Consider the following 45,848-nt stretch of genomic DNA (forward strand, 5'->3'; position numbering starts at 1 on the left):
GAGCCAGGAGCCGTCGCAGGAGCCGAGCCAGGAGCCGTCGCAGGAGCCGAGCCAGGAGCCGTCGCAGGAGCCGAGCCAGGAGCCGTCGCAGGAGCCCACTGAGGAGCCGTCGCAGGAGCCCACTGAGGAGCCGTCGCAGGAGCCTACTGAGCCGCTGGCACCGCCAGCAGCGGACAGCCGCACGGTGGGTTACTTCACGCAGTGGGGCATCTACGCGCGGAACTATCTGGTGAAGGATCTGGTGACTTCAGGGTCCGCCGGAAAGTTGAGCCACATCAACTACGCCTTCGGCAACATCAGCCCAGCGGGCAAATGCTTCCTCGTGAATCAAACTGGTGAAGGCGATGCCTGGGCGGATTACGGCCGCAGTTTCACTGCAGATCAGAGCGTGGATGGAGTGGGCGATACCTGGAGCCAGCCGCTGCGGGGCAACTTCAATCAGTTGAAGAAACTCAAGGCGCAGTACCCAGACACCAAGGCGCTCATCAGCCTAGGCGGGTGGACTTGGTCCAAGCGATTCTCTGATGCGTCGCTAACCGCCGAGAGTCGCGAGAAGCTGGTCTCTTCCTGCATCGATTTGTACTTGCGCGGGAACTTGCCGGTCGCGGACGGGGCTGGCGGCGAGGGTGCTGCTGCGGGCGTCTTCGACGGTATCGATATCGACTGGGAGTACCCGGGAGCACCGGCTGCTGCTGGTCACGTCTACCGGCCGGAAGATACCCGCAACTACACCTTGTTGCTGCAGGAGTTCCGTCGCCAGTTGGACAACTACGGCGCCGAGACCGGGAAATACTACGAGCTAACGGCAGCGGTACCAGCTGGTCGGGGCAAGATCAACAAGATTGAGGTGCCAGCAGTCTCGGATGCTCTCGACGCCATCAACGTCATGAGCTACGACTTCCGCGGTGCCTGGGATGCGAAGGGTCCGACGAACTTTCACTCCAACCTCTACACCGATCCGAACGGACCGGGCAGTGGTGACGCGAAGGAAGCGAGCGTCAAGTCATCGATTGACATCTGGCGTGAAGCTGGCGCCGACCCGGCGAAGTTGGTTGTCGGGGTGCCCTTCTACGGTCGCGGCTGGACCGGAGTGCCTGGCGGGAACGACGGGCTCTACCAGTCCGCAACCGGAGCCGCTCCGGGAACCTATGAAGCTGGATTTGAGGACTACAAGGTGTTGGTGGCCCAACCGGGTTTCACTACCTACCGGCACCCCACGACCCGACAATTGTGGGCATATGACGGTACGACCTTCTGGTCCTACGATGACTCCGAGACTCTGATCGAGAAGATGCACTACGTGCGCGATCAGGGACTCGGCGGCGCCATGATCTGGTCGATGGATGGTGACACCGCGAACGGTGAACTAATCTCGGCTGTGAACCAGGGACTGTACGGCTAGTTCGTTTCGGTCCTGAGACCTGATGCCCCGGGGCGCGGCGTAGTTCGGCAACTGCCGAAAGACCCCCCCCGGGGCGTCAGTGTTTTTGACTCAGCCAGCTGCAACAGTGATGACAGTATGAATATCGATCCAGCGTCGCGCCGGCTCATTATGCTGCCTGGCATCTACGACTCTGGTCCGAGTCATTGGCAGACCCATTGGCAGCAGGTTGACCCGCAGATCACACGATTTGAACCGGTGGATTGGGATCAGCCACGGTTGGACGACTGGTTGCCGGCACTAAGTCGGTCCGTGTCGGCCACGGCGCCCGACTCTCCGGTGCTGATTGCTCATAGCCTGGCCTGCCTGCTGGTACCGATCTGGGCGGCAACCGCAGCCCTCCCGGTCGCCGGTGCGGTGTTGGTCGCCCCCGTCGATCCCGACCGACCTGCCTTTCCAGACGAAGCAGCGGAGTTTCGCGATTTCCCCCGGCGACCGCTGCCCTTTCCAACCCTGGTGGTGTCGAGTCTGGACGATCACTACGCCACCGCGGACTGGAGTTCACACTTCGCGCAAGACCTGGGGGCGCGAGTCGTCATAGCCGGGGCGTTGGGCCATATCAACGCCGATAGTGGCTTGGGGGACTGGGAGCAAGGCAAAGACTTGGTCACCGCTTTTTGCGCCGGGCTAGTACCGCCTTGGTCGTTGGGTCGCTAGCGGCGACAGTTAGCCAGTGTTGCGTAGCCCAGTGGCGATGCCATTGATCGATAGTGACAGCGCTCTGCGCAACTCGGTGGGAACGTCGTCGATGTCGTACTCGCGAACCCGCTGCAGTAAGTCGACTTGCAGCAGATGCAGTGGCCGTAGATAGCGGTCCCGTACCGCCAGCGTTTGAGCCAGCACTGGCTGATCGGACAACACCGCAGCTCCGCCGGTGAGGTTTAGAATCTCGCGACGAGTCAACTCATGCTCCTGCACAATCTCGGCGAAGATGCTGTGCAGCCGTTCCGGAACGAGTTGTTCCACATACTGTTGGGCGACAGTCAGGTCGGTTTTGGCCAACGTCATCTGCACGTTCGAGACGAAGTTCCCGAAGAACGGCCATTCCGCCAACATCGCCGGCAGTGCGGCCGCGAGTCCTGCTTCCCGAGCAGCAGCTAAGCCACTACCCACACCAAACCACCCGGGGACGATCTGGCGAGATTGCGTCCAGCCGAATACCCAGGGAATCGCTCGTAGGCCATCGAGGCCCGCGCCAGTATCCGGCCGACGGGCGGGACGAGATCCCATGTGCATTCCCGCGAGCTCATTCACTGGGGTCGATGCGGTGAAGTATTCGGGTAGATCGGGACGGTCAACCAAACCGCGGTAGCGGGCAAATGCCGCTTCGCTCACTACCGCCATCACCCGATCCCACTCCGCCAGCAGCGTTGGCTCCGTGTGCGCCTGCCGGTGCAGCAGCGATGCCTCCAGCGTGGCTGCCACGGTGAGTTCCAGATTCTCGCGCGCGAGTTCTGGCAGCAAATACTTGTCCGAGATCACCTCGCCCTGCTCAGTGACCTTGATTTCGCCATCGAGTACGCCGTGCGGCTGGGCCATGATCGCTTCGAAGGTAGGTCCACCGCCTCGGCCAACGGTGCCGCCGCGGCCGTGGAATAGGCGCAGGCGTACGCCATGCCGTTCTGCTACATCCCGCAATCGGCGTTGGGCAAGGTGGATTTCCCACTGGCTGGTGGTAATGCCAGCGTCTTTGTTGGAGTCCGAATAGCCCAACATGACTTCTTGCACGTCGCCGCGGAGCGCGACGACCTGTCGATAACTTGGCTCCGACAACAGTGCGTCCAAGATGGTGCCAGTAGCACGCAGCTCAGCAACGGTCTCCAGTAGCGGTGCAAAATCGACAAGCGCCCGGCCCTCAGCCAACTCGACCAGACCGGCTTCACGACCTAGTACTACCGCCGCCAACAGGTCATCCGCCCCTCGAGTCATCGACACGATGTAGCTACTACAGGCTTCGGGTCCGTAGCGGGCAATCGCTTCTCTGGCCGCGACCAGCGCCTGATAGGTAGTGGTGCCAGCCTCGTCTAGCGGTGGCGGAGTTGGCGCCAGTGGGCGCCTACTGGCCAACTCCGCGGCGAGTCGCTCCCGCCGCTGGTCGCGGTCCTGTTCGGCATAGGGCGGCGCAGCTGGCTCAGCTCGATCCAGTAGTTGGCCAATCGCGTGGTGGTGCTTGTCGGCGTGCTCGCGGACGTCGAGGGAAGCCATGGTGAGGGTGATCGCTGAAATCTTCCGGATCGCGGAGTCCAGTGAACCTTGAACTGCCAGATTTCCGCGGTGCTCCAGCATGGCATGACGGATGCTATTCAGATCGGCGAGCAATTCGGCGGTCGTGGCGTAGTCAGTCCCAGGAACATGCGGCATGTTGGTTGCATCCCGCTTGGTTGTTGCTGCAAGTCGGGCCCGGATAACCGAAAGTTTGAGTCTGATCGGTTCCTCGGAGTTGAGCCGTAGGTAGCGTGGATCGATGCCGGGCACCGAGGAAAGTTCGCCGTCTACCTCCTCACGTAGCTCCCGCGGAATTCCGGTAAGCCGTTCGCTAATAGACAGATCATCAATCAGGCCACTGATGATCTCGGTAATCCGACGAATCCCATGCCGACGTTGCAGCAGCAGGACTTCGGCAGTGACCTGCGCTGTGACAAAGGGGTTCCCATCTCGGTCGCCGCCGATCCAACTGCCAAATCCCAACGGGGCGGGCGAGCGCAGCGGAGCCCCGATTCGATTCAGGTTCCTGGCTAACGAATCCAGTACGTCGCTGAGTGGTCCGCGAACCATGTCGTCGAGGAAGTACAACGCGTTACGTGCTTCATCTAGAACCTCGGGACGTTCCAGTCGCAGTTCGTCGGTTTGCCAGAGCAGATCGACGAGCTCGGCGATCCGCTCACGCGCGATTTGGGCGTCCTCGTCTTGTCCCTGAGCTTGCGCCAACTGGTGTCCGATTCGCTGCAACTTGACTAGGGTGCTGCGGCGGGCGGCCTCGGTGGGATGGGCGGTGAACACTGGCCGCGCAGACAGTCGGGCGGCAACACCTTGGACAAGTTCGGGGTCGAGTTCGGCCGCAGCAATACGATCGGTCACGCGTTGAATCGGTCCGCCATGTTCCCGACGCTCTATCCCCAAAGCTCGGGCTCGATGTACCTGCTCGGCGACATTAGCGAGATTGAAGAACCGAACTAACGCTCGCACAGCCCGGGTCGCATCGGGCAGTTCGACTCCGGTCAGGGCTGCGGCCGGGTCCTCAGACCGCAGCCGCGCTACCAGGGCAGCGACATCGTCGCCTTCTTGCCGCTGAATGGTTGCGTTGAGGATGTCTCCGAGCAGAATCAAGTCCTCGTCGAGTTGCTTGTCAGCTTGGCTGGTTGTTTCGTCACCCGGTTGGTTCACGGTGCGCCTCTCAGTTGCCGCTAGCGTTTCGAACCTGACAAAGATTCGCAACCTGATTATCTTCCTGCTCCGCAGGTGTCCGCGCTGACTTCTCCCTAGGATTCCGGCAGGTAGACAGAGGAGATGACATGGCTGAGCGCAGACTATCCCCGGCAGACGCGGCGTGGCTCTACAGCGAATGGGGCCGCAACAATCAGACGGTCTCGGCAGTGGCGTGGACCAAGTCACTGGTCGACCCAGACCAATTCCGCGATATCGTACAGCAGCGGATCGTCGATACCTTTCCCACGTTCAGCCGCCGGCTTCGTAGCTCTCGGAATCCGCTCTATCTGCCGTCATGGGAGGACGATCCGGAATTTGATCTCGCCCATCACCTAGAGGTGGTTGAGCTTGACCCACCGGGAGACAAAGAGCAGCTGCGCGCCATAGTCAGTGAGCAACGGGGGCAGTTGTTGGATCGGGATCGTCCGCTGTGGAAGATCTACCAGTTTCAGAACTATCAAGGTGGGACGGCCTTTCATTGCCGGATCCAGCATTCGATCGCCGACGGTTGGTCGTTGGTGCGAGTCGTGCTCTCGCTGGCCGATGAAGACGAGAATCTCGAGCGGCCGGAGACCGTCCACAAGGAGCGGCAGCGCAAACGTGACGTGCTGTCCAGCGCTGTTGCGCCAGCGGTGGACGCGGTGTCCTCCCTCGGTGAGAAGGTGCGGCGAATCCCCGCGATGATCGCTGGTGACGACGAGGGAGACACCCTCACCATCGACCTTGACCCCAGCAACTTCGCGGAGTTCGGCAGTGATGTCGCCGAGCAGATCGCTGATGGCTGGAATCAAATCAGCGATCGGGTAGGGAAGATTGGCCAAACCGCGGGGACCGCCGTCGAAGGCGCCAAGGCCGCCTGGGACTTTGCCACGCCGACACTGCCGGGATCGACCATGCTGCATGGCAAGGTATCCGGCAACAAGATGGTGGATTGGAACGAGCCGCGACCGTTGCAGCCCATCAAGGATGCCGGGCGTGCCGCTGGAGCCACCATCAATGACGTGTTGTTGGCCGCCCTGACCAATGCGCTGCGCAAGTATTTGGTCAACCACAATGATCTGACGGTGGCGGATCTCCTCACCTCGGTGCCAGTGAGTTTGCGCAAACCTGGTGAACCGTTGCCCAAGCAGTTGGGAAACCGATTTGGCCTCATTCCAGTGTTGCTGCCAGTTGGTATTGCCGATGCCATGGACCAACTAGCAGAGGTGAAAGCCCGACTCGACGAGTTGAAGGTGTCGCCGATGCCAGTGGTGTCCTTCGGGCTGATGTCGGTGACGGCGTTGGGAACTGCCGAGGTCGAGCGGACCATTCATAAGTTAAACCAGATGCACTCAATCGGCGTGACTACCAACGTGCCCGGGCCACGGCACCCGATCTACATTTGTGGCTCGCAGGTGCTCGGCATGTGGGGGATGGGTGGGGTCTCCGGCAATATGAATTTGTCGTTCGGCATCTTCACCCTCGACGGGGAGTTGAATTTTTCCGTGCACAGTGATGCCGGCATTACGAATGATCCCGAGATGATCCTGCGCTATTTCGATGAGTCGGTAGACGAACTCTTGGACCGGACCGGAGTGACTGCTTGAGCGCGCAGTCACCAACTCCGGTTATTGGCGTCATCGGCCCGGGGCTCGGTGCCGACGAGGCCGATGTCGCTTGGGCAGAAGAAGTCGGTGGACTGCTCGCCCAGCGAGGTTGCTCGGTCGTGAACGGTGGTCTCGATGGGGTGATGGCCGCGGTCTCCCGGGGAGCGGCGAGCCACGGTGGCCTGGTGATTGGAATCCTTCCTGGTGAGGATCGCTCGGCGGGCAATGACCACCTCACCTTCGCGTTGCCCACCGGACTGGGTGAGATGCGCAACGCCTTGGTGGTCCGTGCCAGCGACGCGGTGATCTGTATTGGGGGTAGTTGGGGTACCTGGAGCGAAGTGGCTCTGGCTATCCGGACCGGGGTGCCAATCGTCCAACTGGGTGGCTGGCAGGCGCCCGAGCCAGGACCGCAGTTGACAGGCTCACCCGGTGAGGCTGTCGAGGTAGCGGTGACGTTGGCGCAGAAGCGGATTTAGTCCAGCGGGATCACAACCGACTGACTTTCGAGTTCCGCAACTGCAGCCTCAATAAGGTGCTACCCAGGTGAGTTTGCGTCAGTGGTGTCTGCGTCTTGGTCGTAGCTCGCTAGGAACTGACTGGTGTACAAGTCGTAGTAGAACCCGTGGGCGGCGAGCAGTTCCTCGTGATTGCCTTGCTCGACGATACGGCCGCCATCCATGACCACAATGGTGTCGGCATCGCGAATAGTGCTGAGCCGATGGGCAATGATGAAGCTCGTGCGATCCTGTCGCAGTTGAGCCATGCCCTCCTGAATCAACACCTCAGTGCGAGTGTCCACCGAACTCGTGGCTTCGTCCAAGATGAGAATGGCAGGGTCGGCTAGGAAGGCGCGCGCGATGGTGAGGAGTTGCCGCTCACCTGCGGATAGATTTGCGGCCTCATCATCCAGTTCGGTGTCGTAGCCGTCAGGCAAGGTGCAGATGAAGTGATCGGCTCGGGCGGCCTCTGCGGCGGCACGGATCTGCGCCTTGGTGGGATCGATAGCGCCGTAGCCGATATTCGCGGTGATGGTGCCGCGGAACAGCCAGGTGTCTTGCAGCACCATTCCGAAACACCGGCGGACATCGTCTCGAGTCATGGCCTGGGTATCGACACCGTCGATGGAAATTCGGCCTCCATCAATCTCGTAGAACCGCATCAGCAAATTGACGACTGTCGTTTTCCCGGCACCTGTAGGTCCAACGATCGCTACCGTCTCGCCAGGGCGAGCATGCAGATTGAGGTTCTCGATCAGCGGCACGTCGGGGGAGTAGCGGAAGTCCACATCGGTGAGTTGCACATCCCCTCGGGGTCGACCGATACGCGTCGGCTGCTGGGGGTCGGGCTCCTCTTCACCAGCATCCAGTAGCTGGAAAACTCGCTCGGCGGAGGCAATCCCAGACTGCAACAAGTTCGTGATGCTGGCTAGTTGGGTGATCGGCATCGTGAACTGCCGGGAGTATTGGATGAAGGCTTGGACCTCGCCCAACGAGATAGCTCCGGTGGCCACCCGCATCCCACCGACGACGGCAATCGCCACATAGTTCAGGTTGGAAATCAGCATCATCGCGGGCTGGATGATGCCGGAGATGAACTGGGCCTTGAAACTATTAGCAAACATTTTTTCGTTGGCCTCATCGAACTGCGCGATCGCCCGGGGTCGGTGGCCGTACACCTTGACCAGCTCGTGGCCGGTGTACATCTCTTCCACGACTCCGTTGACTTCACCTGTCCAATGCCATTGCCCCACGAACTGTCGTTGGGAGCGCTTGGCGATCAGCACTGTAGTCAGGAAGGATAGCGGCACTGTCAGCACCGAGATCAGTGCCAGCAGTGGACTGATCCAGATCATGACCAGCAGTACGCCCAATACGGTCAGCAGACTGGTGATGGCTTGTGTCAGCGCCTGCTGCAGGGTGGTGGAAATGTTGTCGATGTCGTTCGTCACCCGGCTCAATACATCACCGCGAGATTGACTATCGAAATACTTCAACGGCAGTCGGCCCAGCTTGGTGTCGACGTCTTCCCGCAATTGATGAATGGTGCGTTGCGTGACGCCGGCCATGATGTAGTTCTGCCCCCAGGAGAAAATTGCGCTGATTAAATACACGACCGCGGCCAGCACGGTAACCCGCGCCAAGGCGTTGAAATCAACACCATCAGTGAGCGTCATGCTGGCTAGCATGTCCGCGCGTTCTACCTGACCTTCGGCCCGCAGTTGCTCTTCGGCTTGCTGTTGGGTCAATCCCGGCGGTAGATCGCGACCGGTGACGCCGGAAAACACGATGTTGGTAGCCATCCCCAAGAGCAACGGCCCCAGAACGGAGAAAAATACGCTGCCCAGTGCCAAGGCCATGACGATGGTGATCAGTAGTCGCTGGGGCCGGAGCATCCGGAGTAGTCGTCGCAACGAACCAGTGAAGTCACGTGCCTTCTCGGCTGGCAAGGTCATGCCCAGGCTGCCCGGGCCTCGACCCAACGGCGAACCAGGGCGCTCGGTCATGGTGCGGTTTGGTGCGGTGCGGCTCATCGGGTGGCCTCCGTCTCGGTCAGCTGTGACAGCACGATCTCGGAGTAGGTGGGGCAGTCCTGCATCAACTCTTCGTGACGGCCGATGCCAGCCACTGTGCCCTCATCAAGCACCACGATCTGGTCGGCATCGCGGATGGTGCTAATCCGTTGCGCCACGACCACCACCGCGGCTTCGGCGGTCTGGCTTCGCAAGGCCGCGCGGAGGCGAGCATCGGTGGCGTAGTCCAGCGCGGAGAAACTGTCATCGAAAACGTAGACAGGTGCCTGCCGCACGAGCGCTCGCGCGATGGCCAGTCGCTGCCGTTGACCACCGGAGACATTGGTACCTCCCTGGTCGATTTCGGAGTCGATCCCATCTGGCATCTGCGAGACGAAACTGTCCGCCTGCGCGATCTGCAATGCCTGCCATAGTTGTGCATCGCTGGCATTCTCGGCGCCGAAACGAATGTTACTGGCAACAGTTCCCCGGAACAGGAACGCTTTCTGCGGGACCAGACCGAACCGCGACCATAACTCTTCTTGAGCTTGCTCTCGGATATCGACACCGTCGACCAGGATTGCGCCACCGGTCACGTCGTATAGCCGGGTCAGCAGATTGACTAGGGTCGTTTTTCCCGACCCAGTTCCGCCAACAATCGCCGTCACCTGACCCGGTCGGATAGTGAACGAGACATGACACAGCACCGGTTCTTGCGCACCGGCATAGCGAAACTCCACCTCCCGCAGTTCGATTTCACCAGCATGCTGGGCTGGTGTGACGGGGGATTCCGGGTCGACGATCTCCGGTTGAGTGGCGAGTACTTCCTGGATGCGTTCAGCTGAGGCTGCTGCCCGCGGCACCATAGTCATCAGCATCACCGCCATCATCACGCTGAACAGGATCTGCATGATGTACGCCAGGAACGCCGTCAGATCACCGATCTGAATCTCGCCGCTGTCCACCAGGCCGCCGCCAAACCAGATCACCGCCACCGAGGAGATATTGAAGACCAGCATTAACAGCGGCATCATCAGCGCGAACAGTCGCGCCACCCGCAGTGAGGTGTCAGTGAGATCGTCGTTTGCCGCCTCAAAGCGTTCCTCCTCACTGCGGGTGCGCACAAACGCGCGGATGACCCGAATGCCCGACAGGTTTTCCCGCAAGACTGCGTTGATGGTGTCGATTTTCGTCTGAACGGAACGAAATAGTGGCACGGCGCGGGACACGATGGCTCCGATAACCACCGCCATGATCGGCACGATCACCAACAGTAGAGCGGACAGCTGCAGGTTGGTGCGCAGCGCCATGATCACGCCGCCAATGGCAGTCAGTGGCGCGGAGATCAAGATGGTGAGTCCCACTAGGACCAGCATCTGAACCTGTTGGACATCGTTAGTATTGCGGGTAATGAGCGAGGGGGCACCGAACTCGTTGACTTCGCGCAGCGACAGCGACTCCACCGAGCGGAATAGCGACTTGCGGACGTCGCGGCCGAAGCCCATGGCCGTGCGCGCACTGAAGTAAACCGCGATCACTGAGACCACGCCCAGGGCCAGGGTTAGGCCGAGCATGGTCGCGCCTACTTCCAGGATGTAGCCGATATCACCGGTAATCACACCGTCGTTGATGATGTCGGCGTTGAGAAAAGGCAAGTAGAGGTTGGTCAGCGACTGGATGGCGATCAGGACAATGACAATGGTGATCGCAGTGCGGTAGGGGCGCAGATACGAGCGCAGGAAGCCGATCACCGCAACGCCCACCGTTGCGGAAGCGTCGTCACGTGGAGACGAAAGGTGATCATCACTTCCTCAGGGTACGGATGGTTGTGGAATCTCGCTGACTGGTGTGGGTCGGCGGGATTCGATGCTACGGTTCCGGCCATGCGGGCGCTCACACACCACGGTGGACGCTGGCTGCAATTTCTCCTGCTGGCCATGCTGCTGGTGGGCCTGGTCGCGCCGGTGACATACGTCGCGAACCAGGCGGCCGCCAGTGGCGACTCCCGAGCGCTGCCGACCAGTGAACCGGACCGGCCAACTTTCCATGCTGAGGTCAGCCGATTGGATCGAGCGACTCGGCGGGGCATGCGGCCAGCGGTCTGGCGAAAGGGCTGCCCGGTGCCGTTACGGAAACTTCGGACGGTGCAGGTCAGTCACTGGGACTTCGTCGGCGACGTTCAGACCGGGACGTTGGTGGTGCATCGCCGCGCAGTTCGGGATGTGAAAGGGATCATGGCGGAGCTGTTCGAGTTGGATTTTCCGATTCGACGGATCGTTCCGATCGAGGCTTATGGCGGCAGTGATTTCGATTCCATTGAAGCGGGCAACACCAGTGCATTCAACTGTCGTCGGGTCACCGGCGGCAGTAACTGGTCGCGGCACGCCTACGGTTTGGCGATTGATATCAACCCGCTGGAGAACCCGTACGTACTGAACGGTCGCACCTCTCACAAAGACAGCCGCCCGTTCGTAAACCGCCGCCCGTTGCGGCCCGGGATGTTTGGTGGCCGTGCCCCAGAAGTTGCAGTCTTTGAGGGACGTGGCTGGGAGTGGGGTGGCCGTTGGCGCAGCCCGAAGGACTATCAGCACTTTTCATTAGCGCCGCGCTAGACCTCTACTTGCCCGTGGCGTCGGTGCATGCCGCCGAGGTTGGTCCGCATCGGCCTTGAGTTGCGGAGTGAACTATCAGCACGTTCGGATTCCGGAAAGTCGTTGGGCCCACAGATCTATGCGATCTGTGGGCCCAACACTTTGTTGAGGTTAGGTCTTTGCCCTACTTGCTCTCCTTCTTCACGCCAGTGCGCTTGAGCAGCTTCGCGCCCATGTACTCGGCGTACTTTTCCTGCCCGATATCGTTCGGGTGCATGGCGCCCGAACCGTTGGGCGGATTGTTGTACGGTGCTGGGGCGCTCGCACCAGCCGCGGACGTAGCTGGGAAGAGCCACGAACCACTACCAGCGCAACCACCATGGCCGCGGGATTCAGAGAGCATCTTCAACTCCGGCGTCCAGCCATAGTCGGCCTTGTTCTCCTGGATGAGCCCCTTGATGCCGTCAACCTCCGGGGTAATCGTCGGGGTATAGGTGTTGTTATCGATCACTGGGTTGGCGCCCTTGTAGGGGAGGTCGGATTTCTGCCAGTTGGGCATGGGTACCTCTTTGCCCTTCTGACCTACGTAAGCGACGTTGTAGGCCCAGTAGTTGCTGATGGTGTCTGCCGGATACTCCACTGACCATTCACACGGCTGCACGGTCTTCTCCAGGAGTTCACCCTTCTCGCCAGAGGTGAGGTCCGGGTAAATGCCCTGCACCACGTTCTTGGCTTTAGCTACCTTGATTGGCTTCGACTTAGACGGTGAACTGGCCGATGGGCCACTTACCCCATTCTGCAGGGCATAGGTCTTGCAGCCCTTGCCGTTCTTGCCTGGAGCTTTGGTTCCCTTCATGGTTTTGATGCACTTTGCCATGTCGTCGTAGCGCTGATCCAGTTGGAGCAACTGCCGCTGAATAATGGCCCACAAGGGTGCAGTACCAGGAGTTTCTGGCGCCGGATTGGCCTGCGTTCCCGGGAGTTCCCAGGCAGGTGCTGCGCCGTAGCAGTTTTGTTTGCCTGAAGCCTCGACAGCCTTCAGAACCTCACTCTTTACATCTTCCTGTGTGCCTGCTGACGGATCATTCTGGATGATCAATCCCGCGAGCTGCCCGGCGAGAATCTCCAGTACTCCTTCTGGCAACTCGTTAATGAGGGTGGAGGCCCCCGAGATGCCGCAAGCGACCACAAGTGGATAGAACAGCACGTCGTTACCGCCGATAGTGAAGGACACCGTGTCGGCGACCAACTTGCCGTTACGAAGTGCAGCATGGGCCTGGTCGATCTGTGCCGGTGTGTAGCCGTAGTCAACCCCGTTAGTCAGGCCGTTCTTCTGTGGGTGCAGGATACCGCCCTGACCTGTCAAATCTCCCAGTAACTTCTGGTTGGCGACGAGGTTGCCACCCGAAACCTGAGCACCGGTGCAGGCCACGTCAACCAGGGTCACGTTCGACCGCGGGCTGGTCTTCTCCACTTCGAGTGCGGCGCGCACCTGGCCGGCCCAGCGGGAGCGGTGGCAGCGGTTGTCGTCCCAATCAATCCAGCGAGCATTCGAAAAGTTGGGGTCGGTGTTCTGCTTGTAGAACGGTGGGAAGCCTTCACCGGAGGAGTAGGAGTCACCCATGATCACCATCAGGTGATTCTTGACCTTTAGCTTTTTGGCGTCACCCGTCACCGATGATCCGGAGGAGGACTTGATCTGCAACTTGGTCTTGAAGTTGCCCTCGGGTAGTTTCAGCTTCTTCTTTTCGGGGCACGTGCCCTTCGCTTTGCCACTCACTCGGATGGTCTTCTTCTTATTCATTTGGATTATCCAGGTGCAGGTCAGTTTCCCGGGCCCCGCGATGGTCGAGCCGTCCAGCATGACCTTGTACTTCCCATTCTTGGGTAGCGGGCCGTAGCGGTTGTAACCAGAGTCCTTCGACCACTTGGTCTTCTTCATCTTGTCGTCGGGGATGCCGTCCTTGCCGTCTATGTATTGACCACCCGCGTAGTACTCAGGTGACCCAACCTCACAGAAGAACGGATTGGCTGAGCCATCTGGCTTGGCCGCGCCTGCCTCGCAGGCCACCCACTTCTTCTCGTCCGTCATTTGCGCTGGCATTGACCAATCCCAGGTGTTGGCTCCGGAGATTCGATCGCCGCGACTTGGCGCTGCTTCCTGTTGCGGTGTGGCCTCCTGTTGGGCGGCAGCGGGTGCCTCGGGTACCGCCTCCTCGGCGGTGGCGGCGGTGGTGGTCATCGGCACGAGTGCCCCGAGCACCAGGGCACCAGAACCCAGGGCGACGGCAGCAGCACGAAAACGAGATGGCATAGGGACTCCTTCGTTGGCCACAACTTATTCCGCAACTGGGGCTGTTGCGACCGGAATGGACGAACCGGTCGGGGAAATCTGCATCGTTTCGCCGCAGGTCGGCAAGATGTCCGATTTGGGGTCTTAGTGCCTGGGCCAAAGGGCCGGTGTGTTTGGACAGCGAGTTCTTGGAAATTGCGGATGACCTACGGCGGCAGCGGCCCCCGATCACCTCGATCTGGGGCCGGTGAGCAGATTCTTGGGAAATCTTTTCGTTTTCTGTTGCGGCAGAGCGGGTGCCCTCATCTCTGCAGTACGAGACAGAGGAGCGAGCCATGAATACGTGGAGCGAATCGACTACTATCCGTAGACCATTGGGACGGACAGTAGCGGCCCTATTGCTCGGTGTGTCGGCTATCCTGATAGTCGCAGCTGTGGAAGAAAGCGACCGTTCTGCTGGTAGTGGAGGACCAGTAGCGGTAGCACCGGCGCCGTGAACCGCGGTGGAAACGACAGTTCGGTGTCGATTGGCCTCTTTTCAGACGTCGGCGCCGTGGAGCGACGGAGGTTGGCTATGGGTTCGCATCCTGCAGTTGATGACGGCGGCATCGTCGATACGCTGCACTCCGACCCCAATGAGGGCTTCACACTGCTTTACCAAGCGTATGCGGAACGACTGTTCGCCTACTGCACCACCGTGTTGCGAGACCGGGACTCAGCGGCTGATGCCAGTCACGACTGCTTGGTGGCGGCCGTGACCAAAATTGACACCCTTCGCTCCGCCGAACGACTGCGGCCGTGGCTGTTCGCGATTGCCCGCAACGAATGTTTCAAGATCCTGCGCAATCAGGGCAAGGTCGTGACCGATGAGGAGGCGATTGAGATGCAATCAACCGCCCCCGACATGTCGGCTGGGGTTTCCTCGTCTGAATCGCAGCAGCTGGTGTACGAGGCGCTGCAGTCGCTGTCGCCGGGAGATCGTGACGTCCTGGCGCTGGCGCTGCGCAACGACCTCGACGCAGCACAGGTGGCTGAAGCCATGGCGGTCAGTCCCAACGAAGTGAGGGCTCGGCTGTCACGCGCCCGTAGTTCGCTGAACGGTGCCGTCAGTGCGCTGGTATTGCTGCGAGACAAGAATCAGGATTGCCCGGAACTGCAGGAGATTGTGGCTGGCGCCGGAGCTGAACTCACTCCGCTGCTGCGCAAGCGCATCTCCCGGCACATCAAAGAGTGCGATCAATGTCGCGACAGTAGTCACACCAAGGCGCTCTCCTACGTCTCGGCCTTCACGCTGCCGCTGGTGTTGGTACTGCCGAAAGGCTTCGAGGCACGCGCGGCGGAGTCTGCTCACGAAGCACTGAGCCAGATCGGCGACGGGGCAACAGAAATTGGAACCACCGGTGCCGGTTCCGACGGAACTGTTCCAATCGATGCTGGCGGCGCCTCACTAGGCGACGGCGGCGGGGCAAGTCAGGTCGCAGCTGCGGCAGGGGCGAGCGCAGGCAAGAAGGTCGCGGCGGTTCTGATGGCATCGGGTCTCGGGGCGGCGGCCGTCTTTGCCATTACGGTGTGGGTTCCTGGCGGCACCGAGCCACAACCGTTGCCGCAGGCGCAGTCGCCGTCGATTGACGATCTACTCGAGAGCGCCCCCCGGATCACGGTTGAACCTGGCGCGCCCCAGCAGCAGCAAGGTTCGGCCCAGCGTGGCGAACGAGGGCAGCGGGGCAATGACTCAGAACAGCAGGGAACTGATGCCAACCAACCGGGCGGTGACGGCGGTACCGGTGGCCAGGTAGCTGGCAATAGTCAGTCCGGTGGCTCCGGTGGCGGCGGCGGTAATGGTGACTCCGGCGGTGGCGGCGGTAATGGTGGCTCCGGTGGCGGCAGCGGGGGTAACGGTGGCTCCGGTGGGGAGTCTGGCGGCAGTACTACCGGAAACAGCGGCGGCAGCAGTGGCGGCGGTAACGCTGGTGGCGGAACCACTGGCGGCTCGGGAACGGAAGATACCGGGGATGCCACAAGCGGCAACGGCGATACCGGCAACACAACCGGCGGTGGGAAAGAGACTGCTGAACCAACCCCGCAGATTGCCCCCGTTACGAATATCACCGTGGCCGCTCAGCCCGGTTCTACCGCCGGATGCCCCGCTCCCAAATGGTCGCTGAGTGCCGCTACCAGCGGTGGCCCGGTAGCCAGCGTGGTGGTGGTGTACTCAGGCGCGGCCAACGGCAAAGTGCAACTGTCGGGCGGTGGTGGAAAGTGGTACGGCTCCTTGGCGCTGCCGCAGGGGATCTATAAGTTTTACGCGGTTGCCTACGGCGAGGCAGGTAATCAGATCCAGTCCGGGACCACTGGCGGATCGATCAAGTGTCCCCCACCCGAGACAACTATCAAGCAGTCAGCTGAGCCCAGCCCCAACCTGACGTTGAAGGCGCCTGATCCCAGGTTCACCCAAGACCCAGCGCTCAAGCAGTAGCGTTTTCGGTCTTGGTGTTCTTTCGCTGCTGCCGTGCTGCGCAATGCCGATCACGGAGTGCGAAACTGTGCGCCTAGCCTGAATTCACAGACCCACTCAGGCAGGCGGAAGGAACATCGCGGTGTCGCCACAAGATTCGCAGATCAGCCAGGCGGCTCGGGCGCTGGCGGCGGCGGGTCGAGACGAGTCCCGGCCGTTGCGAGCAGCGGCCGACGTGGTGCGGCTGGTAGCTCACCGCGGCGCCGGCCACCAGCAAACCGATCCGCAGGGGCCACCGGAAAATACGCTCGCCGCGGTAGCGCACGGCTTTGCTGTTGGTGCTGATGCGGTAGAGGTGGATGTCTGGCTGACGGCAGACGGAGTCCCGATTCTGCATCACGATCGCACCACTGATCGCACGACCGATCGTGTCGGTCGCAGCATTACCGACCTGACCCTGGCCGAAGTCAGCGCGCTGGACGCCGGGTCCTGGAAATCTCCTCGCTGGGCGGCGCAGCCGGTTCCCACGTTGGCGGCAGTTGCTGCTGCGGTACCTGCCGAGCGAGGGCTAGTGGTGGAAATTGAGGAAGGGCCACAGGTAGTCCCGCACCTGTTAGCTGCCCTGCAGCCGGTAGGTCTGGCCGATGAACAGATCGTCTTCATCAGTTACAACCTGGACACCATTGCGGAGATGAAGAAATCCGCCCGACAGCATCGGGCCTACTGGATCGTCGACACACTGCCCCGATGGCAACTGGGTGGTTGGTGTCAGGGGCACCGGCGTGGGATCGCGAGCGAGCGGGTCGGCTACGACGAGGCGGCTAATCCGGGCTGGCTGGCTGAACAAGCCGTGGGTGCTGGTTTGGATGGCCTGGACACTTTGTTTGCCTACCCGCCGGAACTACCGCAGCAATTAGCCGCTGTCGGCTTGGATTGGCTGGTATGGACCGCTAACGATCCCCGAGCAATCGACAGCTGCATCGATGACGGGGCTTGGGGGATCACCACCGACAACACCGCGGACGTTGCCCGTTGGTTGTCCGCAGCGGAGATCGCGACGGCTCGAACTGCCGGGATCGCTTTCTAGTTGAACGGCGCTGACTAACCTGACCAGCGGCTAGCCTGGAGTAGTGATTCATCTACTTGGACTGATCGGCACCATCCTGGTGCTCAGTGCCTATCTGTTGTTGTCCACCGGTCGAGTCGAACCGGCCTCATACCGCTATCAACTGATGAACCTGCTCGGTGCACTGAGCCTGATTATCTATTCAGTGGTTCTGTCGGCATGGGCGGTCCTCGCGCTAAATGCCGTCTGGAGCGTCATCGCAACTGCAGCCATACTGCGGATTTCGCGAGATCGAAATATCGCTGCAACTGCCGAGTAGCCGATTCTTAGCAAATCTTGGTGCGCTGCGCCGATCCGATTCAGATTCCCTCGGCAGCCCAGCAGCAAGAGCTCAGCTCCGACGTGCTGACCCAGGTCGAGGTGCTGGCTGCGGCGATTGCCGTTCGGGGTGGGCAGATTGAGACATCCCAGCAGGCGCACTCGGATTGAACGGAATCCGTAGGTTCCGCGACAGTAGCGCCGCAGCGCCGTAGCGTGCAGGTATGAGGGGATTGCTGCTGCTGGCCTTGCTCGGGTTGCTGATAGCGGGCGCCGTCTGGCTGGCGCAGCGCTACCGGCCCAAGCCGAAGTCAGCAATTCCGTCAGGTCCGCCGCAGCTATCTCGCGAGCGTTCCGAACGCGCCACGGTGGCGTTCGGGTCGGAGCGGGGTCCCGGCACCTTGCGGCTCACACCGACTCAGTTGATCTTTGCCGGTGATTCGGGTCGGGTGGTCGTCTTGGAACGGATCGCCATCGTCGGTGTGAACGTCACCACTGACTTGCCCGATGGCTCAGTCGCTACACCAATACTGGCGGTCATGACGAGAACCGAGTCGCTGTACCTGTCGGTGGCAGACCCAGATCGATGGGTAGTACTGCTGAACTAGTGGCGGCCGGCCGGCTCAACTACTCGACTAGTCACGCGGTAACACCAGGTAGTTGGTACCTCCCATCACTCGCTGGGCAGGCGCCGGACTATTAACCAGATCAGGCAGTCCCAGCTGCCCCACCTCACCGGTTCCCCAACACCAGATGGTTGCGTCCGTCGCCAGTGAGCAACTGTGCCGGGCTCCGGAGGCGACGGCGCTACTTGCTGGTGAGTTGGGGACGGTAGTCAGGTTGAAGGCTGGTAGCCCGTTAGTACCGGTGCCGAGTTGGCGTTGGTTTCGCCGTACCTACGGGCTGAACGTCTCGTTACCTGGCTGCTGGTTCGGGTACCAGGTGAGCTACTGATAGTTCATCTACAGAGAGTAAGGGGCTGGTCGTGTTAGTTGGTTTTTCCCTTGCACTACCAGATGCCGTAGCTACTTAGGGAGGAGGCAAGCCTCGAGTTAGGTCTGTGCGTTGGGGGCTTTTGCTAGCTCTGTGGTCGCCCGAGAATGAGATTGTGGTGAACGTTTAAGAAAACGTGTCAGACCACAGCTGTGCCGCGGGGCGGCAACGACTTGGACGAAACGCTGTTCACCTACCACCGGGATGGGGGTGGCAGCCGACGGGCCGAGAAGAGGATCGCCACTGCCGAGTTGGCCGATGTGGTTGGCTCCCCAGCACCAGGTTTGTCGACTGCTGTCGATGACACAGATGTGCCCTTGGCTCAACGAGACATCGAGCAAGGCGCCGAGCCCGGTTGCCACTTGGCGCGGTTTCCCCCACGGTTCATCGCCCTGACCGTGGATGATCGCTGGCGCTTCACCCCAACACCAGGCCGAGCCGACTTCGTCGAGCGCGCAGAACCCGCTGCGGTTGCCGGAACCACCGGTGATGAACCGGAACCGATGATCGCCGGGCACTGTCGCCAGGGTCGATCGGCCGGCCGCGTCTTGCCAGCATTGGGCGGCGCCGAAGGAAGAAAGACCACACCCGGAACCGGCGGAGGTGGCAACAGTGAAGAATGGTTGCTCCGTGACCACGGCTGCGGGGGTCAGTTGTACCGTGCCGCCGAACTTGCCCCAGCACCAAGCAGTGCCACTGGTGTCGAGCACGCAGTTGTTAGCGTCGCCACCTGCGAGCGTCCGGGGTCACAGTGGTGTGACTGGAGTTGGTGTGGCAACTGCCCGTGCGGAATTACTGGTCTCCGGCCCAGTGGCAGGGTCACCGTCCGGTGCGGCGATGGCCGGAGTAGTGGCAACCGGCTTGAGGAGTCGGACCCGCAGCGTACGACTGCGGACTCGTGGCTTCGTGCTCACTGCTCGGTACCAGGTTTTCGACTGCCGTTTCGGCGCACGGAGTCGTACCGAAAATCGCCCGCGCTTATTGCTGCGGGTTCTAGCGACTTTCCGCCACTTACTTCCACTCCACTGTTGAATCTTCAGCCGATGGCGCGGCGGGAGCGACTGAGCCCGGCCGCGGAGTCGAAATTTGCTGCCGGTCTCTGGCTTCTTGGGTTGGGTACGCAACCGGATCTGTTTTGTCGTGGACTTATCGCGCATTGACGGGGCCTCCGCGGCGGCTGCAACGGATGTCAGACCGTTCGGGAGCAGCAGCGCTGCCGCTGAGGCCGCAATGAGTGCCGTGCCTAGTCGTATGAGTTTCCTCCCCGCGGGCCACCCGAGGCTGCTCGATCCAGTTCGCCGGGGATCGAGCGGTGGCTGCCAATGAGGTTGAGGTTAACTATGGGCCGGGTCTCGTCCCGAGATGGCAGCGAATGCTGCGACCTGAATCACGCGAACAGGTCATATCGAGGGCAAATGGCGGCAAAAAGCCACCGAACGAACAGGATCGCTCACTCTCGGCGACCACATCCACCACTCGGAGGAACGGTGGTCGGCATCCCTTACCCAGCTCCTACAGTTTGCTTTCCCCGGCCACAACTGCGGCGGTGATAGTAGTCGCATGAACGATGAACCCCAGCCACACGACAGTAGTTCCGGCGACCAGAAATCCGGTGTCCCCGCTGAGGAGCTGATGGGATCAACGCAGCAGCCGACTGAGCAGATAACCGAACAGGTAGCAACTACCGATCAGTCGACCCGAACCAATGATTGGGAGCAGCGCTACTACCGGGAGCGCACGCTGACCAGAGTCTTCATGGCGACCACGGCTGCGGCAGTCCTGCTGTTCACAGGCGCTGTTGCTTACGCGGTGGCTACAGATCCGAATACTGGTCAACCGGGAGCACCAGGGGAGAGCTATCGAGACGGCGGTAACCGCGATGACCGCGGCGGCCCTGGGCGACACGGCGGACCTGGTGGTCCGGACGGCCAACGCTGGCAAGGTCCCAACGCTGGTGGGGTTCCGGTCGGTAGCGGAAGCGACTCGACGACGATGTTTTTATCAGCTGCCCGCTAGGAACTCGCTAGCTGTGCTGGTAGGTGAGGCAGAACTAATGGACTGGAACTGACGGATTAGTCAACCCCGAGCGGGAGCAGTAGGACCGCTGATATCTACTTCTTTTTCTTCTTCTTATTTCGTTGACCGGTATTTTTCGACTTTTTGATGGTGTCGGAGAGACCTTGGTTCACTGCCTTGAGGACCGCCACTCGCGCGAACCACTTGTCATTTGCCGGAATGACATGCCAGCGGGCGTCGTCGGTCGTGGTGCGCAGCAGCATCTGGTCGACGGCCCGCACGTAATCGTCCCAGCGTTCCCGGTTGCGGTAGTCCTCTTCGGTGATCTTGTGCTGTTTGTACGGGGTCTCTTCGCGGGCCTCGAAGCGAGCGAGTTGCTCTTCCGGTGAGATATGAAGCCAGAACTTCGCGACATAGGTGCCGCGCTCGGCGATTTGGGCCTCAAAGTCGTTGATCTCTTGATACGCGCGCTGCCATTCCTCGGGTTGGGCGAATCCTTCAACACGTTCCACCAAGACTCGGCCGTACCAAGTGCGGTCGAAGATGGCGAACTTGCCCGCCGGTGGTAGATCCCGCCAAAACCGCCACAAGTAGTGATAGTTGTTTTCCTCCGCGGTCGGTGCAGCCACCGGGATAATCCGGTAATCGCCCGATTCGAGGGCCCAGGTGATTCGGCGAATAGCACCGCCCTTGCCACCAGCGTCCCAGCCTTCGAATCCCAAGACCGTGCTGATGCCTCGGTCCCGAGCCTCCAGTGACAGTTCGTGCAGTTGTCCCTGCTCCTTGGCTAACTGTCGTCGGTAGGTATCCCGACTCAGTGACTGGTCGAGATTGATTCCGGACAACGCATTTGCTCCGCTGTCGAGATCACCAAAAACACTGTCGGCAGCGGGCGGTGTTCCCTTACTGCTTTGCGCCATACGTGACGTCATCGCGTCGAGGATTGTCTTGGTGACGGTGAGATCGCGGTAGCGGGCGTCCGCCGATTCCACGATCATCCACGGTGCGCCCGGCGTCGTTGTCTCGCGCAGGATTCGCTCCGCGACAGGTAGCACCGGTCCCAGATTGTCCAGTGGCTCCCAGTCTTTTCGGTCGGCCATCCAGCCCTTGCGCTTGTCCTTCTTAGTCTTCTTGCGCCGCTTGGACTGCACCTTGGCGGGAGTGTGGAGGAAGAACTTGAGGATCAGCGCACCATCAGCGACGAGTTCCTCCTGTGTAGCGGTGACGTGGTTCAGCCAAGTGCTGAACTCCGTCTCGCTGATGTCGCCGTCGGCTAGTTGGCGCGCCGCGCTCATCAGCCCGCCGGCAATGACCGCGGTTTGCCCCTTGGGAGGTAGTGACTGCCACAGCCGCCACAATCGCGGACGTTCCGCCTCAGTGGCTGTGGGTTCGCCAAAGATGTGGGTGTGGACGTAGCGGGCATCCATCCATTCGTTGATTCGATTGACCATTTCATTGGCCGCGACTCGATCGTCACCAGCAATCCATACGATGACCGGAAAGTTATGTTCGCGCAGATCGTATTCAGCATTCACTAGGTGTAGCCGCAGATCTGGGACGGCGCTCTTATACGTTTGCTTGTCGACTTTGTTTCCGACTTCCGCGACTTCTAGCACTTGTGGTCTCCCGAGTCACTCCCGATATACGCTTCGTGCCGAGTGTTCACCACCGAAAGGGCTGCTGTCCCGCTGAGCGCGAGATTAATGCGAGGCTGGGCAGATGGGCAGGGCGCCGTTACCCGCAGCGGTGTGTTCGTGGGGGCTAGATCGGATCCATCAGCGATTCTTGTTGTCTCTAACCCGTGCAACAACTGCTGTTCATGTCTAGTTTGGCTATGTGTCTGCTACCGATGTGAAACAGGAGTCGTCAGGCTGGAAGCGGACTCTCTTCACCTCCGGGAATCTGTTGGCCGGAATCTCCGTAGGTGCCTACTTCATTCCGCAGGCCATGGCGTACGGTGCGCTGGCCGGCATCGATGTGGCGGACGGACTCGCTATTGCCGTGGTGCCGCTACTGGTCTACCTGTTCCTCGGTCGAAGTCGGTATATGTCGGTGGGTCCCGAATCGGCAGTGGCCCTGATGGCAGCGGCAGCAGTTGGGCCGACCGCTAGTTCATTGGGAGTCGACCCGCTCACTGCGCTAGCCGCCTGTTCCATCATGGTGGGAGCGATTCTCTTCCTCGGCTGGCTAGCGAAAGCATCCTTCCTGGCAGATCTGCTGTCAAAGCCAATCCTGGTTGGGTATCTGACCGGGGTGGCAGTTCTAATGGTGCTGTCGCAACTTCCCAAAATCTTGAACTACGAGGTGGACACGTCCTCGATCCGGGCAGTCTTCAGCAGTGACCTGCAGATACCGGACTACCAAACGGTGGTCATTGCGTTGCTGGTGCTGGTGGTGTCACTCGTCTGTCGAAAGATTAATCCCCGATTGCCCGGTCCGTTGTTTGGTTTAACCCTGGCGATCTTGCTGGGGTTGATGTGGGACGTTCCCACAGTGGGCGACGTATCGCTACAGATGCCCACGCCGCAACTCTCCGGCATCACGCTAGAACTCATGGCGGCCCTCTTTCTGCCGGCGATCAGCATCGCCATCGTTTCGTTCACCGATGTGATGGTCACCTCACGTGCCTTCGCGGTGGGGCCACCACCTGACCCTAGTTCAGAGATGCGGGCGCTGTCGGCGGTTCAAGGTGTGACCGGCGTGGCCGGCGGCTACCCGATGTCGGCATCGTCTTCGCGAACTGCATTGGCAGCCGCATCAGGGGCAACGAGCAAGTACTACTCGATCATCGTGATCGCCGTCCTCATTGGCGGGCCACTACTCATCCCCGGAGTTATTTCCGCCACTCCCGATGCTGGCTTGGCTGGTGTCATCCTCTACGCGGCCTACACCTTGATCGATGTACCGGAGTGGGCTGGCTTGGCGCGGTTCCGCAAGCGCGAGACTGCCATTGCAGCGGTGTGCGCCATCGCTGTTGTTGCTCTCGGGATATTGCCGGGTGTCATCGTGGCGATCGTTCTTTCGGTCATGGAGTTCTTGGCGCGGCTAGCACGGCCCCACGAGGGCGTGCTCGGTTTCACTCCCGAAGCCGCAGGCATGCATGACATTGACGATTGGGATCGAACGACAACTATCCCGGGTCTGGTTGTCTTCCGCTACGACGCTCCGCTGTTCTTCATGAACGCCTACGACTTCTACAACAAGGTCAAAGGTGTGGCACCGCCAGGCACCGAGGTAGTCATTCTCAACATGGAGGCAAACGTTGAGCTGGACTCCACCGCGCTAGCCACCATGGAGGATTTGTGGGAGGCCTTAGATGAGCAAGGGACCGAGTTGTGGCTGGCCCGAGTCAAGCGGGATGTGTTGGCTCCCATGGCGACTCACGGGGTTGCGGACGTCATCGGCCGCGACAATATGTATTCAACGTTGCGTACTGCGCTAGACGGGTATCGAGAGGCCTACCCGGAACTCATCGCGAAGGAGTCTGATGAAGACTCATCGGAGAACTGATGGATTAACTGCGTGACCCACATAAGTCAAGAGCGGCCCGATCATAAGTCAGGAGCGGCCCGATATTGTCCGGAAGACTCGATCCAACCGAGTTTGTTGACCCTGAACGGTGTAGTTGAAAGCAGCGGGAACTGCCAGCACATCTTGCAGGGAAGTTCGCGCCCCGGTAGTTCCCGCCAGCAACAGTTGATCCCCGTCCCGAAGTACGGTGTCGTCTCCCGGAAACACGATATTTCTCTCGTCGCGAATCAGCAGCATGACGACTGCATTGAGATTCGTGTTGCGTTGTTGCGGATCTCGGAGAAGATCGCCTAGCTGTGCATCGTCGGTGGCGAGCCAGTGGGCCAGTGACGGGTACAGTTGTGCTCGCAGATCCACACGCCAAAATCGGGGTCGCCGGTTTCGATCGACTGCGGCCAGTCGCTCGAATGCTGTCTGACTCCAGTCATCTGGTCGATCTGCGATTTCTTGAACAAACTGCCACATCATGGGCGTGCCGATGCGAGCTCGAGCTTCGCGTGCCACTACTTCTGTCGGAATCAGTAGAAAATCCATATTGAGACGCTGGTAGAGCGGGTGATTTGCTACCTGATTTTGGAAACCCACCAGAAATAAATCAGGATTCTTGCGACGAGCCGCTCGCAGTAGCGAAAGATTTTCGGTATCACTCGCAGTCGCGGCAACCAGACCAGCTAGCCCCGTCGTATGTTCAGGTAGCAAGGGGTAAGCCCGGTGGCTCTCGCCCCTGCGAAGCTCATTGAGCTCAATTAACTCGGTGGGGATTCCCGCTCGGTCCAAATTATTTGCTAACGAATGGCCCCAATGTTGATCGGAGACTACGAGCCACTGCCCACGTTGCGGTAGTCGATGATCGGCGGGTGGCGGTGAGCCGGCATTGGTCGTCAGCCAATCCAAGAGCTTTGCCGCAGCGGATTTGGTGAGAGCAAGCGTAAGTTCATCACCGAAGAGATCGTAGGGATTGATGACCATCGGGGTGCCGAAGTCGGTCATCTGATCAGCGATCTCGGAAGTACCAACTCGTGCCACCACCGGCGTATCGGGAACCATTAGATCCGCGGCCATGGTCACTGCCAGATTAGCTTTGTCGCTGTCCGTTGCTGCTACAACCGCCGTGCAGTACGGACTTGTCAGACCCGCTCGGATGAGTTCATGTGGATCGGTAGCATCAGCCACGTGGCACGGAACGTCGAGTCGCAAAGCTTCAAGTTGTACTTGCGCGATGGCGGCAGGGTCTGAATCGATGACAACCATCCGTCGGCTATCGGTATCCAGCATGCGGGCTAGTGTTCGTCCGGTTTCACCAAAGCCGATGAGTAGGATGAAGTTCTCCCGCAGGCGCGAGACCTGGCCACCAAAGCGCTGTTGAGCGACTGCCTCGCGGAAGTGTTTGTCGCGCAGTAGCGACAGCAGGTTTCCGATGACGTATGTCCAACTGACCACGGTCAGTGCGATCGAGATCACTACCCACAGCCGCTGCTGTGGTGAATAGCTGTAGGGAAGTTCGCCGTATCCGATCGTTGAGGCGGTATAGCTCACGAAATAGAAGGCCTCAAAGAGGTCCATCCGCCAGGTGTTGCCCTCTGGATCCACTCCCGGCATGAGTGTCATTCCGGAAATGGATATGGCGAAGACGACGATGAGGAGGAGTAATGGCGCTCGCATACGTCGAAGCGCTATGAAGATCGCTCCGGTCTCATTCTCGTCGTGCTGGTAGCCGCTCATGATTTGCCGTGTGTTTGCTAGCGCCTGCTGTAGGTAGACGTCTCGACGATGAGCAGCACTACCGAGACCAGATTGGCGACCAACGCGCCGCCGGAAAGCGAGACGATAGTAGACATCTCAGCGGTGGTGAAACCGGCGGCGCCCGCGTTTTCGTAATAGGCATATGCCGTTGTTGCCAGGATAAGTTGCAGGTCTGCCACTAAGCTAGCTGCGAGCAGGGCCGCCCCCATTTGAGTGCGATCACCCAACTTCAAAATTGTCACTATCAGTGAGACAACAAGCGCCGCGAACAACTCGAACCCGTTGTGGACGTCAGGATCGCCGATGTCCCCGATAAAAAACCCGAAGTTCAGCGTCGCAGCCAGCAGCACAAAAAAGCCGAAAATGACTTTACCCAGATTCATGCTGCTGCCTTCCGACTGCCGTTACGTGGAGCCTAGCCAGACACCGTCCACGCTGTTCGTGATTCGGCAAGATCGTCAGCTAGCTCGTTCCGGCCAAGGTGGCGTACCAGCGCATCGCATAGTTGCCGCGGATGGTTGTCACGAAGGAGGAACTATCGGCAGATCGTTCGAAGACATCGTGAAAGTAGACGGTTGCGGCCACCACGTCTTTGGAGCGTTTGAACTGTGGCAAGTCAAAGTCAAAAATCACTGATTCCATTTCGTAGATCATGAAACGGGTTTGAGTTACCGCAGACCAAGGGTCGAGCCCACGAGATCCGGCAAATGCCAACAGACTGTTCGGTCCAGTGTCCCAACGGCCGCCTCGCGACCACTGCGCCAGACCGGTGCCAGGGCCTCCCGCCTGCAATACCGTCGGATCGACGTTGGACTCTTGCTGCAGATTGCCCAGAATGCCGGCAGCAGCTTCTTCCGAGAAACCCTCACCGATCAAGATGTCCCACACCAGTGGTGCTTGGTTGCCTGCTGCAGCACCCGGGGCGGAAGAAATATCGCCCAGGGAGCCACCGGAAGATTCCAGCGCCGAACGAAACTGCTGCTGTGCATTGGTGAATTTCGCTGCTGCCTTATCTCGCGCGGCTTCGGCTGTTTCCGCGCCCCGACCGTTCTTGCGTGCGGTGGCAGCTGCGGTGGTCAACTGTTCTCGGAAATCGCCGAGAGCGCGCTGGGCGCTATCCAAACGGACTGCGGCTGTCGCAGATTGGTTGCGTGCTTGGTCAGCGGTGACCGCGGCAGTCGTCGCGGTTTCGGCGGTGCGTTCGACAGCCACCACGGTCGCGGTTTCGATGCGCTCGGCAGCCACGTTATGGCTGGCCAGCGCATTGAGTACTGCGGGTCCTTCGGCGGCGAAGTCTACGAACGCAGCTAGCTCGGCGTTCGCGGACCCATGCACGTAAGTGGCCCGAACCAGTTGCACCATGTCCGAACGAGCCAGGGCCGCTGCTGCGGCGGTCTCCTGTTCGGTTTCTGAGGCGGCTAGTGCCTGCTTACCGTTACTGCGGTGCGACTTCCGCGCGTCAGCGAGTTCTTGCTCGGCGGCGGCGATATCACCGCGAGTTTCGCTCACTACTGTGGTGGCGTCGCGGGAGGCGCGATTGGCTTTCTTCCACGCCTGCTCAGCTGCGTCCAGTTTCTTGCGGGCCTGAGCCACCTGCTGGGCTAGGTCGCTGAGTGAACTATCGGCACTCGCCGGTGGGGTCACGGCAAGCAGCGAAAAGGCCAGTGGGAGTGCTGCTACTCCCACGCACCAGCGCTTGCCCTGCCTAAGACCCATGCCTCTACTATCGGCTCTTTTGGGCCAAAGTTTCACCTAAATTCGGCATTTCTGCGAGTGATTGTCCGGCGAGGGGCCCCACTGGCTCATCCGCAAGTCCATCACCGGTTGGTCGCGATAGCCCGGATGTGCGGAATGTCGGTGCTTGGGCAGTAGGTGTGGCGGCTGGGTCGCTAGACCCACCACAGCCGTGACCGGGTGCTGGCAACAGCGCGGGCTAGGCTGCTGCCAGTATCTGTTGCGAGCATCCCGTAACAGCGAACAGGAGGTCGGCCATGCCTCAACCGCTGGTTGAGTTGGTGCACCCCGGCTGGCTACCAACATTGGAACCACACCAACAACGGCTCGATGAGTTAGGTTCCTTCCTGCGTGCGGAAACCGCCGCCGGGCGGGGCTTCCTCCCTAGTGGCGATCGAATTCTGCGGGCCTTCAGTCGAGATCCCGCCGAAGTGCGCGTGCTGATTGTCGGTCAAGATCCATATCCCACTCCCGGGCACGCGGTGGGACTGTCCTTCTCCGTCGCCCCCGAGGTTCGCCCGCTACCGCGTAGTTTGCGGAATATCTTTCGGGAGTATCAAGAAGATTTGAGTTTGCCAGCACCCGCCAATGGGGATCTCACGGCCTGGTTTCAGCGGGGCGTGTTGTTACTCAACCGGGTGTTGACCGTTCAGCCGGGCAAACCCGCCTCCCACCGCAATCAGGGTTGGGAAGAGGTTACTGGCGCTGCCATAGCCGCCCTGGCTGCGCGTCCAGAACCGCTGGTGGCCATCTTGTGGGGTCGAGATGCGCGATCCGCGGCCGATCTGTTGGCGGGGCGGCCGACTGTGCAAAGCGCCCATCCCAGCCCGATGTCCGCTGATCGTGGATTCTTCGGTAGTCGGCCGTTCAGTAGGGCGAACGAGTTGCTGCAGTCGGCTGGTGGCCAATCAGTGGATTGGCAGTTGCCATGAGTAGCGCCGTCCCGAACCGCAGCTATCTGGGAACGCCGGCGACGGCGCCGGGACCGTCGGGGCCACAGATGCTCAACTACACCAGGTTGATCCGCCGGGATCCGCTAGGTTTTCTGACCCGCATGCGCAATGAATACGGCGATGTTGTGCAGTTTCCCATTCCGCGACCGCCGACCTATCTGGTGGCATCAGCAGCTGACGCGCAACGGGTCTTGGTCGGCAACGCCCGCAACTACGGCAAGGACACCATCCAGTACCGGTCGTTGTCGCTGGTCACCGGCGAGGGACTGTTGAGCGCCGATGATGAGTTGTGGCGACAGCAGCGACCAGTGGTGCAACCTGCTTTCCATCACTCCGGGCTGCATCGACTCGAACCGGTCGTGATTGACGAAACCGACCTGGTGGGTAGTGAATGGCTAGCCAAAGGTCCGGGGGCGGTGGTGGACGTGGAAGCCGCCATGATGGACATAGCGTTGCGGGTGGTGGGTCGGCTGCTGTTCGGCGATGACCTGCGCGGCAGCAGCGCAGACCTTGCGCGAGCCACCTTAGCGGCGCTGCGAGTCGTGGTGCAGCGTTCCCGGGTCCCGATAACGGTGCCGCGATTGCTTCCGACACCGGCGAATCGACAACTAGATCGCAGCACCGCCCAACTCGATCAAGCGGTCGCGAATCTCGTGCAGCAACGAGGTCGAGCCGTCAGTACCGCTGATGCTGTTGCGCCGATGCTGTTGGACCAGTTGCTGGCTGCTGGACTGCCGCCGAGCGAGGTGCGAGATCAAGTGGTCACCTTCTTGGTGGCCGGTCACGAGACTGCTGCCAGTGGATTGACCTGGGCACTGTGGTTGCTCGCAGCAGCGCCGCAGTGGCAGGAACGGGTGGCGGCAGCAGCACAACTGGAAGAGGTCTTTCCGGTGGTGGACGAAGCGCTACGGCTGTTTCCGCCGGCCTGGGTGATCACCCGTACAAGTAGATCTGCCGATCAATTGAACGGTTACGACATTCCCGCGGGTGCGCTGATCATCGTGAGTCCGTTCCTGATCCAGCGAGACCCACGGTATTGGGATGCCGCAGCGAGGTTTGATCCCGGCCGATTCACCGCCGTAACTTCTAGTCGAATGCCGGCATACCTGCCGTTTGGTGCGGGAATGCGGCTTTGTATCGGGCGAGACTTCGCCCGCTGGGAGATGGCTGTCGTCCTGCGGGAGTTATGTCGTCGTTTTCGACTTGAACGCCCCGGCGGCTTGCGGCCACAGCCGATTACCGAAGTCACTTTGCGCCCAAAGGCAGGTATGCCGCTGCGGATTTGGCAGCGGTAGGGCTACCAGTTTGCAGGTCACCGACAGCGCTAGCCGCCGACGGTGACGTATTGAATCAGCGCGTCTCGCTCGTCTTGCAGTTCTCCGAGCCGGCTCTTCACCACGTCGCCGATGCTGATCAGACCGATGAGATTTTCGTCATCATCCACCACGGGAACGTGGCGGATTCGAGAGTTCGTCATCAACTCCATTAGGTCTGCTGTGGTCGCGGATACCGGTGTGCAGGTAATGGTGGTGGTCATGATGGCCGAGACTGGGCTCTCAAGAATGGCGGGACCGTCGGACGTAATCCGATTGACGACATCCCGTTCCGACGCCATGCCGAGAACGCTTTGGCCATCCTCGGAAACAACCAGCGCGCCGATTCGGCGTTCGGTGAGGCGTTCAACGAGCTCCCGCACACTTTGATCCGGGCGAATCGTCTCCACGGCCGAGCCTTTGTGGTCCAGTACCTTGTCGAGTTTCATATTGACTCCCAGGTAAGTCGATGAGTTCTTGTCCTTGTGGAAGGGAATCTAGTGGAGAGAACCCTCGGATGTCAGCATCGAGAGAACTACGTCATGCAAAGTGCCGTTAGTTGTCAATGCGGAACCCGACTGGATGGCCTCGTCGCCTCGCCAACCAGTCAGTTGCCCGCCGGCCTCCGTGACGATAGGAATCAATGCGGCTAGGTCCCAGGCGTTGAGTTCGGGTTCGGCGACGATATCGACCGCGCCTTCGGCTACCAGCAGGTGTGGCAGAAAGTCGCCGTAGTCGCGGACCCGCCAACAGTTAGTGCGTAATTGCTGGACTGCTGCCATAGCACCGAGTTGCTGCCAACCAGGATCATTGGAGATCGAGCAGGAGGCGTGGCTCACCGTGGATACATCGCTGACCTGTATCCGCCGTTCCGAACCATCTGGGTCCCGGGTCCAGGCTCCACCGCCGGTTCCTGCCCACCAGCGTCGAGCCATCGCCGGTGCCGAGACCACGCCAACCGTCAGCCCATCGGTCGATTCCAAGCCAATGAGCGTGGCCCAAATCGGCACGCCGCGCAGGTAGTTGGCAGTGCCGTCGATGGGATCAATGATCCAGCGACGTTGGTGTTCACCCTGCTCGCCGTACTCCTCACCGAGAATGCCGTCGTCAGGACGCTCCGCTGTGAGGATTTCACGAATGGCCATCTCGGTACCTCGATCAGCTTCGGTGACCGGGCTGAGATCGGACTTGGTCTCTACCGCAAGATCTGCAGCCAGATACCGTTGCAGCGCGATGTGATCTGCTGCGTCGGCAATACGTAAGGCCAGATCGAGATCCGCAGCGACTACGTTGTCCATAGCGACATCCTGCCAGTAGCCAGCCCGATGCTGGGAAACCACTCGGTGGCAACGACGGGATATCTTTCGGCAATAATCAGCGAGTGATAACGCGGCGAAATCTTGTGACGGTCATATCCAACGGATTTGCCAGATGACTCGAGCGCTCAAAACCCATTCGCCTTGGTTGGGCCTGTCGCTGGTTCTGCTGTCCTTTGTCATCCGGTTGATGAACGCGACCATCACCTCCACCGAACTGCCGGCGTTGGAGTCTGATCTGGACGTATCCGGACCGACAGCTGAACTAACCATGACGCTGTTCCTGGCTGTCGCAGGTGCGCTGGTGGCCCCGATGGGGATGTTGGCCGATCGTTACGGCCGGGTGCGAGTGTTCAGCTATGGCGCGGTGGCAATGATCGTGGCCAACGCCGGAAGTGCGCTGGCGCCGAATTTCGGTGTGCTGTTGATCACCAGAGTGGCTGAAGCAGTTGCCTTTCCCGCGATGGGTGCGGCGAGTCTGGCGCTGGTAGCCAGCGCATTCACGGACGCTAAACAGCGCTCTCGAGCCTTTGCGGCCTACGGTGCCTGCTATGGCGTCGCAGTTGCTTTGGCTGGTGTGCTGGGCGGTGTCTTCGCAACCGACTTGTCCTGGCGCTGGTCCTTTGCGATGAACATCCCGTTTCTGTTGATCGCTCTCATCGGGGTGAACCGATTGCTGCGGCGAGACGATGACCCGCATCCAGAGCGGGAACTGGATTGGTGGGGGACAGCAGCCCTGACCATAGGGGTCAGCGGTTTGCTGTTCGGCATCCAGCGGCTACCGGAGACCGGTTTCGATGCAGTGACCATAGCGTTGCTGGTGACAGCCGCTGCAGGCCTGGTCGGGTTCCTGTTGTGGGAACGGTATCGATCCCGGGCGGGGCATCAGGTGCTGCTCGACCCGCAACTGTTCGCTTGCGCCAGTTTTCCGGCTGCTGTTTCGGTAAGTGGCCTCATGCTGTTCGGCGCCTTCGCGTTGTTTACGGTGATGCCGCTGTTCTGGGGGCTGGTGGCCGGGGCGACACCGCTGCAGGTCGGGGTCGGATTGGTGCCATTGGGAGCCGGCTGGAGTGTGGGTGCCATTCTGGCTGCGCCGTTGGGCACGCGGTGGGGAGATCGGCTGGCGGTAGCACTCGCACTTGTGACAGCTGCTGCTATGGCGGTGATAGCCGCCTGGCGATTGCCGGACGACGGCGCGATCGGCGCAAGTGCGATCCCGTTAGCAGTCTTGGGAATTGGACTGGGTGTGGCCTATGCCCGCATCAATCAGGCTGGCTTGCATTCAGTGCCCGATCGGCTCACGGGATTGGGATCGGGACTGCTGATCGGGACGCGATTCCTAGCAGCTGCCCTCGGCGCTGCGCTGCTCTCCCAACTGTTGATGTGGTCCGCGACGTCTTTGGCGCGGGAGGCGATTGCGGCTGATTCCACCTTGACGGTGGAGCAGCGGCAGCAAGCACAACATGCGGTGACTGCAGCTGCTCGGGGTAGATATGGTCCGTTGCTGGCGGTGGAGTCGAGACCGTCGGATGAGATGGCCGCGCAGGAACTGCGCGATGCCTATACCGAAGCTGCTCGCAGAACGCTATTGGCAGCTGGACTGTTCTTGCTACTGGGTGCTGCCGCGACCAGAGGGTTCCCCGGTCGCAAGCCGAAAGCCGACTAGGCTGCTAATGGAGTTTCGGTTGCGACCGTGCCAGGGTTGCGGTGGCGTGTATGCGGACCAGGAAGGTGGACATGTCCACATCAGTAAGTCGGCGATTATTTGTCAGTAGGTTGCAGGGTGGGGCGCAGTGGTGGTCGACGGCTGTGCGTTGGCTCGCTGGCGTTGTGCTGATCTCGGTGTCACTGTCGAAGTTCACTCGGTACGAGGACCTAGTGGCTGCGTTTGAGCGGTATGGGATCCCTTTCCCAGAGCAATCGGTCTATCTGGCGGGAACGATCGAACTGCTCGGTGGAATCTTGCTTGTGCTGGGTTTGCTGACCAGACTTGCGGCGCTAGCGGTGGCGGGAAATATGTTCGTCGCTGTTCTCACGGGTGGAAGAATTGACGTGGATTTCTATCACACCGGTCTCGGAAGTCTGCTATTCCTGGCGGCATTGTTCTTGCTGTGGTCCGGTCCCGGTCGGCTGGCCGTCGACAACCGTTGGGTTGACCCGTCGCAGTCGGCCGTCGACTAGCTGGTTGCGGCTAGAGCGCATCAGCGGGCTGCGCGGCCCCGAAGAGGTAGCCCTGCCCCACCGTCCAGCCTAGTTCTTGAAGCACCAAAGCTTGCTCCTCGTGCTCAATGCCTTCAGCGATGCGCACCAAGCCGAGCCGATCTGCGAGTTCGGCAAGTCCAGCTACTAGATCACGACCCGAGTGCTGCCGCGGATCATCCAACATCTGGGTGAACGAAGCATCAAGTTTGATAGCCGAGACGGGGTAGTCACGCAGGTTCGCCAGGGATGAGTAGCCGGTGCCGAAGTCGTCGACGTGGATCTGTACGCCCAAGTCGGCAATCCCCTGGATGGTTTGGGCTACTCGCTGTCCCGATTGGCTAATGGAACGTTCAGTGATTTCGATCGCCAGTCGTTGCGGGTCTATTCCGTGTTCCGCAATGAGCTGGGCGAGGTGAGCCAGATAGTTCGGATGGGACAGCTCCTGGGGGGAGGCATTGATGCTCATCTGCACCCCAGACGGCAGCAGTACCGCGGTGGCAATCCCGGCCGACAATACTGAACGGCCCATCTGATCAATGAGCCCCCGGTCCTCGGCGATGTCGATGAACCCATTCGCTTCGGTCAGTATGCCGTCCTGACGTTCCCAGCGCAGGAGTGCCTCGTAACCGATGAGTGCACGATCCCGCAATCGATATTGCGGTTGATACCAGGGCAGAAACTCGTCTCGAGTCAGTCCGTCATGAAGGAGCGAGGCAAGTTCCAACTGAGTGCGCTGTGACAATCGCATCTGATCGTCGTACAGCACCGGGATCTTGCTCTGCCGCCGTTTTGCCTGCCCAAGAGCCGTGTCCGCCTCTTGGAGTAGTTGCTCGGGCGAAACCGTCCCGCCCGCTATCGTGACTCCAGCCGAGATTTGCACCCAGACTGGTCGTTGACTGGTCACGATGGGTTGCGACGCCACGATTCGTTGCAGTTCGCCGGCTCGGGTCAGGACCGATGAACTGTTGTGGATACCACTCAACACGCAGACAAATTCGTCACCGCCGATGCGCCCGACTACGTCATCGCTGCGAATTGTTGAGCGCACTCGCTCGGCAACCTGCCGCAAGACCTCATCACCGATGGCGTGTGACATCGAATCATTGATTTCTTTGAAGTTATCGATATCGCAATAGACCACGGCCGTGGAGCCGGCTGGGTCAGTCGTTAGCGAGTGGTGAAGGGCTTGAGCAATACCTTCACGATTGAGGGTGCTGGTGAGATGATCTCGGATTAGGCGCGATCGTAGATCGTGCTCGGCCTCGTCCGCGCGTTGTTGTGCCTTCTGCTCCGCAGTAACGTCGAGGAGTTGCACCACGTGCCACCGTTGCTTTCCGGTCGCATCGGGAACCTCGGTTACCCAGATGCGCACCCAGCGTTGTTCACCGTCCATTCTGATTACGCGTAGATCATGGCTGGTCTGGCTCGCTGAGACGGAGTCGACCGTAGTTCGCAGGATGGTGTCAGTCCGGGCGCGATCATTTGGGGCGATCAGCGACAAGAATTTTCGACCCAGCAGATCTGGCCGAGCTCGCCCGAACAGCTCGCTGGCGGCACCGTTGCCCTCGATTATGAGGCCGGTTAGATCTAGTACGCATTGGCCAATCAGTGCCTCATCCACGCTGCGACTCAGCATGTCGGATCGATTGGAGTTGTAGGGGTCAGTGTCGTGCCAGGAATCCCGTTCCGCGAGCGCCGAAACTTCCTGACTTACTTCGAGAGCCGCCCCCACTGCACCGATGACCGCGCCGGAGTGATCTCGCGACAGATTGCCAACAATGTCCACCCAGATAAGTTCGCCGTTCTTCCGGAGTAAGGGCCGTCGGCGGCGCCAACTTTCCGCTTGTTGGTGGGCCACTAGTTCTCGTTGAAACTGTGCGTTGCGACCATCTTCTGCCAGATCAAAAGCATCGAGGTTTTGTCCTACTAATTCTGCGGGTGCGTAGCCGGTGAGGCGCTCGCAACCGGCGCTGGCAAAGGTGATGACATGGTCGGTGTCCACGAGGAACCAAGCGAGATCAGACTGCTGCAGCGCTCGTAGCAGGTCGACGTTGTTCACCATCACCACCCACCATCAGATCCCCCCCAACGGTATCCGCTCTGTGGTGCTACTCCCACTCCTAGATCGAGATATGACCGAGGGTGAACTCTGCACTACCAATGGTTATACCGCTGCGGATTTCGCCGCGAATGTGTGGCGGGTGGCGACTATGTCGCCGCCGCTGAAGGGAGCGGCTATCGCGCCGCGGTTGCTTGCTCCCGTTTGGTCTGCCGGGCGAGGCCGATGCCGAACAGCGCTCCCAAGAATGAAAAGAAGGCGGCTAGGCCAAAAGCAAGTTTCAGGCCAGTAACCATGTCGTCCTTGGTTTCGGTGATGACCTGGTCAAATTCCGCTATCTCCTGCGTCTGGGCCGCAGTAGCGCCAGAGTCGGTGGTAGGTGTGCTGAGTTGATTCTTGAACCCGTAGAGACTAGTGATCTCTTGTTGCTGCTTGGCGGTTAGGTCGCTTACCGAAACTTGCTGCATCTGCTGCGCTATCGACCCGAGCAGCAAGCTGGTGATCAGAGCGCCTCCGAGTGCGCCAAAGACTAGTCGAGCCGCGACCTGAGTGCCGCCGGCCACTCCCGACATCTCCTTGGGAACATCTGTGAGCAGCAACGACACCAGGAGTGCATAGGCGGCGCCCCACGCGAAGCCCTCGACCAACAGCGGCAATGCCAGCCACCAGCCCTGTCCGCTCGTTGAAATCAGCGGTATCAGCGCCACCATGGCAATCGGTTGGAGAATGAGGCAAAACAAACTGGCCTTCACCGGCGGGACTTTGACCCGCGTGATGATCGGTCCCCCAAGTGCCATTCCGATTCCGAGCGGTACCAAGGTCAGGCCGGAGCCCAACGGGTCTTGATCCAGCACGAATTGCGCGTACAGCGGGATTAGCATCAGCAGACCAAAAACTCCGGCAGTCATCGCGGCTGCCGCTGAGGTGCCCCAGTTGAAGGAGATGACTCGGAACAACGAGAACTCCAGTACCGACTCCCGGTCGGTCTGCTGCAGCGACACTTCCCAGCGAGCGAACAGCGCCAGCAGCACCAGCCCCAAGCCCAGCATGATCGGTACGGGAGAAATACTCAGCGGCCAACTAGCTGTGCCACCTAGCCAAGTGTCGCCAGTAGCTGACCACCAGCCAAGACTTGCGGCCTCCTGCAGTCCGAAGACCACCAAACCCAAGCCCAGTACCAGCAGTACCGAACCCAGTACATCGAACTTGCCCTTACGCGGTCGCCCGGGAATCTCCCGCTCGAGAAAGAGCAAGCCCAGGAAAGCCACGACCATGATGGGCACATTGATCAGAAAAGCCCACCGCCATGACATGAAGGTCGACAGCGCGCCACCAATGAGCGGACCTAGCGCCATGGCAGAACCGATGACCGCGGTCCAAATCGAGAAGGCAAGGGCGCGGTTCCGGCCACTGGGAAATGATTGATTGAGCAGCGACAACGAAGCTGGAATAGCCATCGCCAAAACGAATCCCTGAATCGCCCGACCGGCCATCAGCGTCGGGAAGCTATTGGCCAGTCCGGTGATGGTCGAACCGAGTGCGAACACCACGCATCCCAGTAGTAGCGATTTCTTCGGACCAACGAGATCGGCCACTTTGCCCATCAGCACCATGAATGAGGCAGCCACCACCATGAAGATCGTGATGATCAGCGTGGCACTGTCTGCGTCAATACCGAGGTCAGTGACGATCGACGGCAGCGTGACATCGGCAATCGACAAGTCGAGTCCGATGACCAGCAATGCGATGGCCAGAAAGACAAAGCCACCCCACGTTCGGCCCACGGAAGAAGTGCTGGTGTTGTCCTGATGTGTTGTCATGAGTTTCGCTTCTCGCCTATTGCGGCCGTGATTGAGCCATAGTCTGCAGGAATAGCGCGGCCGCAGTGATCGATCGATGCAGTTCCGCGAGATCGATGCTTTCGTTGGGGGCATGGATGAGTGCGCCTGGATCCTGCGCTCCGGTCGCTACGACCGGAAGATTGGGAAAGGCAGAGACCAGGTTGGCGAGGAAGGGGATGGAGCCACCAGCGCCCTGCTCCACTGGTTCGCGGCCAAAGGCAGTTTGCATGGCCTCGGCGTAGGCGCGATAGGCATTATTGCCGGTGGCAATCCGAGTTCCAGCGGCACCAAAGTCTGGCGTAATGTCTGTGGCCACTCCCCAGGGAGTGTGCTGCTGGACATGAGCCTCGATCGCCGCGATTGCCTCGTGCCAGTCGGCAGTGGCGGGAATCCGAACGCTGATCATGGCGCTTGCTTCCGGAATAATGGCGGTGGCCGCTCCCTCAACTGCCGGTGCGTCCAGCCCGGTCACGCTCACTGCTGGTTTCGAGATAAGCCGGTCGGCTATGGTGCCGGTGCCAACCAGTGCGACATCTGGCAGGACGCCGGCTTGTTCTCGAAATCTAGCTTCGGGAATATCGGCACCATGCCACTGGCCGCTGGGAATGCCAGCGATTGCGCAGTCACCATTGTCATCGGTCAGCGAATCCAACAGCCGGATGAGGGCGAGTAGTGCGTTCGGCGCTGGCCCACCGTAGAGACCGCTGTGCAGGGTGCCCGTCAACGTTCGCAATGAAACTTTGACCTGAGCCACGCCACGGAGTTCGGTAGTGAACGTGGGAACTCCGAGTTCCACGCCACCCATGTCATTGATGACGGCGGCGTCAAGCCCCGCAAAGGCCGCTGGTTTTGTTGCCGGCCACTCCTCGAAATCGCCGCCGTGCTCTTCTTCGCCCTCGATCATGATCCGCAGATTGACGGGTGGATTGGCTGCTAACGCGCGGACACAAGTGAGGTGGGTGACAACGCCAGATTTATCGTCGGCAGCGCCGCGTCCGTACATCCGCCCGTCTCGGACCACCGGCTCGAATGCCGCTGACTCCCAGATCGTTGAATCTCCTGCTGGTTGGACGTCGTAGTGCGAGTAGAGCATCACCGTGGGGGCTTCCGGTGCAGCATCGAGTTCGGCCATGACCGTAGGAACGCCCGAACTGCCGGGGACTAGGCTCACTCGACTTGCACCAGCGGTTTCGAACAAGTCAGCCACTGCGGTCGCGCATTCCTGCACTGGTTTCGGGTCAAAGTCCGGAAAGTTGATCGAGGGAATTCGAACCAACGCGGCGAGGTCGGCTTCTGCTTGGGGCATCAGATCAGTGATCTGGGCGATGAGGGCTGCCTGCTGTGCCTGAGGATCGGTGGCTGACATGCCCCTACGCTAGTACTCGCCCCCGCGCGATTCCCGTTTCCGCCGTGGTTCGCGCCTTCGACTGGTGAACTCTGCCAGACTCAAGAGTGGTGACCATTGCTCACGTGTCACGGAGGTGATGTCATGCCCGAGGAGTTTTTCGGGTTGCCGTTACATCCACTAGTCGTGCACGCAGTCGTGGTGCTTATCCCGCTCACCTCGCTGGGTCTCATCGTGATGGCTTCCAGTGGCAAGCGGTCGCAGCGGTACGCGCCGGCGGTCGTGCTCATAGCCAGTGTTGCTGCGGTATCGGCTTTCGCGGCCAAACAAAGCGGCGAGCAACTGCTGCAGAGTCGCGGCCCGGTGCAAGCCCAGCACTACGACTATGGTCATTGGCTGCCGTGGGCTGCCTTGGGCCTGTTGGCCTTGGTGGTGTTGCTGGTACTGATGGACCGCAACAGTGACGGCAACCGGCAGCCCATCGGTCGAGTGTTTGCGGTGGTGTGCGTGGTGGCTGCCATCGGTGCTGTCGCATTGACCGTCCTCACTGGTCACTCCGGGGCAGAACTCGTTTGGGGCTAGTTCAGTTCGCTCCGCACCGACCCCAACAGTCGGCGGAAAGACGCCAGTCGTTCTGCTCCTGCCGGGCCCGCGCCGTCAGCTGCTACCCAGTCGTCCAATGCGCAGTGCGGTGGCAGGTGATCGCAGCCACGGGGGCATTGCTCGGCACCGTCTGCCAACTCACCGAAGGCGGCCAGGATCCGACCGGGGTCGATGTGACCCAATCCGAAACTGCGTAGTCCCGGAGTATCAATGATCCAGCCACCGCCGGGCAGTGGCAGTCCCACGGCTGAAGTGGAGGTATGCCGCCCTCGACCGGTGACTGCGTTCACCTGACCGATTTCTCGCTCTGCGCCAGGAACTAGCCGATTCACTAGCGTGGATTTACCGACACCGGACTGCCCGATAAGTACCGAGATTCGACCAGCCAGCCGTTGCACTAGATCGGTAACTGGACCGTCCTGTCGAACCCGAATGAGCTCCACGCCGAGGGCGCGGTACCCGGTGGCTAGTTCTTCTCCCGACGCTAGATCGGTCTTGGTCACGATCAGCAGCGGCATCAGATCCGCATCGAGGGCGGCAACTAAGCACCGGTCGATGAACCCTTCTCGAGGCGCGGGATCCGCGGCTGCGGTCACGATGCCCAGTACTTGCGCGTTGGCTACGACCACTCGGTCTGTGGGATCGGAATCGTCGGGGGTGCGGCGCAGTGCGGTAGTGCGCGGTTCCAATCGAATGATGCGGGCCAGCGTTCCGGTGGCGCCCGACGTGTCGCCGGTAACGCCGACACGATCACCGACCACGATGCCGCGGCGGCCCAGTTCGCGAGCTCGTACCGCCGACACCCGGCTGTCGTCGTCGGACAGCACTACGCCGTAGCGACCGCGGTCTATTGCCACCACGAAGCCAGGGCGCGCTTCATGGTGCGCTGGCCGATCTTTGCTGCGTGGCCGTGACTTCCGGCTCGATGGCCGGATCTTGACGTCATCCTCGGTGTACTCCCGGGGCACGAGGCTAAAGCCTCCCCGCAGCCTCAGCCGCTGGGTTCACTAATGTTCGCCAGACCTGCGGAAATTCAGCGAAGGTCTTGCTGGTCGTCTCGATGTCCTCGACCAACACCTTGGGCGTGACCAGACCAATGATCGCTCCGGCGGTAGCCATGCGATGGTCCCGATAGGTGGCCCACGAGCCGCCATGTAGCGGTCGCGGATTGATCAGTAGTTCATCGGAGGTGGCGCTGACATCGCCCCCCAAGCCATTGATCTCGGCAGCAAGTGCTGCGAGTCGATCGGTCTCATGGCCTGTGATGTGACCGATTCCAGTCAGTTTGGAGGGAGCGTCGGCCACAGCACAGACTGCCGCCACCGTGGGGACAAGTTCGCCGATGTCGCGCATATCTAGGTTGATGCCACGAACTCGACCGGTACCCCGAACTAGTAGCCCGTCCGCAACCGATTCAGTGGTGGCTCCCAACTGCCCCAGCAGTTCGATCACCTCGTTACCTGGCTGCAAATTGTCCGCTGGCCAGTCTGCGATAACGATTTCCCCACCGGTCACCAGTGCCGCAACTGCTAGTGGCAGGGCGTTGGACAGGTCCGGTTCCACCACGCGATCCAGTGCTCGCAGTGGCCCTGGCATGACCGTCCAGTCGGCTCGGTGTCGGTCCTGCAGGCTTTCCGATACCTCGACCCCGTGTTGGGCCAGCATCTTGCAGGTCATCCGGATGTGGGGGAGTGAGGGGACTTTGCCACCCCGGTGCCGTACCTGAACACCGTTGCTGAAATTCGCCCCGCTGAGTAACAAGGCGGTGACGAACTGACTACTTGCCGCGGAGTCGATGTCAACGGTGCCGCCTGCCACCTCACCGTGGCCGATCACAGTGAAAGGCAGCGAGCCACGACCACCATCATCGATTTCGATCCCCAAGCGAGTCAACGCAGTCAACATCGCCGTCATTGGGCGAGTTCTTGCCTCGGCGTCGCCGTCGAAACGAACCTCGCCATTGGCGAGACCCGCGATAGGTGGCAAGAAACGCATCACGGTGCCGGCAAGACCGCATGCCACCGTGGCTGGTGCGGAGATCGGGCGCGGAGTTACCCGTACTGCCCGTTTCGCCGGATCCGACAGTTGCTCAATCCCGAAACCCAAGGCCCGCAGGGCAGCGATCATTAGCTTAATGTCTCGCGCCTGCAGCGGCAGCCCCGAGATAGTGCTCTCGTCGTCCGCCAGGCAACTCAGTAGCAGCGCTCGATTGGCCACCGACTTCGATCCGGGGACCTGAACGGTTCCGCGAACCGGGTCGGTAGCCACAGGAGCGGGCCACATTTTTGGAGGCATGCTCAGAGGGTATCCGGGTGGGTGGCTATCGTGCCGGGATGGAGGATGCCTTCTTTGTGCCGCTTGCCGAGCGGCGCTATCGACCCACTGACCGCGTGCGCGGCCCCTGGTCTGCTGACCACATGCACGGCGGACCGCCCAGTGCCCTGCTGGCCCACGAGATGTCTGCGGCCGCGCAGGCGGCCGGTTTCGTTGGCCCGGCCTTGCTATCTCGAATCACGGTGGAGTTGTTATCGCCGATTCCGATGGCAGACGTTGACGTGACCGCCACGGTGGAACGACCAGGAAGACAGGTCTCGCTGCTATCGGCAACACTGGCCGTCGATTCCGTCCCGGTGGCGCTTGCTCGAGCCTGGCTCATCCGGCTCACCGAGTTGGAACTGCCTTACCGCGATGCCGGTCCGGTTCCCGGTGAGGGTCGGCCTGGGCTGCCCGAAGGTTGGGGCGGTGGCTACATCGATTCAGTGGAATGGCGGTGGGTGGCTGGTGCCATGGATCAGCCGGGACCGGCGACTGTATGGGCCCGTCCGCGAGTTCCCCTAGTCGTGGGCCGCGAGCTGAGCGGCGAGGAACGAGCGCTGTTGGTCGCCGATTCGGGCAGTGGTGCTTCGTCAGTGCTAAATCTGCGGGAATTCTTGTTCCTGAATACCGAGCTCAGCGTGCACTTGTTTCGACCACCGCAGGGGGAGCGAATCCTGCTGGCGTCCGAAACGAAGCTCGATTCCGGTGGCATTGGTTTAGCCGCGACCGAGTTAGCCGACGATACCGGAATGATCGGTCGGGGTGCGCAAACCCTGTTTGTAGCGCCCAGGGTTACGGAGCATCGCTGATGGCGCGTAATCGAGGAGGCCGGACTCGCAGTAGTTTTCGCGCCCGATAACCGACGAATGCTGGCCTAGGCATCTTGGAAAGTGATAGACATCACCCCGACTTTGGCGGTCGCAGGAGTATCGGGCATCCTAGAGTCAATGCGATCCGCCCCGCCCGGCTGGGACTTCATCCCGTCGCGGACCGCCCCGCCGGGCTACCGAGTGAGGGCGTGCCTGCGAGATACGGAGTGAAGATGAGCGTGCCGGGTCTGGATAACTCCCCGACTAAGAACAAGAAGCTTCTTGAATGGGTCGAGGAGGTTGCCGCGCTGGCGAAGCCAGATCGCGTCGAGTGGTGCGATGGCTCTCAAGAAGAATGGGATCGACTCACCCAGTTGCTCGTGGACGGTGGCACCTTCATCCCGCTGAATCAGGAGAAGCGTCCCAACTCCTTCCTCGCCCGCTCGAATCCGTCTGACGTTGCTCGGGTAGAGGACCGGACCTACATCTGCTCCACTCGCGAAGAGGACGCTGGTCCCACCAATAACTGGATGGATCCGGCCAAGATGCGTGGCATCCTCAACGGCCTCTTCGACGGCTGTATGCGTGGTCGGACCATGTACGTCATCCCGTTCTGCATGGGCCCGCTGGGATCGCGAATCTCACAGCTCGGTGTTGAGATCAGCGACTCACCATACGTCGTAGCCAACATGCGGATCATGACCCGAATGGGTACCGCTGCTTTGGAGCAGTTGGGCGAAGACGGTGACTTCGTGCCTGCGCTGCACACCGTCGGGTACCCGTTGGTGGATGAGAATGGCGAGTCCCGCGAGGACGTTGCCTGGCCGTGCAGTGATACCAAGTACATCGTTCACTTCCCAGAGTCTCGCGAAATCTGGTCCTACGGTTCTGGCTACGGCGGCAATGCGCTGCTGGGCAAGAAGTGCTTCGCGCTGCGGATCGCCTCTGCCATGGCTCGCGACGAAGGCTGGATGGCAGAGCACATGCTGGTGTTGAAACTGACCGCCCCAGATGGCGACGTCAAGTACATCACCGCAGCGTTCCCGTCCGCTTGTGGCAAGACCAATCTGGCCATGTTGGAGCCCAGCGTTCCCGGCTGGAAGGTGGAGACAGTTGGCGACGACATCGCTTGGATGCGATTCGGTGCCGACGGGCGTCTCTACGCCATCAACCCGGAGGCTGGCTTCTTCGGCGTTGCGCCGGGAACTGGTGACAAGACCAATGCGAACGCGGTGAAATCGCTGTGGGGCAACTCCATCTTCACCAACGTCGCCCTCACCGATGATGGCGATGTCTGGTGGGAGGGTCTCACTGAAGAGCCGCCCGCTCACCTCATCGACTGGAAAGGCAACGACTGGACAGCGGATAGTGACGCCCCGTCCAGCCATCCCAACGCTCGCTTCACCGCTCCCGCCGAGCAGTGTCCGTCAATCGCTCCCAACTGGGAAGATCCCGCAGGAGTCCCGATTTCGGCCATCTTGTTCGGTGGTCGGCGTGCGACGAACGTACCGCTGGTCAATGAAGCTCGTGACTGGCAGCACGGTGTCTTCCTGGGATCGTCTATTGCCTCAGAGCAGACCGCTGCGGCAGAGGGCACCGTTGGTGAACTTCGCCGGGACCCGTTTGCGATGCTGCCGTTCTGCGGTTACAACATGGCGGACTACTGGGGTCACTGGCTCAAGATCGGCAACATGACCGACGAGGACAAACTGCCGAAGATCTACCAGGTGAACTGGTTCCGCAAGGACGAAGACGGCAAGTTCATCTGGCCGGGCTTCGGCGAGAACTCCCGAGTGCTGTCCTGGATCGTGGAGCGAGTCGAGGGTCGGGTCGACGCTGACGAGACTCCGATTGGCAACCGCCCGCAGGAAGGTGACCTCTACGTCGAGGGTTTGACCCTGTCAGATGCTGAGCTCGCCGAGTTGTTCGAGGTGGACCCGCAGTCGTGGCTGGCGGAGTGCGACCTCACCGAGGAATACTTCGCCAAGTTCGGTGACAAGGTTCCGCAGCAGCTGCGAGACGAACTCGCCGTGCTGCGCGAGCGGTTGACTGCCGCTCAGGGCTAGTCGCAAGGGCAGCGCCTAGCGAGAGTTGGCAGGACCAGTCAGCCGATGTGGTGGTTGACGCTGTTGAGGTCGTTGACCGGCTGATTGCCTTGTCGCAGCGAACGCCAGGAAACTACAACGGCGTAGCCGAGCCATAGTGCGACGCCGATGAATTTGAGGCTGTCTTCCGTCGGTCCGGCCCAGACTGGCTTGAGCCCGAAAGCGTCGGCTGCGGTGTCGAAGCACACCGATCCGGCCAGAAAGATCACCGCGGCGGAGAACAAGAGTGGCGAATGCCGCTGCAACATCGCCCATTGCGTCACGACAAAACCGATGAACACCATGCCGTAACCGACGACGTAGACGCTTTGGCCGCCGAAGGGCAGCATTGGGATATACCACTCGTGCAGTAGAAACTGGTCGTCCACAGCTAGCAGTAGGCTCCACGCGCCGAAGAACAACAGAAACCGCGATTCCGTTCGTGCATGATTGGCCCGAGCTACGGCACCCGCCAACAAGGTCAGCGCGGCCGCGGCAGTCCACGACATGATGCTCAGGGAGGAGACGGCGCTGCTGAGCGGATTGGCGTTAGCTACCGAAGTTGCATCGGCAAAGAGTTTCCACGGCTCCATCCCGGTCTGCACCGCCAAAGCCAGCAGCAGGGCGAGGAAGGTGAGCGCACCTGCCAGAACCAGCGCGATGATCTTGACGTCACGATGGGCAGATGAAGGTTGTCTTGTCTTGAGCAAAGATCTGATGGCCAAAGCGCATCTCCTGTCTGGCCGGTTGTTCGTGATGGGTGGAATACCGAGGCGTCAACGAGAGCGGCCTAATAGAGAATAGCGCGACATGGCGGAAAAGCTTCCTGCTCACCGCGCAGGATGTCTAGGCTGCGGGTGTGGATTTCTTCGCAACTGCTCTGTCCATTGTGGTGGCATATGGCTCACTGATTGTGGTCGCTTGGGGCTTTGTGGATGCCTACGGCTACAGCAAGGAAGATTTCAAAGTGGTGAATCGGATGCCGCGGCTGATCTGGTTGATGATTCTGCTGGTCAGTTTTGCATTACTGGTCTTCGGTATTGGTGGCAGCATCATCCGAGAACCATTGAGTCTTGGTGGCCTTACCTGGCTGGCCGTGATGATCGCCACGGGCGTTTACTTCTATGATCAGCGGCCCAAGTTGCGCGGCGTGCGTGCAGGTCGGTTGAACACCTAACCCGACTCGTCTGCGGCACGGACCTCCAGCGATTACCTAGTAACAGGGCTTCGGCGCGCGAAAGCGCAATGAAGCGATCACGCAATGAACCAATCAAGAAATGAGGAAGCCCCCGGCCACTGGCC

Annotated in this window: 38 protein-coding genes; 20 read left to right on the top strand and 18 right to left on the bottom strand. The window is 60.5% G+C overall.

Annotation, left to right across the window (positions count from 1 at the left end; translation table 11 throughout):
* Together K0U62_03945 and K0U62_03950 are read left to right on the top strand one after the other, a co-directional pair.
* Window positions 1-1,402: glycoside hydrolase (locus K0U62_03945; protein ID MCH9800673.1), on the top strand; the 1,402-nt coding region annotated here is incomplete at its 5' end.
* Between the two features lie 117 nt (window positions 1,403-1,519).
* On the top strand, window positions 1,520-2,098 hold the full coding sequence (locus K0U62_03950; protein MCH9800674.1) for an alpha/beta hydrolase: 579 nt from the start codon (window positions 1,520-1,522) through the stop codon (window positions 2,096-2,098).
* A gap of 9 nt (window positions 2,099-2,107) precedes the next feature.
* On the opposite strand, the gene ppc is transcribed toward K0U62_03950, so the two are convergent.
* Complete coding sequence (ppc, locus tag K0U62_03955) at window positions 2,108-4,825, bottom strand: phosphoenolpyruvate carboxylase (GenBank protein ID MCH9800675.1); 2,718 nt, start codon at window positions 4,823-4,825, stop codon at window positions 2,108-2,110.
* A 128-nt stretch (window positions 4,826-4,953) separates the two neighbouring features.
* Here ppc and K0U62_03960 point away from each other — a divergent pair, with 128 nt between their 5' ends.
* Complete coding sequence (locus K0U62_03960; protein ID MCH9800676.1) at window positions 4,954-6,453, top strand: WS/DGAT domain-containing protein; 1,500 nt, start codon at window positions 4,954-4,956, stop codon at window positions 6,451-6,453.
* 23 nt (window positions 6,454-6,476) lie between these two features.
* Window positions 6,477-6,932 (top strand): TIGR00725 family protein, encoded by a 456-nt coding sequence (locus K0U62_03965; protein ID MCH9800677.1) that lies wholly within the window; start codon window positions 6,477-6,479, stop codon window positions 6,930-6,932.
* A gap of 59 nt (window positions 6,933-6,991) precedes the next feature.
* Here K0U62_03965 and K0U62_03970 read toward each other — a convergent pair whose 3' ends face one another.
* Both K0U62_03970 and K0U62_03975 read right to left on the bottom strand, forming a co-directional pair.
* Complete coding sequence (locus K0U62_03970; GenBank protein MCH9800678.1) at window positions 6,992-8,908, bottom strand: ABC transporter ATP-binding protein/permease; 1,917 nt, start codon at window positions 8,906-8,908, stop codon at window positions 6,992-6,994.
* A gap of 74 nt (window positions 8,909-8,982) precedes the next feature.
* The gene (locus K0U62_03975; GenBank protein ID MCH9800679.1) at window positions 8,983-10,716 is read right to left on the bottom strand and encodes an ABC transporter ATP-binding protein/permease; all 1,734 of its coding nucleotides are present in this window, start codon (window positions 10,714-10,716) and stop codon (window positions 8,983-8,985) included.
* A 132-nt stretch (window positions 10,717-10,848) separates the two neighbouring features.
* On the opposite strand from K0U62_03975, the gene K0U62_03980 reads away from it, so the two are divergent.
* The gene (locus K0U62_03980; protein MCH9800680.1) at window positions 10,849-11,577 is read left to right on the top strand and encodes a M15 family metallopeptidase; all 729 of its coding nucleotides are present in this window, start codon (window positions 10,849-10,851) and stop codon (window positions 11,575-11,577) included.
* Window positions 11,578-11,740: 163 nt separating this feature from the next.
* Here K0U62_03980 and K0U62_03985 read toward each other — a convergent pair whose 3' ends face one another.
* Window positions 11,741-13,870, bottom strand: coding sequence for a hypothetical protein (locus K0U62_03985; GenBank protein MCH9800681.1), 2,130 nt, complete (start codon window positions 13,868-13,870; stop codon window positions 11,741-11,743).
* 553 nt (window positions 13,871-14,423) lie between these two features.
* Here K0U62_03985 and K0U62_03990 point away from each other — a divergent pair.
* The 5 genes from K0U62_03990 to K0U62_04010 all read left to right on the top strand — a co-directional run bounded on the left by K0U62_03990 (window position 14,424) and on the right by K0U62_04010 (window position 18,296).
* Window positions 14,424-16,325, top strand: a complete 1,902-nt coding sequence (locus tag K0U62_03990; GenBank protein MCH9800682.1) for a sigma-70 family RNA polymerase sigma factor — start codon at window positions 14,424-14,426, stop codon at window positions 16,323-16,325.
* Window positions 16,326-16,446: 121 nt separating this feature from the next.
* On the top strand, window positions 16,447-17,391 hold the full coding sequence (locus K0U62_03995) for a hypothetical protein (protein ID MCH9800683.1): 945 nt from the start codon (window positions 16,447-16,449) through the stop codon (window positions 17,389-17,391).
* A gap of 43 nt (window positions 17,392-17,434) precedes the next feature.
* Window positions 17,435-17,689 carry a hypothetical protein gene (locus tag K0U62_04000; GenBank protein MCH9800684.1) on the top strand — a complete coding sequence of 85 codons (255 nt, stop codon included), beginning with the start codon at window positions 17,435-17,437 and terminating at the stop codon, window positions 17,687-17,689.
* 20 nt (window positions 17,690-17,709) lie between these two features.
* Window positions 17,710-17,859, top strand: a complete 150-nt coding sequence (locus K0U62_04005) for a hypothetical protein (GenBank protein ID MCH9800685.1) — start codon at window positions 17,710-17,712, stop codon at window positions 17,857-17,859.
* A 53-nt stretch (window positions 17,860-17,912) separates the two neighbouring features.
* Window positions 17,913-18,296 carry a hypothetical protein gene (locus K0U62_04010; GenBank protein ID MCH9800686.1) on the top strand — a complete coding sequence of 128 codons (384 nt, stop codon included), beginning with the start codon at window positions 17,913-17,915 and terminating at the stop codon, window positions 18,294-18,296.
* A gap of 27 nt (window positions 18,297-18,323) precedes the next feature.
* On the opposite strand, the gene K0U62_04015 is transcribed toward K0U62_04010, so the two are convergent.
* Complete coding sequence (locus K0U62_04015; protein MCH9800687.1) at window positions 18,324-18,527, bottom strand: hypothetical protein; 204 nt, start codon at window positions 18,525-18,527, stop codon at window positions 18,324-18,326.
* Window positions 18,528-18,740: 213 nt separating this feature from the next.
* Window positions 18,741-19,391, bottom strand: a complete 651-nt coding sequence (locus K0U62_04020) for a hypothetical protein (protein MCH9800688.1) — start codon at window positions 19,389-19,391, stop codon at window positions 18,741-18,743.
* A gap of 850 nt (window positions 19,392-20,241) precedes the next feature.
* Between K0U62_04020 and K0U62_04025 the strand changes: the two genes are divergently transcribed.
* On the top strand, window positions 20,242-20,697 hold the full coding sequence (locus K0U62_04025; GenBank protein MCH9800689.1) for a hypothetical protein: 456 nt from the start codon (window positions 20,242-20,244) through the stop codon (window positions 20,695-20,697).
* Window positions 20,698-20,792: 95 nt separating this feature from the next.
* On the opposite strand, the gene pap is transcribed toward K0U62_04025, so the two are convergent.
* Complete coding sequence (gene pap, locus K0U62_04030; protein ID MCH9800690.1) at window positions 20,793-22,313, bottom strand: polyphosphate:AMP phosphotransferase; 1,521 nt, start codon at window positions 22,311-22,313, stop codon at window positions 20,793-20,795.
* A 220-nt stretch (window positions 22,314-22,533) separates the two neighbouring features.
* Here pap and K0U62_04035 point away from each other — a divergent pair, with 220 nt between their 5' ends.
* On the top strand, window positions 22,534-24,207 hold the full coding sequence (locus tag K0U62_04035; GenBank protein MCH9800691.1) for an STAS domain-containing protein: 1,674 nt from the start codon (window positions 22,534-22,536) through the stop codon (window positions 24,205-24,207).
* A 48-nt stretch (window positions 24,208-24,255) separates the two neighbouring features.
* Here K0U62_04035 and K0U62_04040 read toward each other — a convergent pair whose 3' ends face one another.
* From K0U62_04040 to K0U62_04050, 3 genes are all read right to left on the bottom strand, one after another.
* The gene (locus tag K0U62_04040; GenBank protein ID MCH9800692.1) at window positions 24,256-25,950 is read right to left on the bottom strand and encodes a potassium channel protein; all 1,695 of its coding nucleotides are present in this window, start codon (window positions 25,948-25,950) and stop codon (window positions 24,256-24,258) included.
* Between the two features lie 17 nt (window positions 25,951-25,967).
* Window positions 25,968-26,354: a hypothetical protein gene (locus K0U62_04045; protein MCH9800693.1), complete on the bottom strand. Its 387-nt coding sequence runs from the start codon at window positions 26,352-26,354 to the stop codon at window positions 25,968-25,970.
* 79 nt (window positions 26,355-26,433) lie between these two features.
* Complete coding sequence (locus K0U62_04050; GenBank protein ID MCH9800694.1) at window positions 26,434-27,687, bottom strand: hypothetical protein; 1,254 nt, start codon at window positions 27,685-27,687, stop codon at window positions 26,434-26,436.
* A 275-nt stretch (window positions 27,688-27,962) separates the two neighbouring features.
* Between K0U62_04050 and K0U62_04055 the strand changes: the two genes are divergently transcribed.
* Window positions 27,963-28,637, top strand: a complete 675-nt coding sequence (locus K0U62_04055) for a uracil-DNA glycosylase (GenBank protein MCH9800695.1) — start codon at window positions 27,963-27,965, stop codon at window positions 28,635-28,637.
* A complete protein-coding gene (locus K0U62_04060; GenBank protein ID MCH9800696.1) occupies window positions 28,634-29,953 on the top strand; it encodes a cytochrome P450 in 1,320 nt (439 codons plus the stop codon). Before K0U62_04055 ends, K0U62_04060 begins: the two co-directional genes overlap by 4 nt.
* 29 nt (window positions 29,954-29,982) lie before the next feature.
* On the opposite strand, the gene K0U62_04065 is transcribed toward K0U62_04060, so the two are convergent.
* Window positions 29,983-30,420, bottom strand: coding sequence for a CBS domain-containing protein (locus K0U62_04065; protein ID MCH9800697.1), 438 nt, complete (start codon window positions 30,418-30,420; stop codon window positions 29,983-29,985).
* Window positions 30,421-30,468: 48 nt separating this feature from the next.
* The gene (gene hisN / locus K0U62_04070; GenBank protein MCH9800698.1) at window positions 30,469-31,269 is read right to left on the bottom strand and encodes a histidinol-phosphatase; all 801 of its coding nucleotides are present in this window, start codon (window positions 31,267-31,269) and stop codon (window positions 30,469-30,471) included.
* Window positions 31,270-31,402: 133 nt separating this feature from the next.
* On the opposite strand from hisN, the gene K0U62_04075 reads away from it, so the two are divergent.
* Complete coding sequence (locus K0U62_04075) at window positions 31,403-32,953, top strand: MFS transporter (protein MCH9800699.1); 1,551 nt, start codon at window positions 31,403-31,405, stop codon at window positions 32,951-32,953.
* Between the two features lie 71 nt (window positions 32,954-33,024).
* Window positions 33,025-33,468, top strand: coding sequence for a DoxX family membrane protein (locus K0U62_04080; GenBank protein ID MCH9800700.1), 444 nt, complete (start codon window positions 33,025-33,027; stop codon window positions 33,466-33,468).
* A gap of 10 nt (window positions 33,469-33,478) precedes the next feature.
* Here K0U62_04080 and K0U62_04085 read toward each other — a convergent pair whose 3' ends face one another.
* From K0U62_04085 to K0U62_04095, 3 genes are all read right to left on the bottom strand, one after another.
* Window positions 33,479-35,551, bottom strand: a complete 2,073-nt coding sequence (locus K0U62_04085) for an EAL domain-containing protein (protein MCH9800701.1) — start codon at window positions 35,549-35,551, stop codon at window positions 33,479-33,481.
* A gap of 173 nt (window positions 35,552-35,724) precedes the next feature.
* Window positions 35,725-37,368: an MFS transporter gene (locus tag K0U62_04090; GenBank protein ID MCH9800702.1), complete on the bottom strand. Its 1,644-nt coding sequence runs from the start codon at window positions 37,366-37,368 to the stop codon at window positions 35,725-35,727.
* Between the two features lie 16 nt (window positions 37,369-37,384).
* Window positions 37,385-38,755 (bottom strand): M20/M25/M40 family metallo-hydrolase, encoded by a 1,371-nt coding sequence (locus tag K0U62_04095; protein MCH9800703.1) that lies wholly within the window; start codon window positions 38,753-38,755, stop codon window positions 37,385-37,387.
* A gap of 123 nt (window positions 38,756-38,878) precedes the next feature.
* On the opposite strand from K0U62_04095, the gene K0U62_04100 reads away from it, so the two are divergent.
* Window positions 38,879-39,316: a hypothetical protein gene (locus tag K0U62_04100; protein ID MCH9800704.1), complete on the top strand. Its 438-nt coding sequence runs from the start codon at window positions 38,879-38,881 to the stop codon at window positions 39,314-39,316.
* Here the strand turns inward: K0U62_04100 and rsgA are convergent.
* Complete coding sequence (gene rsgA, locus K0U62_04105) at window positions 39,313-40,326, bottom strand: ribosome small subunit-dependent GTPase A (GenBank protein MCH9800705.1); 1,014 nt, start codon at window positions 40,324-40,326, stop codon at window positions 39,313-39,315. The genes K0U62_04100 and rsgA overlap by 4 nt on opposite strands.
* A complete protein-coding gene (gene aroA, locus K0U62_04110; GenBank protein ID MCH9800706.1) occupies window positions 40,310-41,632 on the bottom strand; it encodes a 3-phosphoshikimate 1-carboxyvinyltransferase in 1,323 nt (440 codons plus the stop codon). The genes rsgA and aroA overlap by 17 nt, the downstream gene beginning before the upstream one ends.
* A gap of 38 nt (window positions 41,633-41,670) precedes the next feature.
* Here aroA and K0U62_04115 point away from each other — a divergent pair, with 38 nt between their 5' ends.
* Together K0U62_04115 and K0U62_04120 are read left to right on the top strand one after the other, a co-directional pair.
* Window positions 41,671-42,462 (top strand): thioesterase family protein, encoded by a 792-nt coding sequence (locus K0U62_04115; protein ID MCH9800707.1) that lies wholly within the window; start codon window positions 41,671-41,673, stop codon window positions 42,460-42,462.
* 233 nt (window positions 42,463-42,695) lie between these two features.
* Window positions 42,696-44,528: a phosphoenolpyruvate carboxykinase (GTP) gene (locus tag K0U62_04120; GenBank protein MCH9800708.1), complete on the top strand. Its 1,833-nt coding sequence runs from the start codon at window positions 42,696-42,698 to the stop codon at window positions 44,526-44,528.
* A 38-nt stretch (window positions 44,529-44,566) separates the two neighbouring features.
* On the opposite strand, the gene K0U62_04125 is transcribed toward K0U62_04120, so the two are convergent.
* Window positions 44,567-45,271 carry a hypothetical protein gene (locus tag K0U62_04125; GenBank protein MCH9800709.1) on the bottom strand — a complete coding sequence of 235 codons (705 nt, stop codon included), beginning with the start codon at window positions 45,269-45,271 and terminating at the stop codon, window positions 44,567-44,569.
* 134 nt (window positions 45,272-45,405) lie between these two features.
* Here K0U62_04125 and K0U62_04130 point away from each other — a divergent pair, with 134 nt between their 5' ends.
* Window positions 45,406-45,723: a DUF2516 family protein gene (locus tag K0U62_04130; protein MCH9800710.1), complete on the top strand. Its 318-nt coding sequence runs from the start codon at window positions 45,406-45,408 to the stop codon at window positions 45,721-45,723.
* The last annotated feature ends 125 nt before the right edge of the window (window positions 45,724-45,848 follow it).

The sequence above is a fragment of the Actinomycetes bacterium genome, assembly GCA_022599915.1.
Classification (GTDB): Bacteria; Actinomycetota; Actinomycetes; order S36-B12.

What these genes read in the sequence shown, in the direction of transcription:
- K0U62_03950 (MCH9800674.1), top strand. Translation starts at nt 1,520, where the DNA reads ATGAATATCGATCCAGCGTCGCGCCGGCTCATTATGCTGCCTGGCATC.
- K0U62_03960 (MCH9800676.1), top strand. Translation starts at nt 4,954, where the DNA reads ATGGCTGAGCGCAGACTATCCCCGGCAGACGCGGCGTGGCTCTACAGC.
- K0U62_03970 (MCH9800678.1), bottom strand. Translation starts at nt 8,908, where the DNA reads ATGACCTTGCCAGCCGAGAAGGCACGTGACTTCACTGGTTCGTTGCGA.
- K0U62_03980 (MCH9800680.1), top strand. Translation starts at nt 10,849, where the DNA reads ATGCGGGCGCTCACACACCACGGTGGACGCTGGCTGCAATTTCTCCTG.
- K0U62_03985 (MCH9800681.1), bottom strand. Translation starts at nt 13,870, where the DNA reads ATGCCATCTCGTTTTCGTGCTGCTGCCGTCGCCCTGGGTTCTGGTGCC.
- K0U62_03990 (MCH9800682.1), top strand. Translation starts at nt 14,424, where the DNA reads ATGGGTTCGCATCCTGCAGTTGATGACGGCGGCATCGTCGATACGCTG.
- K0U62_04010 (MCH9800686.1), top strand. Translation starts at nt 17,913, where the DNA reads ATGAGGGGATTGCTGCTGCTGGCCTTGCTCGGGTTGCTGATAGCGGGC.
- K0U62_04025 (MCH9800689.1), top strand. Translation starts at nt 20,242, where the DNA reads ATGAACGATGAACCCCAGCCACACGACAGTAGTTCCGGCGACCAGAAA.
- K0U62_04040 (MCH9800692.1), bottom strand. Translation starts at nt 25,950, where the DNA reads ATGAGCGGCTACCAGCACGACGAGAATGAGACCGGAGCGATCTTCATA.
- K0U62_04045 (MCH9800693.1), bottom strand. Translation starts at nt 26,354, where the DNA reads ATGAATCTGGGTAAAGTCATTTTCGGCTTTTTTGTGCTGCTGGCTGCG.
- K0U62_04050 (MCH9800694.1), bottom strand. Translation starts at nt 27,687, where the DNA reads ATGGGTCTTAGGCAGGGCAAGCGCTGGTGCGTGGGAGTAGCAGCACTC.
- K0U62_04055 (MCH9800695.1), top strand. Translation starts at nt 27,963, where the DNA reads ATGCCTCAACCGCTGGTTGAGTTGGTGCACCCCGGCTGGCTACCAACA.
- K0U62_04060 (MCH9800696.1), top strand. Translation starts at nt 28,634, where the DNA reads ATGAGTAGCGCCGTCCCGAACCGCAGCTATCTGGGAACGCCGGCGACG.
- K0U62_04065 (MCH9800697.1), bottom strand. Translation starts at nt 30,420, where the DNA reads ATGAAACTCGACAAGGTACTGGACCACAAAGGCTCGGCCGTGGAGACG.
- hisN (MCH9800698.1), bottom strand. Translation starts at nt 31,269, where the DNA reads ATGGACAACGTAGTCGCTGCGGATCTCGATCTGGCCTTACGTATTGCC.
- K0U62_04075 (MCH9800699.1), top strand. Translation starts at nt 31,403, where the DNA reads ATGACTCGAGCGCTCAAAACCCATTCGCCTTGGTTGGGCCTGTCGCTG.
- K0U62_04080 (MCH9800700.1), top strand. Translation starts at nt 33,025, where the DNA reads ATGTCCACATCAGTAAGTCGGCGATTATTTGTCAGTAGGTTGCAGGGT.
- K0U62_04085 (MCH9800701.1), bottom strand. Translation starts at nt 35,551, where the DNA reads ATGGTGAACAACGTCGACCTGCTACGAGCGCTGCAGCAGTCTGATCTC.
- K0U62_04090 (MCH9800702.1), bottom strand. Translation starts at nt 37,368, where the DNA reads ATGACAACACATCAGGACAACACCAGCACTTCTTCCGTGGGCCGAACG.
- K0U62_04095 (MCH9800703.1), bottom strand. Translation starts at nt 38,755, where the DNA reads ATGTCAGCCACCGATCCTCAGGCACAGCAGGCAGCCCTCATCGCCCAG.
- K0U62_04100 (MCH9800704.1), top strand. Translation starts at nt 38,879, where the DNA reads ATGCCCGAGGAGTTTTTCGGGTTGCCGTTACATCCACTAGTCGTGCAC.
- aroA (MCH9800706.1), bottom strand. Translation starts at nt 41,632, where the DNA reads ATGCCTCCAAAAATGTGGCCCGCTCCTGTGGCTACCGACCCGGTTCGC.
- K0U62_04115 (MCH9800707.1), top strand. Translation starts at nt 41,671, where the DNA reads ATGGAGGATGCCTTCTTTGTGCCGCTTGCCGAGCGGCGCTATCGACCC.
- K0U62_04120 (MCH9800708.1), top strand. Translation starts at nt 42,696, where the DNA reads ATGAGCGTGCCGGGTCTGGATAACTCCCCGACTAAGAACAAGAAGCTT.